Genomic DNA, 57,671 nt, shown 5'->3' with positions numbered 1-57,671 from the left:
TAGCGTTGTAACCATTGCTAAAAATGCCAGCGTTCCCCACGGACCGATCTCGTAGAGCATCTTGGGGTAATAGGTTTCTACCAGCGCGGTTTTTCCCAGGGCACGGGCAGAGTTGGTGGCGCGTCCTAACCCGTTGCCCAGGAGAAGATTGTCATCGAGTGCCCAGTGAAACTGCTCCAGAATAAAGGCATAGGGCGGCGAAGCATTCCATCGGCTAACGAAGCTGTTTATCCGCTCCTGAACGGTTGCCATGTTATTGAGAGCCCCTGCCGTCAGCGTAATTCCCAGCACCACGGCAACAGGAACAAATCGCTTCAGGTTCACAACCTGTCCGGTGAAGACTAGCAGCAGCGCAATCGCGATCGGCACGAGGGCAAGGGCAATTCGCTGTCCAGACACGACCGCCATCACAAAAATTAGCCCCAGCCCGATATAGCCTGCAATCCGCCAGAAAAACTTCGGCTCGTTAAACGCAGTTGGAAAGACAAGAAAGCTGTTTGCAATCAAAAACCAGCCCCACTGCCAGGGAGCCACAAACGTTCCGGGTAGCCGAATCATGTCCTGCTGCGGACTGTAGACCAGCGCGCCACCCACAAAGCAGCGTGCCTCCAGCGTTGCCTTAAACAAATCTTCGCCTACCGCAAACCGGGTTCCTTCGCAGCGTCCCGTTAACAGCAGCAGATATTGCACCATGCCCAGAATGCAGCAGACGATCGCCAGAACGGTCATTAGCCGAGTGAAAAACAGTAGCTCTGCTTTGCTGCGGAGCAGATAGTAAGCGCAGACGATAAGCGGAACATAGCCCAGCATCACCTTCAAGCCCAAAATGCCCATTGCGATCGGCTTTTCGCCTGGTTTGCCAAAAAACTGCTGATAGCCATTTACCCCTAACAGGGTCACCATACAAAAAAACAGCAAAATCCCCAGCGTAGGCATGAGTGCTTTGGGAATCAGCAGCGGCAGTTTTTGTTGTTTGCAGTACTGCACAATGCCATACAGCCCCGGCAGGTAAAGTCCATCTTTGGCAAGCTGAAGCAAAGGACTATTGCCGATCGCATAGGTGATTGTGCCGCCAAAGGGCAGATAGATAATAAATCCCCAGAGGGCAAGTTTTGGATACTTAAAACTAAACGCCAGCATCAGAACCCCGCCGACGGCTGCGATCGCAATTTTGATGCCGCCCACGATCGCCAGAGGCGCGCCCACCATTACCGTAAAAAAGACCGCAAACAGCGTAAAGTTGGTGATTTCCTTTCGCAGCCGCGCCGCTTTTCGCTTTTGAGCCAGTCGTTCTTTCAGGCTCGGAGCCGCCGAACTGGGAGCAATGCTTTCTGCATTCGAAGTCTGTGGCTTTGGAGCCTGCCGCGTTTTCAGTACCATCCGAGGGGCAATCGAACTACGCCTTAGTTATTCCCCTAGAAGACACGACGGTAACGAGCGGATAAAAGTGAATCTCTCCAAGGGCAACCCCTACGAAAGCTCAGGCTTCAAAAAATCAGCAACCTCTTCTCATTCGGGTGACTGCTGCACGGTGAGCCGTTCCCCTGGTAGCCATACAATAAAGCTGTCCTTTAATTAACGCCTAACGCCACTCGCTCTTTACTAAAGCCAGGATTCCAGTCTTCATCATCTGACGATCGTCTGATCGTCCTGCACGGTGAGGCATTAGATCTCGATCGCTCCCTTGGCGGAAGTGCTCTGGAGTGCAGCTATTAGGGTGAGTTATCCTATCGATCGCGCATGAAAATGCATTGATTTTCTCGATTCTATTGATGCTGATGCGGAAATTTTAGAAATTCGATCATCTGTTCAGAAAGCTGCGAAGCAACCGCACAATTGTCCTGCAATATCTTCAGATGCAGGAATTTAAGAAAAGTATCTCTTTGTTCTACCGTGCTTTTTCTATGACCACTGCCCCGCATGATTCAGAAAACTCATCTTTCCGTTCTCCTGAAATTATTGGTCTCCTTCCGGCAGGCGGGCAGGCAACTCGTCTTGCGCCCTTACCCATGAGCAAAGAGCTTTATCCGATCGGCTTTCGATCGGCTCAGGGAGGAATGCGTCCAAAAGTGGTGAGTCATTATCTGCTAGAGAACATGCGATCGGCGGGAGTCCAGAAAGCGTTTTTTATTCTGCGTCCAGGCAAGTGGGATATTCCGCAATACTACGGCGACGGTTCGCTACTGGAAATGCACTTGGGCTATCTTACAGTTCATGTGCCGCACGGCGTTCCCTACACCCTGAACCAGGCGTATCCCTTTGTGCAGGGAGCCATGATCGCGCTGGGCTTTCCCGATATTTTGCTGGAGCCGGAAGATGCCTTTGTGCAACTGGTGAAGCAGCAAGCAAAAACTGGGGCAGATGTTGTGCTGGGGCTCTTTCCCACCGAGAAGTATCAGAAAGCGGGAATGGTTGATTTTGATTCAACCTCAGGGCAGGTGTTTCAAATTGTTGAAAAGCCGCAGCAGACCCATCTACGCTATATGTGGGCGATCGCCCTCTGGACTCCTCGCTTCACCGAGTTTTTGCATCGTTTTCTCCAAACCCATCTTGCTGAGCGCGAATTGCCGATCGGTGACGTGATTCAGGCGAGCATCGGCGCAGGCTTATCGGTAAACGCCGTTCCGTTTCCCCAGGGCAGCTACCGTGATATTGGCACATCAGACGATCTGATGCAGGCAATTCGAGATTTCACCCCCGCTAGCATTGAGCCGATCGCCTTTCCCCATCCAGAAACTTAAGCTGTTGATAAAGCATTTGAACACGAGGGAGATTGATTCCAGCGGCTTGTGCCATGCGAAGCGGATTGCCGAAGATTGCTTCTACTTCCAACGGACGGCGATCGTCGTAGTCGAGCTTCATGCTAGTGCGGTAGGGCTTCATTTTTTCGGTGTAGTCCAGCATGGTTTGAATGAAATCGGCAGGGATGGCACGATTTGTCTCTGTTTGCTGGGCAAAACCTGAATGAGCAGAATCTGGATGGACAGAACCGGAGAGCATTTGGATCGAGGCATTTGCGCCGTCGAGCACTTCCTGCATCAAGCTGGTCGAAAGCTGTCGGGCGAAGGGGTTTGCCATAATACGGTCGGTCGTGGCATCCAGAACAACTGATAAGCCATTGAAGGGAATATTCCACATCAGCTTTTTCCAGCGCGCCATCAGCAAATCCTCAGATGGAATGATCGGGATTCCGGCTTGCTCAAAGTCCTGAGCAATTTGCTTCAGGCGATCAGTCATTCCACAGGGGGCATAGCTGTCTGCGTAATCGCCCAGCGTGATCTGCTTATAGTCCACATGATGAATCACCCCAGGCGCAATTTTATTGGAGCAAAGGAAACACAAGCCGCCCACCACTCGATCGCTGCCCACGACCTGCGCGACTTGCGGTTCAATTCCTAAGCCATTTTGTAGCACCAGAACAATACCGTTTGGTTTAACGATCGACGGCAGCAATTGAGGCAATCGCTCATTTTGCGTCGTTTTCAGGGCAACGATCACTACATCGCAAGCAGGCATGTCGCCCACATCCCGATAAGCATGAACCTGAGACAAATGAAAGTCTCCGTCGATCGATTTCACAACTAGGCCCTGTTGCCGCACGGTGTCATAGTCGCTTCGCAGCAAAAAATGCACCTCGTTGCCTGCCTGCTGAAGCCTTGCGCCGTAGAATCCGCCCAGTGCACCTGTCCCGATAACGGCATAGGTTCGACAATCAGGCAGCGGTGGATAGGTCATGGTGAATCGGAAGTGGTTTGAGCAGTGTGACAGGGGACTATATTGCCCCCGAGATCCTCCAGAATCAAAATTGGGGGACGCATCGATACCCGTTCCAAATATTTTCTATTGAGAATCGACAGTCACATCAGCCGTAACTGAAGAAACCGCAGGCTTCGGCAACTGCAACATCCACTCACGGATGAGCGCGTTCACCTGATGGGGCACTTCGTCGTGGGGGCAGTGTCCGGCTTGCAAATAGTATTCTGTAAGGCTGGGATAATGCTGACGGAATCTTGCGCCCCGCTCTCGCGAATTCATCCACGGATCGCCCTCACCCCACAGCATAAGCAGCGGACAGGTTAGCTGCTCGACCAGCACATCGTTTTTCTCTCCGGGCGGAGCTTTGAACACTGACGCAAACACCTTCACCGCTCCCTCATCGCAGGACGGACGGTAGATGTTTTCTACCAGCTCATCGGTAACCGCGCTCTGATCTAGATAGACCTGGGAAAGCGTCCGCCGAATAATCGATCGCTGCCGCACGTACTGAAACAGCAGATAGCTCGGCATCGGCAGCAAAATCACTGATCGCGCCAGGTTGAAAAACACTTCCCGGAACGGGTCGGGCTTGGTCACCGAAGGAGCTTCGCTAAACGATCCGGCAGGATTCACCAAAATTAGCCCTGCGACTGTATCCGTTTGCTTCGCAGTTCCGTGAAGGGGCAATCGCTGCGCGCCCACACAAAGTGAAACATAGCCGCCGATCGAATTTCCTGCCAGCACTGCAGGCTGACCAATGACCTGAGTGATAAAGTCGTGAATTTGATCGCGCCAGACGTCTGCGCTGTATTCCCACTCCGGCTTGGCAGAGCGACCGAACCCCAGCAAGTCGATCGCCCACACTTCAAACTCGTTGCAGAGTCCGTCAACATTTTTGCGCCAGTGATCGGTGGATGCGCCAAAACCATGAATCAGTAGCAAGGGGGGACGGTCTGCGCGTCGCTGCCCTGCTTTAACGTAATAAATTGACTGTCCGCGCCACTGCCAGTAGGCTCCGGTAGAGGAAGAGATCCGAACCTGCATAGTCATTTCTCAGGAGTGATTTTTTAAGGGTGTTTTTGAGTGATGAAGAGAAGGGGGGATCGCAAATCAGCAATCGTAAATTATTGTACTGCAAGCGTTCAGGCGATCGGGAAAGAGAAAAAGCCTATTAGGAAAGGGCAAGGAGTGGGGCAATGGCGATTAATGTTCGAGTTCGGCAGGGCGCAAGGGTGAGGCAACAGCCACGCGGCAGGCTATGGTTTGAAAAGCTGATGGCATTGCTCGCGCTGATTAGCTTCTTGCTGGTGCTGTTTGATTGGAGCTATTTGCCGCTGCGCGATGAGTATATGCGTGTATTTCCGGGGTTCACCCAAGCGTATGGCTACCACATCAAAGGCATTGAACCGCACCGCACCACGGCTGCCTACCTGCAAACAGTCGATCGCCTAAACGAACAGATTGCCCAAACCGGATTACAGTCTCCCCAAACTGCCCTACTGCTGCAAGACCTCCGCCGCCGCAGCGAGGAAATCATCGAAGAAAATCCGTTTGAGAGTGCGGGGAAGTCTGGTTCGCTAGAACGCATCAAGAACCGAATGCGCGATCGTTTGCGGCAGGAATCGGCAACCCAGGCCCTCACTACTTTCTGGAGTCAGCCCTATCTCACTCAAGCAGGCTGGAATGATTCGATCGCCTTTTTCAACCGGGAAATCCGTCCTCAGTTTGCCAGCAACTATTTCCGGGGCATTGGGGAAAACGGCAAGCCGATCGATCGGTTCTGGAGAATCGATATGTGGTTCATCGGGCTATTTGCGATCGAGATGTCTGCCCGGATTCTGTTCCTGATGCGCCGCTATCCGGGCTTAACCTGGCTGGATGCGATCGTGCTGCGCTGGTATGATCTGCTGCTGTTGCTTCCCTTCTGGCGGATTTTGCGAATTATTCCGGTGACGGTGCGGCTGCATCGATCGCAGTTAGTGAATCTCCGACCGATCAGCAAGCGCGTGGTGCGTCTGGGTGTCTCGAGCGTTGCTGTCGAGCTAACCGAAATGGTTGTGCTGCGAATTGTTGACCAGATGCAGGAACTGATTCGCGGCGGTGCAATCAAACGCTGGCTGTTTCAGCCCGATCGCCCCTACATTGATCTCAACAACGTAGACGAAGTCGCCGTCCTATCCCGACACTTGACCGATCTGCTGGTGCATCGCGTCTTCCCCAAAGTCCAGCCGGATCTGGATGCCCTACTGCACCACAGCCTTGCTCAGGCAATCAACAGCTCTCCCCTTTATGCCGGACTGCGCCAAATTCCGGGAATGAGCCACTGGTCAGACCAGCTCAGCCGCGAAATGGCGAATCAAATTTCCCAAAACGCTTACCGTGCTGTTACCACCGCTCTGGAAGATGAAGTCGGGTCAGCCCTGATGCAAAAACTCGTCAGCAATTTCAACCAAACCTTCCGTAATGAAGCCCAGCAACACGAGGCACTCACTGAAATTCAGGCACTTACGATCGCCCTTCTGGACGAAGTCAAAGTCAACTACGTTGAGCGCATCAACGAAGCCGACAACGACAGCCTGCGATCGATGACCCAGCGGCTTTATCAAATTCCCCAAAACAAATAATAAACCTTTAGCAAAACTGCTCAATCAGCCCTTATCCTCCCATCCCCTCAACGCTTCACCCATTCCTGCCAATTTCCTTTCCCCCGTTCCATCTCAAACCCCATACGTTAAACTGAAAATCTACCGGGAAAACTGCTTTCCGGGGTTCTGATGATAACTCCCGTCAGAAGTGGGTCGATCGCCCACTTTTTTGCGTTTTATTGCTGTGTTTTATTGTCTTTGCGTTTTACCGTGGCTCACGATTTCTCAAATTCAGTTTCATCAAACAGATTGAGGAAAGCAACGGTTATCTGATTTGCAACCTGCCATGACCCATCCTTTAATTCCGCCCATTCTCGAACTCGCATCGCCCGTTGCCGCCGACCTGGGGCTAGAAGTGGTTGGAGCTGTGTTTCAAACCAACCAAAGTCCGCCTGTGCTGCGGGTAGATGTGCGAAACCTGCAAGCCGATACCAGTCTGAATGACTGTGAGCGCATGAGCCGTGCTCTTGAAGCCGCGTTGGATGCGTCGAGTATAATTCCCGATGCCTATGTTCTGGAGATTTCCAGTCCTGGAATTTCTCGATCGCTCACCTCCGATCGCGAGTTCATTTCCTTTAAGGGATTTCCGGTTCTGGTGACGACTACAGAGCCATACTCGGGTCATATCAACTGGACGGGTCGGCTAGTGCGTCGCGATGAGGAGGCAGTTCGCCTGAACCGCAAAGGACGCACGATCGCCATCCCGCGTCATCTGGTAAGTCAGGTGCAGCTCGTCGATGGCATTGAGGAATAGCAGCAACAATTCACCCGCAAAGAAATTTAAACAACTGAAGATACTGACAACTGAAGAGAGGACTTAACCTATGTCAATGGTTGCCCTTCCTGGACTCCAGGAACTAATTGATGGCATCAGCCGCGAACGAAATTTGCCCAAGCACGCGGTTCAGGCTGCCCTGCGCGAAGCACTGCTCAAAGGCTACGAACGCTACCGCCGCACCCATCGCCCAGATGTATCTGCGTTTGACGAAGAATATTTCAATAACTTTGAAGTCGAACTTGATATCGAAGACGAAGGGTTTCGGGTGCTAGCAACCAAGACGATCGTGGAAGAAGTCTCCAACCCCGATCACCAGATTTCGCTGGAAGAAGTGCAGGAAGTTGCCGACGAAGCGCAGTTGGGCGATACGGTTGTCCTGGATGTTACCCCAGACCAGGGTGAGTTTGGACGTATGGCAGCCATCCAAACAAAGCAGGTGCTAGCGCAAAAACTGCGAGATCAGCAGCGCAAGCTGATTCAGGAAGAATTCCAGGAGCTAGAAGGCACGGTGCTTCAGGCCCGGGTTCTGCGGTTTGAGCGGCAGTCTGTTGTCATGGCAGTCAATAGCGGTTTCGGTCAACCTGATGTCGAAGCTGAACTGCCGAAACGCGAACAGTTGCCCAACGACAACTATCGAGCAAACGCTACGTTCAGAGTGTTCCTGAAGAAGGTGCTGGAAGGCTCCCATCGCGGACCACAGCTCTTAATATCACGGGCAGATGCCGGACTGGTGGTAGACCTGTTTGCCACTGAAGTGCCCGAAATCGAAGACGAGGTCGTGCGGATCGTGGCAGTGGCACGGGAAGCCAATCCGCCCTCACGATCGGTTGGACCCCGCACCAAAATCGCCGTCGATACTCTGGAACGAGATGTTGACCCCGTTGGAGCCTGTATCGGTGCACGGGGATCACGCATTCAGGTTGTGGTAAACGAACTGCGCGGCGAAAAAATTGACGTGATTCGCTGGTCGCCCGACCCCGCTACTTACATTGCTAACGCCCTCAGCCCTGCCAGGGTCGATGAAGTCCGGCTGATTAACCCCGATGAGCGGCAGGCTCATGTCCTTGTTCCCGATGACCAGCTCAGTCTGGCGATCGGCAAAGAAGGGCAAAACGTGCGCCTGGCAGCCCGCCTCACCGGATGGAAAATTGATATCAAAGACACTGCTAAATACGACTACGAAGCCGAAACCCGCAAAATGGAAGCACTTGCTGAAGAACGCCGCCTCGCCCGCGAAGCCGAAATGGACGAGTATGAGGACGAGTACGACGACGAAGAACCCCTTGCCGAAGACGAAGCAGCCGTCCTGACCGAACAAGACTTCGATGCTGAGGAAATGGCACAATCCGCTAGAGATGGCTTTGGAAGCGAATTGGGAGAAGCAGTGCAGCGTCCAGAGCGATCGTAGGAGTTGGTGAGGGTGGAGGGGTGCAAGGGTGGAGGGTAGAGGAGTGAGTAAAGTTTCATGCTGTACCTAAGGTGTACCCAAGGACGAGATTAGGCAGCGGGTGAGCAAAAGAAAAAGAGCAAGTGTTGTCTCTTACCCTACGACGCTCCCTATGAGGCTATCTCCTCCAGGCTTTACGTCCTTGCTGCTTCACCCTGTTGCCCTATCCCTTCACTCATTCCCTTCCCTTGCCCTACCCTTAATCCCTACCCATCCACCCCTATGCCCCCCAACCATCGCCGCTGCATTAGCTGTCGCCGTGTTGCTCCCAGAGAAGAGTTTTGGCGTGTCGTGCGATCGTTTCCTTCACAAATTGTTATGCTAGATCAGGGGATGGGGCGATCGGCTTACCTTTGTCCAGACTCGGCCTGTCTTCAGACTGCTCAACGTAAAGATCGTCTGGGACGTGCCTTGAAGGCGACAGTTTCTGAAGAAATATATCGAACTCTGTGGCAACGACTTTCCACAACCGCTACGATAGAGTAATTGTTGATATATCCTTTCTGAGTCAGGGAAAGTCAAGCGAGCGATTTTTCCCAGAGAGGCGTAATAAGTTGAGGTTAATCGATTGAGATTGGTTGAATTGATGCACTCACGGAGGCAGGGCATTCGTTAAGCAGTAACTATCAGGTCAGGCACTCCGCAAGAACTGAAACCTGAGTCATCTAAGCCTGGATTGCACTCCGTGGTGCAAGTCGTTCTTAACCTGAAAAACGTCTTCAACATTCCGAAATTCGTGCAAGATGATAAGGGAAGCTGTTTTATCCCGGTAAAGCAGTATTCAATTCATCTGATTAAATAAAAGCTGTTGAGCCTGAATCAATCTCAAGGAAGGGGTAAACTGCCTGCTTGAGTCGATAAGGTAAAACAGTTCCAGGTGGGATTGATTTGTTTTGTACACCAGAAGTGCAGGTCAGTATGTAACCTAATCAAGATCGTTTGGGACGTAGAGGGGATAGTGGATGAATAACGGCAAAGTGAGAATATACGAGTTATCGAAGGAATTGAATTTGGACAATCGAGACATTCTGGCAGTTTGCGACCAGCTTGATATTGCGTACAAGAGTCATAGCAGCACCATTACTGAGGCGGAAGCGGAGCGGATTCGTTCTGCTGCCGAGAAATACACACCCAACCATGCTGTTGCACCCAGGCCTATGGCATCAGTTCAGGCAGGTGCTTCTCAGGCAGGTGCTTCGTCAAGGCCGTCTAGTATTCAACCCCCTGTGAAGAAGCAGCAAATTCTAGAAATTCGCAGAACCCGCCCTCTTGCAGAACCGCCCAAGCGTGCAGAGGTTGAAACCAGCTCGGCTTCTGCCCCCGCCACACCTACCGCAGACCGAGCCCCCGCAAAGCTCAATTCACCCAGCCGCCCGGTTCGTTCAGCACCAGCAGACGAAGCGGCCCAGCTCAGTCCCGAATCGATCGAAGCGACGATAGAAGAGGTCGAAGCTCCTGTCGAGATAGAGCTAGTTCAAGCTGAAGCTCCGGTTGAGGAAACGCCGCAGGTAGCTGCACTAAGGCCAATGCAGAGCAGCTCTTCTGATGATGGGGCGGCTCCCAGGGTGGAATCCGTTCGCGCTCCCCAGCCCCAGCTTAGCTCTCCTCCGCCTCGTCCGGTCAAGGCGGCTGATGGCTCAGCCCCGAATCTAACTAACCGGCCCGTTTTGAGGAAGGCAAGAGCAGAAGCGGCAGAGCAGGTAGAAGTAGGAGCTAAGCCTGTCCAAGCGCGTGAAGGTGGCGTTTCGGTTCGGGAAGCTCCTCGACGTAACGATCAGCCCGGTGGTGCGGGTCGCCCGGAATCACCGCTGAGGCCCAAGCCCGTTATTGAGCTGCGCCGCAAACCCACGCGTCCCGGAGAAGGCGGAGACGGTGCGGAAACGGCTGCGAAAACCGAAGACGGTGGTATTGTTAGACCCTTTGTGCCGGGTGGTGAAGAAGTTCGTCGTCCCACTCTGAATCGTCCGCCCAAGCGAGGCAAGACCTGGGAGGAGGAAGAAGAGGAAGAGAAGGAAGCTGCTAAGACAGGCAAGGCAGCGACGAAGACTAAGCGACGCGCTCAGCCTGTGATTGATGAGGAAGATCTGGAGCTAGAAGATATCCTCGACGAAGATGAGCTTGATGAGGATGCTCCTATACAGGTCAGCCTCTCGCTGGCACGTCCGCCGAAGCCGAAGAGCCGTCCTGGACAGCAAGCGAAACCCGTGGCAGCAGCTGCTCCTGTGAAGCAGAAGCGATCGTCTGAATCCTTCCGCAGTCGGCGTGACCGAAAGCAGCAGGAAGAAATGCGGCAGCGTCCGACGGAAATTACCCTTACGGGCGGGCTCTCGGTTCACGATCTGGCGATCGAATTGGCCGTCCCTGAAACGGAGCTAATTCGGATTCTCTTTATGAAGGGAATTGCCGCAAACATCAACCAGATTCTTGATATTCCCACCGCGACAATGGTGGCGCAGGAATACGAGATCGAAGTGAAGACAGGCGAAGTGGAAGCCGAAGCCAAGAAGATCACCGAAATGCTGTCCGCCGAGGATCTAGAAAACCTCCAGCGGCGTCCGCCTGTAGTGACGATCATGGGTCACGTTGACCACGGTAAAACCACGCTGCTCGACTCGATCCGCAAAACGAAGGTGGCTCAGGGCGAGGCAGGCGGCATTACGCAGCACATTGGTGCATATCACGTGGATGTGGACACCGAGAACGGTACACAACAGGTCGTCTTCCTGGATACGCCAGGTCACGAAGCCTTTACTGCAATGCGGGCACGAGGCGCAAGAGTCACGGATATCGCCGTACTGGTGGTAGCTGCTGATGACGGAGTGCGTCCTCAAACGATCGAAGCAATTAGCCACGCTAAAGCTGCTGAAGTGCCGATCGTCGTTGCGATCAACAAGGTCGATAAAGAAGGAGCTCAGCCCGATCGCGTCAAGCAGGAACTGACTGAGTTCAGCCTGGTTCCTGAAGAGTGGGGCGGCGAAACGATTATGGTTCCGGTGAGCGCGCTCCAGGGTGACAACCTCGATACGCTGCTGGAAATGCTGCTGCTGGTGGCTGAAGTCGAAGATCTTTACGCCAATCCCGATCGCACCGCGAAGGGCACGGTGATTGAGGCACACCTGGATAAGGCACGGGGTCCGGTCGCGACGCTGCTCGTTCAAAACGGGACGCTGCGCGTGGGCGATGTGCTGGTCGCAGGTTCTACCTTTGGTAAGGTGCGGGCAATGATCGACGATCGCCTTAAGCGCGTAGATGCAGCAACTCCTTCCTTTGCAGTTGAGGTGTTGGGTCTGAGCGATGTTCCGGCGGCAGGTGATGACTTTGAGGTCTACCGCGACGAGAAAGAAGCGCGTGCAGTCGCAGGCAGTCGTCTGGATCAGCAGCGTCAGTCTCGCCTTCAACAGGCAATGGCGTCGCGTCGGGTTAGCCTCAACACCATTTCTGCTCAAGCTCAGGAAGGCGATCTGAAGGAACTGAATCTGATTTTGAAGGCAGACGTGCAGGGTTCGGTCGAGGCAATCCTCGGTGCGCTCCAGCAGTTGCCGCAGAAAGAGGTTCAGGTGCGCGTCTTGCTTGCTGCTCCGGGCGAAATTACCGAGACAGACGTGGATCTGGCGGCGGCAAGTAGTGCCGTAATCGTTGGCTTCAATACGACGCTTGCCAGCGGTGCGCGTCAGGCAGCCGACGGTGCCGGAGTAGATGTCCGCGACTACAACATCATCTACAAGCTGCTGGAAGACATCCAGGGTGCGATGGAAGGTCTGCTGGAACCCGAACAGGTAGAAGAGCCCCTCGGTCAGGCAGAGGTACGGGCAGTCTTTACCGTGGGACGAGGAGCCGTTGCAGGCTGCTACATCCTGTCGGGTAAGGCAATCCGCAACACGAAGATGCGCGTTCGCCGCAGAAACGATGTTGTCTTTGAGGGCAACCTGGATTCGCTGAAGCGGGTGAAGGACGACGTGAAGGAAGTCAATGCCGGATACGAGTGTGGTATTGGCTCCGACAGCTTCCGCGACTGGCAGAACGGAGACATTATCGAAGTCTTCCGACTGGTGGCAAAACGCCGATCGCTTTCTGCCTAAGACTCTGATCCTGTTCTAATGAATGGACGGATCGTCTTCCAAGCTAGATAAACGATAAAAAAAGAGGAGTTCAGGAAATCCTGGCTCCTTTTTTGTAGCGATTTTTCCGGCGATCGTCGCTGCTTTTTTCAGAGTGATGTTGTAGAAATCTCCAAAGCTAGGAAACTCTCTTCCGGCTCAAAGCTCCTTACTTGAAGGAATTCTTGGAGGGATTTAGGGGCAGTTCGGGTCGTCAAACTATCGCAATCCGCGCATTTCTTGCAAAGTCTGACGGTAGCCTTCTGCCTGCCCCTGCTGGAGAAAAAGATTAGCTGCCTGCTGAAAATCGGCTCTGGCGGCTGTGGGATCTCCCAGATTAGCGTGGAGCCTACCGCGACTCATATACGCCTGAGCGTCTTGACCGTTGAGCTGGATTGCCTGAGTGTAATCTGCCATTGCGCCCTGCTGATCGCCCATTGCAAACCGCAGTTCGGCTCGATCGCTCAATACCGCAGCGGTTTCTGATCCGTTTTCGGCAGCTTCGGGCTGAATCGCCAGGAATTCGCTATAGTCTGCGTCCGCACCAGCTGGATTTCCGATCGCCACACGGACATCGGCGCGGCTACGGAGGGCATCGGCATAGTCTGGACGCAGTGCAAGTGCCTGATCGTAGTCTGAAATCGCGCCTACCAAATCTCCAGCCAGAACCCGCACATCGCCCCGCACCTTAAAGGCTTCGGCATCGTTTGCATTTAGAGCCAGTGCCCGGTTTAAATCGCCGAGCGCGGCAGAATGATTGCCCAGCTTTGCCTGCATTAGCCCCCGATTGCGGAAGGCTTCTGCGTAGTCTGGCTTGAGTTCGATCGCCCGTGTAAAATCGACCACTGCCGTTCGCAGTCCGCCCTGACTGGAGTAAATGAAGCCGCGATTGTAATGGGCATAAGGAGATTCGGGATTGAGATCGATTGCCTCATTTAAGTCTGCGATCGCATCTTGAGTCCGACCCAGCCCAAACAAAATGCTGCCTCGATTGAGATACGCCTCTGCGTCTTCGTCATCGAGATCGATCGCCCGGTTAAAGTCTGCCAGTGCCCCCTGCTGATCCTGCAAGCTGGCTTTGAGTGCGCCGCGATGAACATAGGCATCCGGTTCTTCTGGTGCAAGGGCAATGACGCGGTTGAAATCAGAGACTGCCTGCTGAGGCTGGTTCAGGCTGGAGTAGCTCACGCCCCGATAAAAGTAAGCCTGGGGATCATTAGGCACAAGTTCAATTGCCTGGTTATAGTCCTGCACCGCAACGGTGTAATTTCCCAGAGCTGCCTGAGCATAGCCGCGATAAAGATAGGCGGGAGCATAATTCGCAGACAGATTGAGCGCACGATTAAAGCTATCGATCGCGTTTTCAAATTCTCCAGCGTTAATCTGGTTTACCCCACTGCGATAGAACTGTTCAGCACTGGCTGTACTCGGCCGTAAGGCAGGCGTTTGGGCAGGGGCAGGAGCCGTTTGCGCCAGAACACTTTCAGAGACAGCCGTACAACCAATTCCTAAACTGGTAAGCAAGACGATCGCATGAGCAAGCTTCATCACATCCCTCCTATCGCGGTAAATCACACCAAGGCTGTGAGGAGGATGCCCTATTTGCGGATAAAATTATCGCTCTCGTCGGATTGCTGCCCGGATACAGAGTTTAACCAACTTGCAAAAATGCAGTCAGTTCCTCAACTTTTTTCCAGGCGGCTCCGCTAGCGAGAATGTCTTTGGCGATCGCAATTCCCTTACGGTAGGTCGCGATCGGATCATTGGAAACCTCCGGCAGGGCACATCCAACTTTAAGGGCAAGGGCAGCATTGAGGGCGACCACTTCCTGCTGTGCCAGTGTCCCTTTACCTTGCAGTACCGAACGCAGAATTTCGGCGTTTTCCGCCACTTCGCCGCCGCGCAGGGCATCGGTGGGAGCCGGGGTGAGTCCCAAGGCTTCGGGGTGCAGGGTTAGCGATCGAACCTCGCCTCCAGACAGAATTGCCGTATCGGTTGCGTCTGCCAGTCCCGCTTCGTCTAATTTCTCTCGTCCGTGCAGTACGATTGCCTCTGCCATGCCGAGCTGCTGCATTGATTGGGCGATTGTTTCTACTAAATTAGAGCTAAACACGCCCACGACTTGACCGGTCGGACGCATCGGATTCACAAGCGGACCCAGCAAATTAAACACTGTTCGCACTTTCAGCGCTTTTCGCAGGGGGACGACTGCTTTCATCGCCGGATGCCAGCCTGGCGCAAACAGAAACGTTACGCCCACTTCTGATAGAGCCGCTTTGATGCGATCGGGCGAAGCGCTCAAATTCACACCCAACGCTTCCAGCACATCTGCCGAACCAACCTTACCGGAAGCCGATCGATTGCCGTGCTTTGCCACCGCAACCCCTGCTGCCGCCGCCACAAACGCCACGGTCGTTGAGATATTAAACGTGGATGCGCCATCCCCCCCTGTGCCGCAGGTATCAATTCGGGGAGTGGGAAATCCTGAGGTATCTGTGCCGCCGACCGAACGCGCCTGAAGCACCTGCGCCATGCCCGTCAGTTCTGCCGCTGAAACGCCCTTTGCCTGAATTGCGGTCAAAATTGCCCCTGACAGCACGGGTGGAATTGCCTCCGCCAGCCAGCCTTCCATCAATGCCACAGACTGATCCACCGTCAGCGATTGCCCATCGAGAAGCTGTTGCAGCAAAAGCGACCAGTCATGATCGGCGAAAACATCCGGGGCAAAAGGAGTTACGGTTGCAGGGAAATTGCTCATATCAGACTCAGAGGAGACTTAAAAACTGCTGAAACAATCGATTTAGAAACCCAACAAAACCCTACGATCGCAGAGAAAAGGTCTATCGCAAGGCAGACTTTTACAGATCATAGGCGGTTACGCAGCTTTTCGGCGATCGACTTCTAGAAGCGGATATCAGGCTCAAAAAAAAGGGGGGACAACTGCCCACCCCTCCAGTGATTTAACAATCAGTTAAAAATTGGTCACTGCTAGACGGTTTGCGCCAGTTTATAGGGACTCGTCAACCGGTCGAGCTGCTGCACCATCAGACTGAGGAACAAGCCTACGTCCGTCACAACGCCCACCGATTCCACCGAACCCCGATCGCTTAACTTAGTCACAACCGCCGGGTTGATATCAACACAGACCATTCTCACACCTGCCGGAGTCATGTTGCCTGTACCGATCGAGTGCAGCATCGAAGACAGCATTAGAATCAGGTCAGCTCCTTTGATCAGTTGTGCGTAGTCTTCCTGCGCCTTGATCAGATCCATCTGCGTATCAGGAAGGGGACCGTCATCCCGAATTGAGCCTGCCAGCGAGAAGGGGACGTTGTTCTTAACGCACTCATAGAAAATGCCACCGGTAAGTATGCCCTGTTCAACGGCTTCCGCAATGCTGCCGCAGCGACGAATCGTGTTGATTGCCTTCAGGTGATGGCGATGCCCACCCCGAACTGAAACGCCACGCTTCATATCCATGCCTAGCGATGTGCCCATCATGGCCTGCTCGATGTCGTGAACCGCGATCGCATTGCCACCCAGGAGTGCTTGAACATAGCCTTCGCGAATCAAGTGAGACAGATGCTCGCCGCCGCCCGTATGAATCACGACTGGACCCGCGACGACCACCACCTTGCCGCCCTGATCGCGGATCTTGCGGATTTCCCAGGCAATCTGCTCGACTACTAGCTCGACGCGGCGTTCGCTCGATACACCCGAACCCATAAAGCTGAATTCGTCTGGTTTGGTCTGGGTCGCGTTGCGCTGCTCACGAGACTCAGTTTTGCGAATGGTGCGAATGCCCTCAACCCCCACAACCACGCGATCGCCCGTCTTCAGGTCGCGCAGCAGTTTACATTCTGCCGTGGTTTTCTCTGGAGTCTGCGAAACGACGATCGCCCCATCCATGCGCTGATTCTGGACTTTAATCCACTCGCAGTTAACGCGCACTTCGGTGGGATAAATCGTAGTGACATAGAAATCATCGGGTGCAACGCCGTCTTTGGTCACCGTTTCAAGCTGATTGTCGCAAACCTCCTGCGGACGAGCGACTGCGCCCATATCAATGAGCTGCGTCATAATATTTTCCATCACGTCATGATCGGGAGACGTGACGCGAATCTCTGCAGTAGAAGTGCTTTGACGCTGTTCGCCCAGCCGGAAGTTTAAAACCTGAAAGCTGCCGCCCGCTTCAACGATCGTATCTAACGCCCGGTTGATCAGACCCGAATCAAGCAAATGCCCTTCGAGCTGCACCACGCGCGACTCGATTGCCGCCACTGCATGGTGAATTGGCTGTACTGCTTCTATGGTTCGCAGAGTGAGACACTTCGCTGCGCCGCCTGCTTTGAGGAATTCGGTCAGGGGCGTTTCGACGATCTGAAATCCGATCGCTTCTAGCCGCCGTTTCAACTCCGCACTAGCTTTGTTCATGATGATCGTGCGATCGATATTCACTGCATTGCAGGCAAAGTTGACCGCATCTGCCTCTTCGATCGCAATTCGCTTTGATTCGGGAACGCGCATCTCGATCAGGCGATTGGAATAGGAATCAAACGCCGGCGGATAGTAAAGCAGATAGCCATCTACCAGCGGACAGAAGCAGGTATCCAGATGGTAAAACCGTTCGTCCATCAGCCGCAGTGACAGCACCTCAATATCCAGCCAGTTTGCTAGATAGGGGTGAGCATCTAGCTCCGATCGAAATCCGTAGCCTGCCCAGAGCCAGCGACCTTCGCGATCGAGCAGCGCATCGCCCGCGCCTTCAAACGGCAAATCTTTAGGCAGCGTATGCACGGTAAAGCCATGCTCTTCAAACCACTGCTGGAAGAAAGGCTCTTCGCCCTGACGTTCCTTGTGATAGAAACGGCTAAGGACGGCTGTTTTTTCTAAAACGAGTCCGGCATTGGCAGTAAACACCATATCCGGTACACCGTTTTGTGGCGTGACTAAATCAACAATGGCATGGTCCTTAATGACGTGATATAGCTTTTGCCATTGCTCTACGGCTCGATCGCGAGAAGACTTGTGAACATTCCCTTCCATCCATGGATTAATCACATAGTCCACGTCATAGTGGTCGGGGGAACACATCAAAAACCGAATCGGTGAGGTACTCATAAGTAAACCTGTCGCGTTAGATGAGATAGAAGCTGGTGGGAACTTAGGTCAGAACACTTTAACCAAAGGCTTATCTTGCTAATGATCTTGCTAATGAAAGGGATATCTAAATTGTGCCTGAACGAACATTTTAGAAGCGGGTTTTTGTTGCCGTTAGTAAAGACAATTAGTAAAGGCAGCGGTGAAGCCAAGGTGAAAGCCAACCTATCATCTTGGCACAAGTTCTCAATGTTGTAGTTATAAGTTTTAGAGCCTGAGCGTTTCTGACGGTAGATTATTCTGTCCACGTCATCGCGTATGGTTGAAGGGACAGCCCCAAAAATTAATTCGATCGTCTCTATTTATGCGCTGGCAAGCTGATTTCTATCGTCGTCCGCTTCAAGATGCTGTAGGCAGTCCGCTCTGGGAACTGGTCGTTTGCGACACTGACGGCAAATTTACCGCAAGTGCCTTTTGTTCTCAGTCTGAGGCAGATTCAAACTGGATCGCAGCTCAGCTTCAACAGTGGATCGACCCGCAGGAAAAGCCCGATCGTCTCCAGGTTTTCCGTCCTCAGTCGGTGAGCCTGATGCTGGCGGCAGCAGAGAAACTGGGCCTCAAAGTTGAGCAAACCCGCTCTGTTCCTGCTCTGAAGCAGTTTTTAATTCAGAGAGCGGCTGAATATCGCTCGCTCCCCCACTACACGAATCAACCCTACGATCCAATTACGCTCGATCGTCCGGCTCCCCTACCCTTGCCCGAAAACCTGTGGGGCGATCGATGGCGGTTTGCCGCACTCCCAGCCGGGGATCTTGTCTCAGCGTTTATCGATCGCCCGATTCCAATTCGTGAAATGCCGGATGCTCTGTTTCCGATCAAGCTCCAGCTTCCTTCAACGCTTCCCATTCCGGGTGTGGTGATTGATGGGGGCAGACAGTCGATGAATCTCGCTCGATGGCTCCAGCGATCGCGCCCGGTATTTCTCAACTATATTCCTGGACAGCCAGACGGCTTAATTTTAGAGGCAGGTTTGGTTGAGCGATGGGTCTTAACAACGTTTGAAGATGCTGATGTAATTCAGGCGGCGAAGACGTTTCGCGATCGCCAGTCACAGGCAAAAGGACTCCATTTTCTATTAGTTCAGCCCGATAATTCTGGAATGACCTACACCGGGTTTTGGCTATTACAAACTGAAGTTTAGGACTAAAAGTTTAGGGCTTTAAGTTTAGAACTGTAAGTCTGGAGTTGCTAGAACTGTAAGTTCAGAACGATGAGGTTTAGCTTGATGTGATAACGCTCCAGCTTAAGCAGATCATGGCTCCGCTCATTCATGGGGCGCTGCAGGATATAAGCTGGAAGGACGTTGAAGCGATCGTGAACAAGCCAGGAGAAAAGCGATCAACTCGCTTTGCCAAACTTCCTGGTAATTGAAGGCAGAAATGATTTTGAATTAACTTAAAAACTTACATCAGAAGAGCAGCCTAGAAAGGTCTCATGGTTCAAAAAACGGTGGACAAGGGAGACAAACTCTAGCCAAAACACAAGGGAAAACGACTTACCGCAAGAACTAAATTCTAGGCTGCGACTTCAAAGAGAAGTTATCTTCTGTGATTTCTATTACAAACTCTTCTGATACTTCACAACTCCGCCAAATGGCTGAAATTCGCTAATTTCCTTGTTTTCCCTGAAGAAATAACTGTTCTATAATGACTCGATAAAGCGGGCTGTAAAGGATTGAATAAGGCTAGGTAGAAATCCTGATATCGGCTTGCTTCTCACGTAGAAGCGATCGTATTTACTCTGCCATTCCCTTCTCAGTTGCTCTGTCATGTGCGATCGTTTGCTTCAGCTTTGTCTTCGGCTTCCTGCCCAAAATTCAGCTAAATGGCGTTGGCTTCCATGCCTCCTTGTGATCACCAGTCTGCTGCCTTTAACGATCGGCTGTAGGACGCTAACACTTCCGGGTCAGCCTCAAGAAGTGAGTCTACAAATGGCAGTGGAATCTGGCTCCAAGCGTAGCGGCTACACTGTCTCTGGAACCACAAACCTTCCAGACAATACGCCAATCACCGTTGCGGCAATTCGCTACTTTTATCCAACAAGCTCATCGGATTTGGCCAGCTTACAAAGCACGGTGAACCCACCTAGCTCAACCTTTGAGATTCTAGACTACGCTTCAACCACCGTCGTTGAAGGTAAATGGCAGGCTGAACTCACCCTTCAGCAGCAGGGCACAGATGGCAAAGGCTGGGAGGAGTGGCAAATGCAGCAGCCTAAACTGGGGCTAACGCTGAAACCTGCCGAGACTGTCTCCTTTGTAACCATGCTTACTGCTGAGGATCAGCTAACGCCTCTAGAGCAACAGCTTGCCGAAAAAGGATTCAGGTTGCCTCGTGGCATTGTTCGCACGACCGTAGAAGGACAGCGATATGCAGAAGTGAGCCAAACGATCGCCCTCACTGCCCCGAACCTCGGTCAACCTGCTCCAGCAGCTTTGGAACCAGAGAATTACGGCTGGGGCGATCGATATGTGCTGGTGAAGGAACCTCAAAATCCAACCCGATTGGAACGCCCAGACCAGCCTCAAACGAATGCTCCACCTACTTCGTTAGAGTTTCTGCGCTAATTTGAATTTCTGAAATTTGGACGATTGATGCAGTATTGGGTCGAGCTCTTGGATTCAGGTTCTTGGATTCATGCTCCGGGTCAGACCATTTTGCGAACCGAGTTGACAGCCTCAGGTAAGGCGACCTTCAGGCATTGAAATTTGTGTCGCCTTTGTCGCCTTTAAAGCAAAGACGGGGGCTGCTTGCCCCCCTTTGATCTTTCACCTTTTCAGGCTGCAATGGATTCAAAAAACGCTGAATTAGGACTGAATCGCCTGATAGATGTAGTAAGTCGCCATTGGAATAATCGTGGCAGCCAGCAGCAGAACTACAACAATCATCGTTGCGCTGCGATCGTCTGTTTCTTCGGCGCGGGCAAAAGTTCCTTCGGTTTGAACGTTGTTTTCCACGATCGGTGGACCTGGATCAGCCTCACCGGACAAAATTGCCGTTAGCCGCTCGCTGGCATCAAGAAATGCCTGGTTGTACTTATTGCCGTTGCGAAGCGGAACCATGACGGTTTCCTGCGCCACGCTCTGGGCAGCTTCAGGCGTGAGCAAAGACTGAACCTCAGCTCCAGTGCTGATTGCGCTGCTGTTCGTCACATTGTCTAATACAAGCAGGGTTTGGTTTGCCTGGGCTTCTGGCGTTGGAAACCACTTTTCAAAAAGCTGCTTGGTGAAAGTTTCGATCGTTTCGCCATAGTCGAGCCGATGAATCGTAACAAATCGAACTTCGTTTCCGGTCTGGTCTGCCAGGTTTGCCAGTTCGTTGCTGAGTTCTCCTCGCGTTGCCCGACTCATCACCCCTGCCTGATCAATGATCCAGGTTTGCTCTCCCGCCCTGAGAGACGGCATACTGTAAACGCCAGTTGCAGCCGCCGAATCAGGAGAAATCAGCCAAACCTGAAGCATTAAAACAATCGATACCAGGGTTAGCCAAATCGATCGAACCGGAATAAATGGCAGAATCCGAGAGTGCAACTGTCTCATCCAATGCGTTCCAATGCTTCTCTTAGACGATACTACAGCGCAGGAGGGCAAATCAAAGGGCAACTTGAAGTCGGAGTAAAGCAAACGGGCGAAGCGAAAGGGTGTCTTGGGCGGAGTAGCGGGTAGAGTCCGTGTGAAGTCACCTATCTAGAGGACGTTGAAGGTCTGAGAGTTCGATAGGATAATAGCGCGGCGAAGGAATCGAATCTCAAAAGCTGCTGTCTAAGCTGCCTTGATTCAGAAGTCAATTGATTGATTAATTGATTTAAGGTGAAACCTGACAAAACCCGCGATCGTCCTGGCTCAGAAATGGGTTCAAGAATGAATTCAGGAATGAGTTCAGGAATTGAATGAGTTCAGGAATTGTTCAAACCCTGTTTCAAGAGTTGTAACTGCGCTGTCAACCCTCGCGTTTCTGCATATTCTGAAATTATGCCCCCCTCTGCAAAGCCCTCCTCAAAGCCAACCTGGGCAGATCTGGAACTGGTCGATGCACCAGAGCCGAGTCAGCTCGACAATATTAAGGCACAGCTTGATCTAGTGCTGCTCGCACTCGAATCGCTGGCAAACATCGGCTCAGAGGAAGTCTTGCAGGCGGCGGCTGACCTGAATTTGAGCGAGGTGGTGGCTGATCGCGTTTCCCTCTGGCGACTGCGGCAATCTAGCCCCCTGCGGCGGGGACAGGGACGTAAACGGCTCGATGTGGAAGAAGCTCGATCGCTGGTGATGATCATTTGTCGGCTGGCAAACCAGCATCAGGAACTCATTCGCCGTGCCGTCGCGCTGCTAGAGCAGTTAACCGAGCAAAATCAGCCGCCCCACCATGCCGCTTTGCTAGGGGATTACCTTGATACCTTTAGCAACGCCTATCAGGAACGGATGGAGGATGACACGGCTTCCATTGACGATCTGACCCATCTCGCCCTCAAACTGCTGATCGATCTGCTGTTCTACAGTGCCCCTAATGGCTCTCGCCGCCTCTGGATAGCTCTCCTCGATCGCTCAAAATCCTAACCCTTCTCCCACCTCCCTACTTATCTGCTTCTTTACCCCTCCACTCATCCACCCCTCCCCGACTCATGCCCCAAACCGTTCTACGCCGATACACCCCCCCGACCTGCACCCTCGAAGTGATGGCAACCGGGTCGGCACTGTCTCGCTGGACAGATCGGGCAGTGTTAAAGAATTTGCGCTTCCGGCTGCATCTGGACGACCCCAAGCTACCTGCGGAGAATCAGGTGACGCTTCAGGGCGATCGGAACCAGCTTGAAGCGCTGTGTGAAGCTGTGGATGGCTATGTGCAAAACTGGCTGAGCCGATCGACCGCCGATTCCCTTCCTTTGGAGCGTAGGGTTGAGGCAGGAGCAACTGCGCTTCAGGTGCTCGAACCCACTATGCTTCAGCGTCAGCTGACGGAAACGAATGTGAGCGAATCTGCAATGGTTTTGGAGCCGCAGGGTTTGCTGGCACACCGTCTGCATTTAGGGACAATGGCAATCGAGCAGTCGGGCGAGTCTGTTTCGCTGTCTACGCTGCAATTGTTTGACCTGGCAAACGCGCTTGATCAGTACCAATCTGATGCTGTTACCCTACCGTCGTTAGCTCGTCCCAGCTGGATGCGATCGCCTTCAGGCTGGGCAGGAATTGCGGCTGCGGCAGTGCTGACCGTGGGCGTGACGGGGGCGATTGCGAAATTTGTGATGGATGTCTCCAGTCCACCCCTGCAAACGGCATCTACTTCGGTGCAGACCGAAACCAACCTGAGCCAGGGCACACCAACCTCGCCGACCCCGTTAGCGATTCCCTCGCCGCCCGGATCACCATCTCCTTCGCTGTCACTGACTCCGCTGCAGCCTCCCGCTCCGCCCCCTGGAGCAGTGCAAACAGCCCCGCCTCCGCCCTCAGTTTCAATTGCGCGTGAGCCTGTTCCGGTTGCGCCTGCTCCGGCTCCGCCTGTGGTGGAAGTGCCCCGCTCGACTACTCCACCTCCACCTGAGCGAATTGCGATCGTTCCACCTGAGGGAACTGTTCAGCAGCCCAGCATAACCGCGATTCCAGAGATCGAAAGCTCTGCGGCGCGATCGGCTGAACAGGGTATCGCAGCGGCAAATGCGCCCGAAGCCGAAACCGGAGACTCAGCAGGAGCGGCAGCTAGCAGTACCGCATTTGATGCCGTACCTCAAGTGTCTGAGATTCGGCAGTATTTTGAGCAGAACTGGCAGCCGCCCACCGAGCTCACACAAACGCTGGAATATCGGCTGGTGCTGAACGCCGACGGATCGCTTCAGCGAATTGTGCCTTTGGGTCAGGCGGCTGAAACCTTCCTCGATCGCACGAATATGCCTTTGATGGGTGAGCCGTTCGTATCACCTACAGACAACGGAGGAAATCCGCAGATTCGGTTGGTGCTGCGTCCTGATGGCAAGGTGCAGACGTTCCTGGAATATGCCCGCTAGCCCCACAATCGGCGTCGGGGTGTCCCACTCAGGCGATCGTGCGTATCACGCAGCAGAGTGGGAATATCCAAATGCTCCGGGCAGCGAGGCAAACAGTCGCCGCAGTCGGTACAGCGATTTGCCTTCATGCCGGGAAACCAGTGCCCCGCATTTTCAAACATTCCGTAACGGTATTGCCCGAAAGCGGTCATGTCGTAAGCAACCGCTAGATTTCGCAGACGCAGCACTTCGGGAATATTGATACTTTCTGGACAGGGCAAACAGGCAAAACACTGGCTGCATCGATCGGTTCCCAGGGTCGCTTGGTGGTGAAGATCCAGCCGTTCCAGGGTTTTGAGTTCTGCGGACGTGAGGGGTTCGGTTCGTTCGCTGGCCTGTAGTGGAGTCTCTAGCTCCTGTGGATTGGCTGCGCCCAAGCTAAGCGTGGTAATCCGCCGATCGCTGAGTGAAAATCGATAGTTTAGCTCTAGCGGCGTGAAAGGTTGGCAGAGGTTCACCAGCGTTTCAGAAGGGGTATGAAGCATTCCGCCTTTGTCAGCAGGCGAGATAATCAACACGCCCATGTCTTTTTGGTGCGCGAGAGCCACTGCCGCCTCATTGCGCTGATTAAACAGGTAATAGTGCAGATTAACAAACTCAAACTGATTCGTCTCGATCGCCCTCAGAATAATTTCCAAAGGAGCATGGGTTGAGAAGCCGACATGACGAATGCGCCCATCTGCGATCGCCGCTCGAACTGCCTGCATACAGCCCTGTGAATTCTCAACCCAGTCCAACTGTTCTGCCGTATTGACGCCGTGAATGCCCAGCGCGTCCAAATAATCCACCCCCAGCCGATCGAGGGATTCGTCGATCGATCGTGCCATTGCGTCTGCGTTGGGGGTCGGGGGAATTTTGGTCGTGATGTGAATCTGTTCGCGCATCACAGGCAAGCCTGCCCGAATCGCTGCCCCCAGATACAGTTCGCTGCTGCCGTAGCCTCTGGCGGTTTCGATATGGTTGATGCCCCGATCGATCGCTTGCTGAATCGTCTGGATCGCGTTTTCCTTTGAGGCAAGGTAGCGCATCGTGCCCAGCGAAAAAACCGACAGAAAGAGATTTGTTTTGCCGAAGCGACGATACTGCATGAACAATTCTACGGAGACGCGATCGGGTCGCTCAGGATTGCGGATTGAATGAAGGGGTGGAGAGCTTTATTAGGGCTTTATTTCTGAGGGAACGGAAGAGATGCCCATCTGATAAGAAGATAAGAAGGGCTGCTGATGTCCTGGTTTTGATTAACCTTCATCCTGCTTGGTAAAGCGTCCGCCCTGATTAAAGTCCCCCGGCCGCAAATTCGAAAGAAAATCGCGAAAGGCTTTGCGCTCGGCTTCATCAGCATCGCGATCGACAGGCATTGAGGCATCGGCAACGACTTCTTCCATGACCCAGATTGGGCTTTTGGTTCGCAGTGCTAAGGCGATCGCATCGCTGGGGCGGGAATCGATTTCTTTTTTCACCTCTCCTTGCTTCATCTGAAGAATGGCGTAAAAGGTATTATCTTGCAATGAGTGAATAACGACCTTTTCCAGCACCATGCCCCATTCGTCCATCAGATTCACCATCAGGTCGTGGGTGAGCGGTCGTGGTGGAGCCTGCCCTTCCAGAACGCTAATAATCGCTCTCGCCTGATCTTGACCAATGTAGATGGGTAACTGCCGACGCTCGGAGGCATCTCGTAGCAGGACGATCGGGCTACGAGAGACTGCATCTAAGGCAATTCCAGCAACTTTCATCTCAATCATTGGCGGAGCCTCAAAAATTCTTTGAGAGAGTTAAATTTCGCTGATTTGGGGTGAAAAAGCAAATCTGCATTGGTAGCGGGAGCAGAGATCCCGAATCCAAAACAGCGAGTACGAATAGAACATATCATTGGACTGGCTACGAGCCTGAGAAAGTTACTTATATTTTCACTCTATCCACCGAAAATCATTCAGTGCTAGACCGTTAAGCGAAGGCTCGATTCCTTATCTTTTGAGTTATAGCAGTTTAATAGGACACACTGCATCCAGTATGCCCTGTTCTTTTAGGGATAATTAGGGGATACGAAGAGGTTTCAAGAAGCTGCCTGGCTCCAGCTCACATAGGGCAAGTTTGCGGCGGTTTGACGAATGCGATCGGCTTGGGCAACGAGCTGACCACAAGCATCCCAGGTTCCGCTGAGGAACATACTGCGAGGTCCGGCTCCCATCTGCACCGGAGCCACAAAGTCATTGACCCGCACCTGCATTGCTTCCAGATCTACTGTGACTGATACCTGAGGATTTGCCGCAATCCGTTGCTGTAGCTCTGTCACGACTGCTGGATCTGCTGTGACGCAGGGAATGCCCATCGCGACACAGTTGCCAAAGAAAATCTCGGCGAAGCTTTCGCTCACGATCGCCCGAATGCCCCACTTTGAGATTGCCTGTGGTGCGTGTTCGCGAGAAGATCCACAGCCAAAGTTGCGATTTGCTACCAGAACAGTTGCGCCCTGATACTGCGACTGGTCAAAGGGATGCTGTCCCTGCATCTGATCGCGATCGTCTGCAAAGACCTGTGCGCCTAATCCGTCGAAGGTAACGCACTTGAGGAAACGGGCAGGAATAATGCGATCGGTGTCGATGTCGTTGCCGATGAGAGGAACGGCGCGACCAGAAAGGGTTTGGATTTGGCTCATGAGGTTCTCCTTATCGGTAAGTGGGTAGGGAAATGGGTAGGTGGGTGAGTGAGGGGGTAGGAGATGAGGAGGTGAGGAAGGGGAATCAGCTCTAGGGTAGCGGTTCGTTCTCGACCTCACAGGCTTTGAGCAAAGAGGAAGTTGCTGTCTTGCGTCCGGTTAAAACGAACGCTCCTGGCTCATCTGCCATTTCTGAGGTCTTGCCAAACAACCAGTGTTGCAGCATTTCCAGTGAAGGAAGGGATATTAGAGCAGTGCTCGGACATCAGTAACTTTGCCTATGATTGCCGCTGCCGCCACCATTGCCGGGCTCATCAGCAGGGTACGACCGGACGCAGAGCCTTGTCGTCCCTTAAAGTTGCGGTTAGAGGAAGATGCGCTAATTTGGTTGCCGACGAGCTTATCGGGATTCATGGCCAGACACATCGAGCAGCCCGGTTCTCGCCACTCAAAGCCTGCCGCTTCAAAGATTTCGTTTAGCCCTTCGGCTTCTGCTTGCTGCTTCACCTGCTCGGAGCCGGGAACGACAAACGCTTTGATGCCTTCCGCAACAAATCGACCCTTGGCAATTTTGGCAGCCTCGCGTAAATCACTGATGCGTCCATTGGTGCAGCTTCCGATGAAGCAAACGTCGATCGCCGTTCCTTGAATGGGCTGTCCGGGTTGCAGGTTCATGTAGCTGTATGCCTCTTGAGCCAGTGCCCGATCCTGGTCCGACAACTCCTCCGGGGTGGGAACCGTTTGATTGACCCCAATTCCCTGACCGGGTGTAATGCCCCAGGTAACAGTTGGCGGAATGTCAGCGGCATCAAACACGACGACATCATCGTATTGAGCATCGGCATTGCTGCGAAGGGAATTCCACCAGTCGATCGCCCGATCCCACTCGGGTCCTTTGGGTGCGAAATTGCGGTCTTTGAGATAGTCATAAGTGACTCGATCGGGGTTGACATAGCCGCAGCGGGCACCGCCTTCGATCGCCATATTGCAGACGGTCATGCGCTCTTCCATGCTCATCTGCTCAAAGGTCGTTCCAGCGAATTCGTAGGCATAGCCCACGCCACCCGTCACGCCTAGGGTGCGAATGATGTGGAGGATCACGTCTTTGGCATAGACTCCGGTGGGCAGGGTCCCGTTGACTTCAATCTTGCGGACGTTGAGCTTAGCGAGTGCCAGGGTTTGCGAAGCAAGAACATCCCGTACCTGGCTGGTTCCAATGCCAAAGGCGATCGCGCCAAATGCACCATGCGTGGAAGTGTGGCTATCTCCGCAGGCGATCGTCATGCCGGGCTGCGTCAATCCCTGTTCGGGAGCGATGACGTGAACAATGCCCTGACCCCCAGAGCCAATGTTATAAAAGCGAATGTTATTCTCTTTGCAGTTTTTTTCGAGTTCCTGCATCATTTCTTCCGCCATCGGATCAACAAACGGACGCGTCTGGCTGATCGTTGGCACAATGTGATCCACCGTGGCAATGGTGCGATCGGGAAACAGCACTTTTAATCCGCGATCGCGCAGCATCGAAAACGCTTGTGGACTGGTAACCTCATGGATCAGGTGCAGCCCGATAAAGAGCTGTGTTTGTCCTGAGGGAAGCGTGTTGACGGTGTGAAGATCCCAAACTTTATCGAACAGTGTGCCCTTACTCATAGCGGCGATCGTCCTTACTCAAGGATGTGTGAACTCAAGGATGTGTGACAGGTGGCTGGAGGGTTTCTCCCCTCTAGATCCCCTAATTCTGGAGGACTGTGAAACGAGCAGTGGTGCTTTCGTTTGCTGAAGTGCTGATGTTAGACCTAACTCTTCCAGATTAGGAGGGGCGATTGGTAATGTCCAATATATTTTTAATGCAAGATTAAGACATTTGAAATATGAGTAAATCGGCGATTAATCCTTTGAAGGAACCCTAACTCTCCTCATAAGTTTTAGGTACAATGTCGTCTCTCATTGGTGGCAATCGTCCCCGCGAAAGGCGATCGATCCTTAGACGCAGACGATAAGATATATCATCGGCGGTTAGATCTATTGAACTGCTCCTCCTGTCTTTTCATCTCTGGATTCTCATGCGCGTTGACATTACCAGTCATCTCAATCCTTCCCAGCGGCGTGCCGTTGAGCATTACTGTGGTCCTTTGCTTGTGGTTGCCGGAGCTGGATCGGGGAAGACCCGCGCCCTGACCTACCGGATTGCCAATATGGTGATGAATCATCGCGTTGACCCGGAAAATATCCTGGCTGTCACCTTTACGAACAAAGCGGCGAAGGAGATGAAGGAGCGGATCGAGAAGCTGTTTTCTGAACAGGAAGCGGAGCAAAAGTACGGAAAGCCAATGGATGCGCTTGCGCCGTTTGAGCAAACTCGGCTACGATCGCACGTTTATAAAACCATTACGAAAGAACTCTGGATTGGCACGTTTCACGCCCTTTGTGCCCGGATTCTGCGGTTTGACATCGAGAAGTATCAGAGTGAGCAGGGCTATTCCTGGAACCGTAACTTTTCAATTTTGGACGAGTCGGACGCGCAGAGTTTAGTCAAAGAAATCGTCGTTAATCAAAATTTGGACGATAAGAAATTTGAGCCGCGATCGGTTCGCTATGCGATCAGCAATGCTAAAAATCAGGGCTATTCGCCGAGCGACCTGGAGCGGGAGCAGAACAACTATCGCGGACGGGTGATTTCAAATATTTACGCCGAGTATGAGCAGCGGCTCGCTCAGAATAATGCGCTAGATTTTGACGATCTGATTTTGATGCCTGTGCGTTTATTCCGGCAGAATGATCAGGTGTTGGCATACTGGCATAAACGGTTTAGACATATTCTGGTTGATGAATATCAGGATACGAACCGCACTCAGTATGACTTGATTCGATTACTCGTCACGAATGGCGAAGATACGAAGAAATTTAACGACTGGAATTATCGATCGATTTTCGTGGTGGGTGATGCAGATCAGTCGATTTATTCCTTTCGGGCGGCTGATTTTACGATTCTGATGAACTTTCAGGATGACTTTGGTGATGGCTTACCAGATGACGATACGCGCACAATGGTCAAGCTAGAGGAGAATTATCGATCGACTGAAAATATTCTCCAGGCAGCAAACGAGCTAATCGAAAACAATACTGAGCGAATTGATAAAGTATTACGTCCGACTCGCGGATCGGGAGAAACAATTTACTGCTATCGCGCCGACGACGAAATTCAGGAAGCGAACTTTGTGGTGAATCGGTTGCGGGAAATGGAGCTGGTCAACCCGGAGCTAAACTGGGGCAGTTTTGCAATTCTTTACCGCACGAATGCTCAGTCGCGGGCGTTTGAAGAAGTGCTGGTGCAATATGGCATTCCTTACAACATTGTCGGCGGGCTGCGGTTTTACGATCGCAAAGAAGTGAAAGACGTGCTGGCGTATCTGCGCCTGATTGCAAACCCAGACGACTCGATCAGCCTGAAGCGGATTATCAACGTACCTCGGCGGGGAATTGGGAAGGCGACGATCGATCGGCTCGAAAAAGCTGCGAGGGAGCTAAACGTTCCCCTCTGGCAAATCCTTAGCGATGAAACTTCGGTACAGACTTTGGCAGGGCGATCGGCGAAGCCTGTGCTAGCGTTTGGTCGGATGATTGAATACTGGCAGTCGAAGATCGAAGGCTCTTCAGCGTCGGAGATTGTGCAGGGCATTCTTGATGATTCCCACTACTTGCAGGACTTACGCGAACAAGGAACCGACGAAGCACTGGAGCGGCTGCAAAACGTGCAGGAACTTTACAACGCCGTGCTGCAATTCGAGGAAGACAACGAAGAGTCGAATCTGTCGCTCTTCCTGGGAAATGCCTCGCTCGCGTCTGACCTGGATAACCTGAACGAAGCTGCCCAGGAAAAAGTTTCGCTGATGACGCTGCATTCCTCGAAGGGTCTGGAATTCCCGGTCGTGTTTCTCGTTGGGCTGGAGCAGGGATTATTTCCCAATTTTCGATCGCTGGAAGACCCAAAATCCCTGGAAGAAGAACGGCGACTCTGCTACGTCGGCATTACTCGTGCCCAGGAGCGCCTGTTCCTCAGCTATGCCCGCGAGCGGCGACTCTACGGCTCCCGCGAAGCTGCCAGTCCATCCCTATTCTTAGCGGAACTGCCGAAGGAGCTTTTGCTCAGCAGCGTTGCCAATGCAATTCCCAAAAAGATGACCACACCAATTCGGGAAGTTCGCAAACAGGCGGCCAGTTCCCCCAGCTATCCACAGCAGGATTGGACAGTGGGCGATCGCGTCATTCATCGATCGTTTGGCACAGGTCAGGTGACGCACATTTTTGGAGCTGGAAACAAAGCCTGTCTCGCGATCAAGTTTCCCGGCATGGGACAGAAGATTATCGATCCGAAGCTGACCCCGCTTCAGAAGGTTGAGTAGTGCCGGGCAAGCTGCCTAGGTCTTTTAAAGATTTCTATAAGCTGGATAGTCATAACTATCGGTTTATACCCCTTATCAGTTTGATAAGTGTGAAGAGAAGCAGCCAGGCAAGGATGAGAATAGACTAATTTCCGTGGGATTACTGATCCCATTTCCTTGGAAAATTATAAGAATTGTGGAAATTATGGATGCACTAAGTCATCCCTGCTGATGTTCCCTGTTAGCAACCGAGTATCACCCCTCTGTGTTCCTCAAGTGATTCATTAAAAGTTCGCACAGGCTTTTTCTTGGCGCACAAGTGCGGGTTATGTGCTTGATTCAATAAACGTTGAATCAGTTTGATGTCTTTGTAAGCTTTCTAGTACCAAACTGGTTGTCAACATCATTTGACAGCAGTTCATGCTAACTTTTTCAGCCCTATGCTGTTCTCCTTAGAAGGAGTGATTGAGCGCGATCGTCACTCTCCTGAGAATAGCTGGCTTTGCATTGAGTTTGAGCGGGTCTAAACGCTGCTCCACTAACGCAGTGTAGGTTCGCTTTTGCGACAAACAATCAAATTTCCACAGATGTGAGGCTTAAAAATGATTACGCTAGAAACCTTGCAGTGCTGGTTTGACGAGCCTTCCATCAATCGGGTGATGGAGCTTTCCTGTAGAGAGGCTGTGGTCAGTCCTAAGACCCTCTACACTTTTATGCAGAGATTTGTCACCTATGGTAGAACCTACAGCTTTCTGGTGCCGCAACTTGCCAGTGTGATTGGCTCAAGTCCTCTATTTAAAGATCAAAATTGTACGATCGCAGCTCACGCCGAACGCAGTATGGATGTTGCAGCCCATGTGTTTTCTGCTTCAATCGAGGAGTTCCGCGATCCCAGAACAGCAGTTTCCCATCGAACATTGTCCTATGCACTGTTAGACAAGCTGGCAGAATACGCCAATCTAACTCCCGCAGAAGTTAACCAAATTGCCCAAGCGGGTGCGTGGCTCCCTAAGGTACTGGAAGAGGTGCGAGAAGGATATGCTGCCCGCCCAGATGACCTTGGTAGCCTAGTGCGAGCGATCGGATTTCATGCTGGAGCTGAAACCATTGGTAGTAATGAGTGCAGTATTATCAACGCTGTGTTCTTCTCAGAACAGAAAAAAAATTCTTTTGGGCAATTTATCCGGCGCAGCAAGGTGCAATACCCACAGGGAGTGGTTAGCCCCTGGTATTGGATTGCGATTCATGGCACTTTCGAGACGCGGGGAGTAGAAGCTGATCACTCCGATGATGCACTGCTAGCACTGAATCAAGCAATTCAATATAGCAACGCAACGGAGGAGCAGATTGGGGAGTGGGCAAGGCAGGGATTCGCTCATTTCATCGATGTTCAGATGCTGTTTTTCCGGCGCGTTCAACAGGAGCTACAGGAAAGTGTACAAGCCTTAGCTGCCGCTAGCTAAATCGCGCTCTAATCCCTTGTTCTACAGCCGAGATTCACAATTTTTAAGAGTGAGGAGAAATTCATGATGCAAGTGAAAGCCGCGATCGATGGAAAAGGCAAGCAGTTGATCGCAACAATGCCAATCTCCGAGGGTGAAACCTTTTACAAGATGAGCAGCTACAAAACTATTGCCAAGCCCACCTACACGAGCATTCAGATCAGCTACGACTCTAGCATTGAAGACTACGCTTGTCTTGCCAACCTGAATCATAGCTGTGATCCCAATGTCATTGTTGATACTACCCGGATGGAGCTTAAAGCAGCGCGAGACATCCAGCCTGGAGACGAGCTATCTTTTTTCTACCCCAGCACTGAATGGGATATGACTTCTCCCTTCATCTGCCTCTGTGGTGCATCGAACTGCCTGAGGCTAATTGCTGGAGCCAAATACCTCTCCCTCGACGTAATGAGTCGCTATTTCATCAATCGCCATATTGGTGTAATGGCTCTAGAGTGTCTTACTCATCGAGAAGCTTTGAAATCTAAAGGCTTAAAACACCGTGAGCTACACTATCGCTAAGCGATCCTGCAAGAATTAATCGTGTTTATCCTCCAATTTCAATTCTGATTCACTACTCAATCAATTCACCAATATTGAAATCGATTCTGATCCATCCCCTGAGTTGGCGCAAGTTTTCGAGAATCAATAAGGGAATTTGCCAGTGATGCACCATTAGAAACGGGAGGGGATCGTTGACTCTGAACAGGGCATCTGTGCCGCTTGTGATGTTGCTCAACCAGGTTTGAAGCTGTTTGATCGGTTGCTTCGCAGTTCCCTTTCGGGGAAATAGCACCTCATTCAATCGCCAGAGTTCGTGATAGAGCCAGTAGGTCGGCTTGGCATCTGGAAGCGGGTGTAGGGGTTCGGCGGGGGGTTCTGGATTGAGGTAAGCATCTGCGACGCCGGGGTGGTTGTAGAACAGCGTCACTGCCGTATGAGTGCGAGGGTTACACTCGATCGGGTAAACGGTTCCATCTTCGGTTTGAATGATGTCAAAAGAAGCCTGTCCGATGCCGTCAACGCCTGCGAGAAAACGGGTGATCCAGTCGCTAATTTCGGGTTTATCGACATTCTCGTAGTTCACTTGAAACGCCGAGGAGGGACAGCAGCAGTAGAGTGTTGATTTGCCGTTCCGCACGGTGCTGTGGGTGCAGTATTCCTTGCCGCGAATAAACTCCTGCATAATCCAGGGCTTGTCTTCGCTGATCGGTAAGCTGTTCACAAAAGCAGCCGTTTCTTCAGGCGTGGCGCAGGGCAGTTTAGTCATGTCCAGGCGACGCACAGCATCGTAGGGAATGCTTTTGAGAATGTAGGGATTCTGCTCTTGTGAAAAGTCGAAATTCAAAACTTGTTCTGGTGCAGTGATTTTGAACGATTTGGGAACGGATAAGCCTAACGATCGCGCCTTTTCCGCAAACGCAAATTTGTCGTCTAGCATTCGTGTAGTGTCGGCATTAAAGTGCAACACTTCACAGTAGCCTTCGAGCGGATGTTCATTGACACCGTCTGGGTAAATCACTGCAAAAATGGCAACCGGAATAAATAAATCAACTTGCTCTTGCTCAGCGATCGATCGCAGTTTTCGTTGATAGCCTTCCCAATCTTTAGCAGGGTCAGGAACTGTATAAAATGCATCAACTGCATTCGAGTATTGATTACCGTTCAGCCAGAATTTCTCAGTGTCGATAATAATTGCGCGATGTCCGGCTTCATAAAACGATCGCGCCAGTTGCAGCGTTTTGGTCATTCTTGCTCCCGCAATTAATACCGTTTTGGGAAACTCAGCAACCGTACGAGGTTTCTGGAAAGGACGACTAATCCAGCTCCACAGCAGCGATAAAAGAACAACCGTGAGATTAAAGGGAAATGCGATCGCTAATAAAGCCAACGTTCCCAAGTTTTGAAACAGCGCGACAATTCGTTTATTAAAGCTTCGAAAAGGTGCTGTTTGTTCTGTTATCAGTAAATCTTCGACAGATGAAACATCTGAAGCATTTTGAAGCTGAACGTTTTGCGGAAATGGCTTTGTTTTCATCGATCGCATTAAATCGCATCAATAGGGAGGAATAGGAGTGGCTGTGGAGCGCAGCACCGTAAACTGAGAGTAGCGTAATCAGTCTTTACACAAGGAGCAACCTGTCTAAGGAAATAGAGCAATTTATTCTGAAGATAGAGAAGTAACTTTTTACTGATTTTAGGAAATGCTGAGAATATTACGATCGTCTGCTTCTGATCATGAAGAATGATCAATAAATAATGCGATCGATAATTGAATGGGCGATCGAACAGTTGCTTCCCAGAAGATCAGAAAAAGAACTCCTGGAGAAACTTGAGTGAAGGCTTATCAGATTCAAACCGCAGACGGGCTGGATGGCTTAGCACAGGTTGAACTTCCTGATCCAACGCCCGGAGCAGGACAGGTACTCATTCGGGTGCGGGCAACCTCGCTCAACTTTCGCGATACGGCGGTAATTCGCGGCAGTTATCCCGGACAAAAGCTTCCGATCGTCCCCCTATCAGATGGTGCAGGCGAAGTCGTAGCAGTGGGTGCGGGTGTCACGCGAATCAAGGTGGGCGATCGGGTTGCAGGCATCTTTTTTCAGGCTTGGCAGTCGGGCAGCTTAACCCGCGAGAAAACGAAATCGGCTTTGGGTGGGGCGATCGACGGAATGCTGGCAGAACTGGTGCTGCTGCATGAAGATGGGGTGGTAAAGCTTCCTGAGTATTTATCTTACGAGGCGGGGGCAACTTTACCCTGTGCGGCGGTAACGGCATGGCACGCTCTTGTCCCCAGGGGTCACTTAATTCCCGGTGAAACGGTGCTGCTGCTAGGGACGGGCGGAGTTTCTATCTTTGCGCTTCAGTTTGCCAAAATCAACGGCGCGAGAGTCATCATTACCTCTAGCAGCGATGAAAAGTTGGCGCGGGCGAAAGCGATGGGAGCCGATGAAACCATCAACTACAAAACCTATCCTGCTTGGGAAGAACAGGTTTACAGATTGAGCGATCGCGAAGGTGTGGATCAGGTAATCGAAGTGGGCGGAGCCGGAACGCTGGATAAATCGCTGCGATCGGTGAGAATCGGTGGACGGGTGAGCCTGATCGGGGTGGTGGCAGGAGCGGGCGACGTGAACTATGCCCAGATTTTTATGAAAAGTATTGATGTGCAGGGAATTTACGTGGGCAACCGCGAAATGTTTGAGGCGATGAATCGGGTGATGACGCTACACCAAATCGAACCTGTGATCGATCGCATCTTTGAGTGGAAAGAGGCAAAGGCAGCGTATCAGCATCTTCAGAGCGGGACGCATTTTGGCAAGATCGTGATTCGTGTTTAATTTGCGCTTGCTCATTTTCTGTCCGATGGAGGAATAGAAGTCGTCCGGGCGATGCAGGTGATTGAGGCGATCGGCTGAGTAGGATCATCAGCAACTTTCCTCCACTCAATTTCTCATGACGAAAACTGCTCTAGTCACAGGCGCATCAAAAGGGATTGGAAAAGCTACTGCTCTAGAGCTGGCAAAGCACGGCTATACTATCGTCCTAGTTGCTCGCGAACCGGAACCCCTGGAAGCGGCTGCGATCGAAGTGCGAAATCTGGGACAGCAAGCATACCCGATTTCTGCGGATGTTAGCAATCCGGTGCAAGTGGAACAGTTAATGCAGCAGGCCATTGCTCAGGCAGGACAAATTGATGTGCTAGTGAACAATGCAGGAATTTACTACATGGGTCCAGTCGAGGATGCGTCGCTAAACGACTGGCACACGATTCTGGATACAAATTTGTGGGGCTATATTCACACGATTCATGCACTGCTGCCGCACTTTCTGACACGCGGAAACGGCACGATCGTCAATGTGGTGTCGATCGGCGGACTTGACCCGATTCCTTATCAGGTTCCCTATTCCACCAGCAAACACGCGCTCACAGGCTTAACAAAATCTCTGCGAGCCGAGCTAGAACCGAAAGGTATTCAGGTTTGCGGCATTTATCCCAGCTTTATTCGAACGCAGCTTTATGAGCGGGCACTCTTTCGCGGCGATGACGCCAAAAATCGGTTTGAGTTGATGTATAAAGCGTTCCACAGTCCGTTTCTGGAAACCCCAGAATTTGTTGCCCAAACGCTGCGAAGGGCGATCGAACATCGACAAAACGATGTCCTGGTTGGTACGGCGAACTTCTGGACGACTGCGTTTCATGTGGTTCCTGCTGTAATGAAGCCGATCGTCCGACGACTCTTTGGGATGGCAGATTCGCAGCAGGATTTGGCGCGTTGAACAGTTCGCGTTAAACAGTTAAAGGTGAGGAGAGCTTGAGCAGTGGTGAATCTTCTGCATTGCCCCCAAACCCTTTTGAATCAGGGGCGTTGCTGAATTGGAGTATGATACGCCTCCCTAGCCCCCTAATTTTGGGGGGAACTGATCCTCAAAGTCCCCCAGCATTGCGGAATTTAGGGGGCGATGCAGCGTCTCAAGTTGTGTCTTTATACTTCGATTCAGCAACGCCGAATCAGGAACCAAAAGAGAGTTTGAAGCTTTTATCTGCTCAAGGCAAACATCTGAAGGCAAACATGTGCTTAGGGCAATTCAGAACGAAAATTCTTTTATTGCCCGGTTAGTGAGCTACCCAGTTAGCAACCTGGCTAATTAGTGAAAGATTGGCTCAAGAACAATCCAAATTTCCCTCAAGTTCTCTTCATAAATCACCTCTGATACTCTATAACCATCTAGAATGTCATTCCGTGAATTGGGATACACCAATTTCTGAAGAGGATGCGACAGTCTATCAGGGTGTTTTCTCAAGATGTCTTTGGTGTGAGGAGAAATTCATGTTTTTAGGGTCTGGCAAGCGGTATCTCACCATCATTCAATGGGACTGTTTACCTTGGGATTGGTTACCTTGGGATTGCTTACCCACAATAAGCCTGCTCAATTGTGGTTTCTCCCTGTCCTAAGCGCATGGAGATCATTCATCTGACCATTTCCGATGAGACGCTGCGCGACGGAGAACAGCAGGTCGGTTTATGCTTCAGCGCGGAAACAAAACGCAGTCTTGCCCATCAGATTGCTGCCACAGGCGTTCACCAGATTGCTCTTATGCCTGCGGTTCACGAAACGGAAGCTGAACTGGTCAAAATGTTAGTCACTGAGGGGCTTGCCGATCGCCTTGCCGCTTCCACCCCAATGACCTATAGCGCGATCGACCAGGCGAAAAGCTGTGGCGTGGAGCAAATTATTCTGTTTCATGCGGTGTCCGATCACCTGCTGTTTTTGCGCGACCCGGAAATCGATCGCCATCCGCTGTATGCAGGCAAAGCATACCGGGAATCATTGCCCTCTGCGCTTCGTGATCGAATTCGTCGCCAGATGATGGGCAAAGTGGTGGATCATTTGCGCTATGCTGCCAATCTGGGCTTGCGGATTTGCTTCGCTGCTGAAGATGCGAGTCGGGCAGATTTTGAGTTTCTGGTCGAGTGTTTGACCGCTTTTGCGCCCTATGTGGAGCAAATTCTTCTGTGCGATACGGTCGGCATTCTCACGCCCGAAAAAACCTATGTCTGGATTCACGATTTGCTGCAATACGCACCCCAAACGCCAATTGCGGTTCATTTTCACAACGACATGGGCTTGGCACTGGAAAACACGATTCAGGCAGTTCGAGCTGGAGCATCGGGTATTTCTGGAACCTTTGGCGGTATCGGGGAACGGGCGGGGAATGTGGCGTTAGAGCAGGTGCTCAACGGCTTAAAGCTGCGGTTCGGCTGGGAGGTGGCGGGCATTCGCTACAGTGCAGTGGCGCAGGTCGCTGAGAAATTGCACCATCAGGGGATTCGTGCCCATGCGCCCTACTCGCCTCAAGCACAGCATCACGAAACGGGGATTCACGTCCATTCCCTGCTGCGCGATCGCCACAGCTACACCAGCCTGCCCTATAGCCAGGTGGAAATCTGGTTTGGCAAGCATAGCGGGATGAGCAATTTTCGCTATCTGTTTGAACACTATCTGCAAATGCCGCTGACCTCAGAACAATACAAGCAGCTCAGTCAGGCAATGAAGGCGATTGCAATTCAGGAAAATCGATCGTTCTCGCTTGAAGAGGTGTTAACGCTGCTGGAGCAAGGAATTCTATCTTGTGGCGAATTCCATCAGGCAATGATTCCTTTCAAAGTCCAGCCTGACGCAGGATAATGAATTTCCACTGGACTTCTAAGATCAGCTCATTGGAATATTCGCCCGCCTCAATCGGAATATTTTTATGAACTTTGATCCATTTCTTGTCAAGCCTAATTCTTCGATTAAACTTAAACACTATGATCCGCGCTTTATTTCAGGACTAGAAACCCAAGATCTTCACCTTTCAAAAGATGAACTGAAAGCGCGATCGGATGAACTGCTACTTCAGGGGGTAAAGCGGCTCGGTGAACTTCAAGATAAGCTCTACGCCCAAAACACCTACGCGCTACTTTGCATTTTTCAAGCAATGGATGCGGCAGGCAAAGATGGCACAATCAAGCACGTCATGTCGGGCATCAATCCCCAGGGTTGTCAGGTGTTTAGCTTTAAGCAGCCTTCTGCCGAAGATCTGGACCACGATTATCTGTGGCGATACGCCAGAAATATGCCAGAGCGAGGTCGCATTGGGATTTTTAACCGTTCCTACTACGAAGAATCGCTGGTGGTGCGCGTGCATCCTGAACTGCTCGATCGCCAGCAGCTTCCCGACAGACTGAGACACAGCAAAAACATTTGGCAGCAGCGGTTCGAGGAAATTAACAATTTTGAGAAATATCTGACGAATAACGGCGTTGTGATTCTCAAGTTTTTCCTCAACGTCTCGAAAGAAGAGCAAAAGAAACGTTTTCTGAAACGATTGGATGAACCAGAGAAGAACTGGAAATTTTCTGCCAACGATGTCCGAGAGCGACAATACTGGGATGATTATATGAACGCTTTTGAAGACGTATTCAATCACACCAGTACGGAACACGCGCCCTGGTATATTGTTCCTGCCGATCGTAAGTGGTATGCGCGCCTGGTCGTTGCGGCTGTGATTCAGCAAACGATGGAGCAGCTCAACTTAGCCTACCCCGAAATCACCCCGACACAAAGACAGGCACTCGTCCAGGCGCGGCAAATGCTCGAAGCGGAACATTAATCCCCATCAGCAATGCCCATTAGCAAGGTCGATCGGCTATCCCTCAGCCAGCAGTTCTGAGGCGATTGTACAAAGCTGCTCATGGCAGGTTCCGTTGCTGGCAATCAAACAGCCCCACTGACTCACATCGCCCTGGTTGTAGCGTAGAGGCGAGCCGTCTGCATGGGTAAATTTGCCGCCTGCTTCGGTCAGGATGAGTTCAGGAGCCGCCATGTCCCAGTCTTTTGGAGCCGACTTGCCCGACAGCGAAATATACACATCCGCCCGCCGATCGACGATCGCTGCAATCTTACCGCCGACACTGCCCACTGCAAGCTGATTTTGGCAGGGTATCTGCTTTAGCATGGCGTTAAACCGATCGTCTCGATGGGTGCGGCTAACGACCACCGTTAAGTCGGCGATTTGCTCACAGTCCGACACGCGCATCGGCTTTGCCGCCCCGTCTGGCGTTTCTACAAACGTGCCGCCGCCAAGGGTCGCGTAATAAAGCTTATTCAGCTCTGGGCAAGCCACGATCGCCAGCATCGGACGACCCTGATAAGCCAGTGCCAGATGAAAGGCAAATTCTCCAGTTTTGTCAATAAAATCACGGGTTCCGTCTAGCGGGTCGAGAATCCAGACCCAGCCGTGGGGCAACGGTTCCGGGGCAGCCTTTGCCTTATAGGTTTCCTCGCTGAGATAGCCAAAATCTTCTGTGCCAAATGCCGCCTCCAGCTTGCTCAGCACATAGTGATTGACTGCCAGGTCTGCTGCTGTCACCGGACCATCTTTTTTGTCTTGAATATTGAGCTCCCGGACGCTGCCGTCTTGCATCGGTTCGCCCCGGTAATAAGCCCGCAGAATTTTGGCCGCCCCCCATCCGATCGATCGGGCAATGGGCAGCATTGAATCTAGCGTCTGCGAGGTCACGGATGGAATTGCCACGTTTACTCCTCTGATCTACCAGGTGAAACGACTGCTCAAACGCCTTCTGAGATTAGGCTAAGATTAGGCGGTTCGTTTATTACTCCGCTCATTATAAAGGCATCGCTACCGCTTCCCCGGCCTGAATCGCCCATCTTTCTGCCTCCTCTAGAAACATCAAAACTTATAAGGGTTTGGGTCTCATCCACGATCGCGTCCCAAAGGCAGTACAGGCACGACTGGCAACCTGAGCCGCCTGCATTAATGCTTCTGTAAACTCTGACTGCAAGCAGAAATGGCAAAACGCGCCATGAAACACATCACCTGCCCCCAGCGTATCGACCGTTTGCACCTTAGGAACTACAACCTCGCCAGACTGTCCCAACCTGCGATAAACGATCGGCTGCTCTCCCTGTGTGACTGCACTGTGAGGAACCCCCAACCATTCCAGATAATCCAGCACATCCGCAATGGTTTCCCTTCCAGGTGGACGAAAATTCGCCGAGCAAATCACAAAGTCTGCCTCAGGCAACACCCGCTCGAATCCGGGTTTCCAGCTTCCACCATCCACCACGATCGGGATATTTTGTGCCTTTGCCTGTTGGGCAATCGTCTCACTGACCCTCATTTGATGCCCATCGATTAGCACCACATCCACCCTGCTCAAAACTTCTGGCGGAATCACAGCCGGGTCTGCTTGAGACTGCACCGCATTGAGCGAAATCACTGCCCGTTCCCCAGTCGATTGCGTGACCAAAATCGAAGAAGTCGGCGGCGGATCGGTGCGATCGGGCTGCAAATCGACGATCGTCACCCCCCAAGGCTGGACATCTGCCAAAATCAGTTCCCGAATTGGATGCAGCCCCAGCACCCCCAACACCTGAGCCTCGTTCCCCAAATCACTAAATGTCACTGCCGCATTGGTTGCTGGACCCCCCGCTGCTGCCACATAATCCAGCGCGACCTGCTTTTGATTACGATCGGGCACATCCTCCACTAAATAAATCAAATCCAGCGTCACCAGCCCAACAAATAATCCCCGTGCCATGTTTCCTGCCTGCAAATATGCGGATGGTTAACTCCTGGTTTTTCCGGTTTATATCACACCCAATCGTGTAAAAAGTTTAGGAATTGCCGGGAAATAAGACTTTTAAATCAGTTAGATTTCGAGCAATTTTTTGGGGCGATAGCTGCTCATAAAACAGCGTTTCGTAGAAAAAGCAAGAAATTCCAGCAAATTGTTTTTGGCGGGTTGTTTGCACCTGCTCTTGAATTTGGCTCATGCGAACAGAACTGGTACGAAGGCCGGTCAGAATGCCAATTGCAGTTGGAATATGAGAGCGGATATCGATCACTTCAGCTTTATCAATTTCACCCAAAAAAGCAGATAAATTACTGCGGTAAACCTGTAAAACAAGTTCTTCAACCCATCCTTCCTGCTGCCACGATCGCCAATCCACGCAATAATTGCGGCGAGAAAAGCCTAACGGGTTGGGAGAGAGAGACATCAGACAGCTTCGTTTAGTTTTTACTTCCCTAAAAATGCGCTGAAACAGCAGCGTAATCTTATCGGTTAACCATTGCTGTCGCCTTGAATCGTTTGGGACGATCGGCATCCATTGATTCTGATTTTCCTGACGGTAAAGAGCTTGAGAAAACGCATCATAGCCCAGTTCGATCGGCAAGCCAAAATTGTCATCGAGCTGCACCCCATCCACGTCATAGCGAGCCGCCACATCCGCAATCAAATCAACAATGAACTGCTGCACCTCAGGATGACACGGATTTAGCCAAACTTTGCCAGTGCGGATAGAATTGTTTTGCTGATCGGTAGTAATGAAATTGGGATAACGCGTTGCGATCGGAGAACCTGGCAAAGCCATCAATCCATACTCAAACCAGGGAATGACCCGTAGCCCCAAAATTCTTGCTTCTGCAACCAGTTCTGCTAACATATCCCGATTCGCAAAATTTGGATCAGGAGTCACCGCAGAGCCAAAAAAATCCTGTGCGACTGAACTCGGATAAAGGGTGAATCCTTTGTTCCAAACAACTGGATAAACGGTATTAAAGCCTAGCTCTTTCAACCATTGCAAACCCTGTACAAGATTGCTGCGGGAATAAAGAACTCTGCTATCCACATTCGTTAGCCAAACGGCTCGTAGTTCCTGAATGGCAACCCGAACGTGCGACAGAAGAAAATATCCTAATTTCCCAACTGTGCCCAGCGATCGAGTCAATTCCACAAAGCAATGATCGCCCACTCGAAATGCATATCGAATCTCAAAAAGTTGATCGATCGTAACCATAAATTTATTCGGCAGCGACAGACGATTCGCCGACAGAGGCGCTTTCTTAAACACAGTATTTTGAACAATTCGTAAAACTGGCATCGCCGTCTCTGCTCTCAAAATCAGTCTTCTCAACCATCAACCAGCCCACCCTAACCCGCGTCAGCAACGAACAATCCTCAAAGCTCCCCCTCTCATAAAACAAACAGTCCCTCTCCACGCTTCCCCTCTGTCCCCTTTTCGGTCAAAATCCTAATTGCGCCAGAAAAGCTTTGAGAAGATGACCCATGCTGAACTTAACCGGAAAAAACGCGCTCGTTACGGGTATTGCCAACAATAAATCGATCGCCTGGGGGATTGCTCAGCAGCTTCATGCCGCCGGAGCGAATCTGGGCGTGACTTATCTACCAGACGAGAAGGGACGCTTTGAAAAGAAAGTGTCAGAGTTAGTGGAACCGTTGCAGCCCAGCCTGTTTCTGCCCTGCGATGTGCAAAATGAGGTGCAGCTCCAGGAAACCTTCGACACCATCAAGGACAAGTGGGGCAAGCTGGATATTTTGATTCACTGTCTTGCCTTTGCCAGCAAAGATGCCTTGAGTGGGGACTTTAGCAGCGTCTCCCGACAAGATTATGCGCAGGCGATCGAGGTGAGTGCCTATTCGCTGGTGAGCATGAGCCGTGCCGCAAAGCCCTTGATGACCGAAGGCGGCAGTATCGTAACGCTCACCTATCTAGGCGGTGTGCGGGTAATCCCCAACTACAATACGATGGGCATTGCCAAAGCCGCGCTTGAGATGAACGTGCGGTATCTTGCCTTTGAAATGGGATCGCAAAACGTGCGGGTCAACGGTATCTCGGCAGGTCCAATTCGGACGCTGGCTTCTTCAGCCGTAGGCGGCATTCTGGATATGATCCATCATGTTGAGGAAGTGGCTCCCCTACGGCGCACTGTGACTCAGGCAGAAGTCGGCAACACAGCGGCTTTTCTGTGCAGTGATCTGGCAACCGGCATTACTGGGCAAATTCTTTATGTGGATGCGGGTTATGAAATTATGGGAATGTAGGGGAATGAGGAGATGAGGAAATGGCATTAATCTCGCAGCTCATCTCATGAAAAAATAAAAAGCCCCACAATTCGATTGCAGGGCAAGGACAGTTAAACGCTAAGACCAGTGTGCTTCTGGCGATCGACCGTTTCCTCTACCTTTGTGCCGATTTCTTCAGTGTCCTCTCTATAGCCGGATCTGACGAAATGCAGGGATCACGATGGGGAGACGTTTTGAGGGTTTGTAATGAGGGATAAGACGCTAAACCGTTTCTGTGCCAGGTTAAAGTTTCTCAACAATTCCACTCAGAATTCAATAAGTTAGCACAATGCCAGAACTTCCCCCGCTCACCAACGCCACTCTTTGGGCAATTTTGCATGACGAGTTAGATGATTCGACGGTCAATCAGCTTGTGTGGCAAGCGTTGGGCTATTGCTACGACGAGACATGCCACCAGTGGGGCCATGCGGCTGTCCCGCAAGACTGGGGTTCTGCCTATCCTGAGCCACCAGACTTTATTGCCAGCCGTCCGGCAACGGTCAAGCTGACGCGATCGATTCCGTCCGAAAACAAGCAGTTGCTCAAAGAGGAACTCGGCTTTCCGGGCTATCAAGTGAATGAGCTGGTTCCCCGTAAGACCCGTCGGGCAACGATTGTGAACTGGCTGCTGAGCTATCGCAGGCAGAGGGCTTCCTCTGCCCACTTCTGACCCTTAGATCTTCCTGACCCCTTTTTCCTATGACTCGCGAAATTATTCGTACAAATCAGGCTCCTGCTCCGGTTGGTCCCTACAATCAGGCAGTCGTTGCCGCTGGGCAGCTCGTGTTCGCCGCTGGGCAGATTGCGCTTGATCCAGCAACAGGGACGATCGTCGGTGAAGGAGATGTCGCACGCCAAACTGAGCAGGTTTTTGCCAATCTCAAAGGCGTTCTTGAAGCGGCTGGAGCCACGCTGCAAGATATTGTGAAAACCACTGTTTTTCTAGTAGATATGAATGATTTCGCAGCCATGAATGCTGTCTACGCCCAGTATTTTGATGAGGCACTCGCCCCTGCCCGCGCCTGTGTTGAAGTTTCGCGGCTGCCTAAAGATGTGCGAGTTGAGATTGAATGTATTGCCGTAAAGCCTTAAAGCCGTAAACCGGTCGGCAAGGGGACGGCTTAACGAGCCGACTGCAAAAGCTGCTTAACGGTTTTCATCATTTCTATAGGGTGAAATGGTTTTGTAATGTAGGCATCCGCTCCCTGTTTCATGCCCCAATAGCGATCGAATTCCTGATCCTTGGTAGAGCAGATCAAGACGGGGATATTTTGCATCTCCGGCTCTTTTTTGATCCAGCGGCACAGCTCATAGCCATTCATCTTGGGCATGACAATATCGGTGATGACGAGATCGGGCAGGGCACTCTGCATTTTTTCTTGAGCCTCAAAGCCGTTTGTTGCCTCAATCACTCGAAGTCCGCTATTTTGCAGCAGTTCTGACAGCATTTTTCGTACTATCTGGCTGTCGTCCACGATTAACACCGTACTCATAGCTTCCTTCTCTAGATTCCCCGATAGGTCCTGCAACAGTAGATAGGCTGTCGTACCTACGCACTGACTACAATTCCTTGTCTGGTTTTGCGTTAAACGAGTCTACCCGCTTAGGAATTCATCAGAATTCAGTTGAAGCCTTGACCTCAAGCGATCGAGGTGGCTCTTTTACAGAGTATGCCCAGAAATGCTGCACTTTTCGCTTGGGCAACCTCTCTCTTTCGTAATTTTTTCAGCTTTATCTAGAGAGATCTAGCTGCAAAGGCAACCTGCCAGTCTCAGCAGACCTGCCAGAAGATTTGTTTGAAATACCCCCAGGGGAATTCGAATCCCCGTCGCCTCCGTGAAAGGGAGGTGTCCTAGGCCTCTAGACGATGGGGGCACAAGAATCAGCAAAGCGCAGTGATACTGGGCTAATAAACTGTGCCAATGAATACCAAGCAGAATCAAGCAAAAGCTGAATTCGTCCGCTCTGTATCTGTTTCACTATTGTAAATGAAAACGGGTACGAGTAGCGATCGAAGTCAGTAGAAAAATTTAGGCTCCCCGATAGAGATTTAAACCATCTAAAACAGTTTGTTCCAGGAACAGACTTGGCAGAGTTTGGAAGCTTGCTTGTTGATAGTGCGTTAGCATCAAGCTGATCAACATCGAAACTACCGCTTGGGCTTGAGGCGAGTGGTAGACATCAACCAGTTGAACGTTAACTTTTATCCATACCTTTTTCCCACTATAGGAAGTTCAGTGCAATATGTTATTGAAACCAAGTCATCCTAGGTTGAGGACTTCGTGAATGAAGGCACTCTTACTCTACCCTTGCTTTCCCCAATCTTTCTGGTCTTATGACCGATTTATGGAATTGGCTGGACTCAAAGCAGTCATTCCGCCATTAGGAATTATTACAGTCGCAGCACTCCTGCCAGAGGATTGGGAAATTAGGTTTTATGACCGCAATGTCAAACCTGAAACCGATGACGATTGGGAGTGGTGTGAGATCGTTATTCTCTCTGCCATGCTGGTTCAGAAGCCTGACTTCCACGCCTTGATTCAGAAAGCTGTGCGGTTGGGCAAGAAGGTGGCCGTGGGTGGTCCCTATCCAACGTCAGTCCCTCAAGATGCCCTCGCTTCTGGAGCGCATTACCTGATATTGGATGAGGGGGAGATAACTGTTCCACAATTTTTGGAAGCCCTTGCTCAAGGCAGAGACCAAGGAATTTTTCGCACCACTGAGAAGCCTGACGTCACCACTAGCCCAACTCCCCGCTTCGATCTGCTCCAGCAGGATGCCTACTTGATGATGGCGATTCAGTTTTCTCGTGGCTGCCCCTTCAACTGCGAATTCTGTGACATTATCACCTTATACGGTCGCAAACCCCGCACGAAAGAGCCGGGTCAGACCCTTGCAGAGCTCCAAACTCTATACGACCTGGGCTGGCGGGGGTCTGTTTTTATTGTTGATGACAACTTTATTGGTAATCAGCGTAATGTTAAATGCTTGCTGAGGGAATTGATTCCTTGGATGCAGGAGCGCAATTATCCCTTCACCTTCCTTACTGAAGCCTCTGTGAATTTGGCAGAGGATGCTGAACTGTTAGATTTGATGGCTAAAGCGGGGTTCTACGGCGTCTTTTTAGGCATTGAAACCCCTGATCAAGACAGCCTGCAAGTCACTCGCAAGCTTCAGAACACCCGCAACCCCTTAGTAGAAGCTTGTCGTACTATTAATCAAGCTGGGTTACTCATTTACGCCGGATTTATCATTGGCTTTGATGGGGAACGAGCGGGTGCTGGTGAGCGAATTCGAGCCTTTGTGGAAGAAACCGGCATTCCTCAACCGATGCTCGGCGTTCTACAAGCCCTACCCAATACCGCACTATGGCAGCGACTTGAAAAAGAGCAGCGATTATTAGAGGGCTTGGGTGCTGTTGAGGTAGGAGATCAGAATTCATTGATGAATTTTACTCCCACCCGTCCGATCGCTGAAGTTGCCAATGAGTACATTGATGCGCTCTGGACAATGTATGAACCCAGGAACTATCTCAAGCGTTGTCTCCAGCAATGTCTGAGCATCAGAACTAATCCTCAGCTCCAGCAGAATATGTACTTTCCACCAGGAAAAGGTCTACGGCTCGTTGCTCAGTTGATTTGGCATCAAGGTATCTGGCGATCTGAGACTCGCGCTCAATTTTGGCAACAGCTTTGGACGATTTTGCGTAGTAAGCCTCAATTTCTCAATATGTATCTTGGATTATGTGCTGCCGGAGAGCATTTCTGGGAGTACCGCGTTTTAGCAAGAGAACGGATTACCCAGCAGCTAGGCTACGATCCATTAACAGTGCCTGTGCCAGCAGTAGAAGAATCGATGTCTGTGACAGCATAGTTTGGCCTGGAGCCTTCTACAAGGCTCAGATAAGGTTAGGGGTGCTGAATTATCACAGTTTTGGAGGGAGTCGCAGGGTGAGCGAGTTCATCTAATTTGACGATCGCTTCTCTCGGAAATCTATACTGAGTATTTATTCCTGCGTAACTGTACCCAAAAAGATGGGGGACTTTCCGACTATGCCCGCAACTCAAAAGATAGGATGATGAACCCATATCAAAAACGCCAGCCGCACCCTATTTAGGCTGGTATATAGGAAAAAGCCCTAACCGATCGGCTAGGGCTTATTGTTTTATGGGGCATAGTTTTATAGGGCACAGCGATTGAAAAACCTCATCCCCCTTGTCTCGATCGGATGAGGCAAAACCCATAAGGTGCATGGAATATCGTTCTCAGATTCCCATGCAGCTATGAAATTGTGATAAAACGGCAGAAGCTCAACCCAGCGATCGTTGCTACAACATAATAAAGTTGAATATCTCTATAGCGTCCAGCTAGTAATGTCCAGCCATTAATATAAATAAATGCCCTGGCAGGAGTCAGGGCACTCAAGAGAGGATAGAGTTTTTACAGTTGCTTAGATGTTTCTAGATCCACTTGCAGATGTCCCATTTCCTGATAATTTGCTGGAAGATTAATCTGCTTACCGCTTCAATTGGCACAATTACCCGATCGACCTATCGACAAAGCCCCAAAAATTTACTGAATAGTCCAGCGTTAGTCCAAAGGCTTTTTCAACTTATAAAAACTGCTCCTGGCAAAATTTCTACCTTTTTGCTTAGTTACGTATTGCAAACAGGCAGGCAAAAGATCGCGCAAATCCTTGATTTTTCCTTGTTTTAGCGACCGAGTAACTGGCACACTCAGGCACGCCTTTGTATAGCAGCCGAAAAAAATGGTCGTTAAGGACAAGCTGTCCCGCTTATGATGATTGATCTCTGTGGAGACGAACGGAATTTATCACAAGACATAGTTTATCGGCTCTACAACGACCCCTCACGCAGTCCTAGTAGCAAAGTCCTCCACAAACTAGCGAAAGCCTTGCCCTTCAGCGCTCTTAATGATTGGCTCAAGTTTGGGCTGGTGGACAAAGAGCGACGATCTCTTTTTGTTCGAACAGCTGAAAATTTTATTGAACATCTCAAAGAAGAATCTGATTGGCTTAAGCAACTTTCAGAAGCGGTAAGACAGGGTGATCACGCCAAAGCCAAAGAATTGGTGGAGGAGTTCGATCGCTGTTTTTCTCGTCGGTAGCACTAGTCAAGGGCTTTGTGCTGCTCACGCCATCTTGAATTGTTGGTGGAAGACTTCGATTGCTAAACAAAGGCGAACTAGGGGCATCCTCAGGACACTCGATCGTTACCCCTCCCACCGCTCCGGGAAGGTTTAAACCAAACCTCCCTCTCAAGCAAACCCATGAAATTCTCTCTTGCAGTGCTGACGATCGCCCTATTTCTTCCCGCACGTCCGGTTTCCGCTCAAGCCCTCAATGTGCAAGGGCTTCAGGCTCAGTTGCACCAGCAATACTGCTCACAACAGTGGGCAGACGCAGCCAGCACAGCCGATCGACTTCTCGCGGCTCCAATTCAGTGGAATCTAGGGCAGCGAGAGCAGATGAGTGACCATCGCGACCTGCTGGCTCGCTACGCCCAAACCGGGGCAAGATTCAGCACGATTCCCGGTTGTGGCGATCGGATTTCGACTGAGCAGTGGGAGCGAGCTGCAAGCACAATTAGAAATGGGGCAGGAAGCGGCGGCAGAAGAACAGGCGGAGCCTCCCACGCGAGCAGTCCGGTTTCAAGCGGTTCCAGTATTGGCAGTTCTGCGATCGACTTTGACCTTCCCTATCGCAGTGGTCGTTCCTCAGTCGGCAGCAGTTCTTCTGGCAGTAGCTCTGCCTCAGTTGACACCAACTCTTTTGGCGGCAGTGATTTTCTGGGGCACGGCGGTTCCTCGTTGTCGCTTCCCATCCAAACTTCTCTCCCCCTCTCGGTCGAGCTTAGCGGGTCTACAGGGGGCGGAAGCTGTAACACGCCGAGTGACATTGCCACTGATAGAAGCCGCTGTAGTGGCAGAGCTGTAAGTACACGATCGAGTGGCAGGTAAAAAACTTACATCTCAGGTAGAGGTATGAACTGCTCAAAGATGGCGAGAGGACAACCCCGCAGCTGACTGAAGCAACCCAAGGTGGGCAAGCGCAAGTCCAGCTCTGTTACAAACGCCTCTGTGCTCGCCAACTCATCGAGCGATCGGGCAAGGGGCGAGCTTGCCACCCGTATTCGTCCCGTATTCGTACAGATTGGAGTTGAATGGCTCTGGCAACGAAATGGGGAAGGGTGAGCGTTGATTGGGAGAACTAGCTAAACGGCGATGTAATTCCGCTTCATCTGTTGTCTGCTGCCGAATGACTCTCGATTAGCCATCAAAAAGCCTTCCGAACGCACTGATTAGAGGGCTTGCATGACATGGGCTCATTTCAGAAATGCTTTGCAACGATCGACCCTCCGACTCAGCCTTGTCCCAATCGAACTGCTGGTTGCCTAGCCAGTACCCGAAGCTCGGACGTGATTCGATCGGCGAGTAGTTCCATATCGTGACTAAACAGCGGTACACTTAATAGTTAGATACACTTTTAAGAAATCAAGATTTTATTTGACACCGTATCCTGAATTTTATTGATAGTGCTGCGCAACGCTATTGAGTGCAAAGGCTTTGGTATATGGTTCTTAGAGCTACTACCACCGTACTTAGTTAACACGCACGGCATTCTATAAAACAGGCAACAAAGGACGCTTGATCAATATGGGTTGGGCACCGTATCAACCCATCAGGCAGATTCGTTCAAATGGAATCAGGGACGGATTCCTGAGTGTCTATCGACCATCAAAACTATCAAAAAGGTTAGATGTATCTTTATGTCAATTGCTGTTGGAATGATTGAAACCCTGGGTTTCCCGGCGATTACCGAAGCGGCGGATGCCATGGTGAAAGCGGCTCAGGTTACCTTAGTCGGCTACGAAAAAATCGGCAGTGGTCGAGTCACCGTCATCGTTCGGGGCAATGTTTCCGAAGTTCAGGCCTCGATCGCCGCGGGCATTGAGTCGGTCAATCGGGTTAATGGCGGCTCTGTGCTGTCAACTCACATCATTGCGCGCCCCCATGAGAACCTGGAGTATGTGCTGCCCATTCGCTACACCGAAGCAGTCACGCAGTTTAGAGATGGGATGTAAAACTTCCACTTCAAGAAAAAGAGGTTGCTAGGGGCGAAGCTATACCTGACATTCCGCCCTTTCCACTGGCACACTGACTATTAACGACTGAAGCAATTAGCTTCATAGCGATCACCTACTCACCGAGGAAGGCTGACGGGGACATCTCCCTAAGCCGATCGCATGAATATTTTGACTGCTTTTCCTGCCTTTAGCAGGAAGGAGATGTAAAGCATAATTGCAATAATCAATACATAACAAGAAAGGATTTAATAAACCGCTCCCTAATCATCGGGGGCATTTTTATTACTTGGAACGTTCTTCAAGACAAGCCCTCGACTAGTGCAACATTGATTGCCCTAACGTCTCCCAAGCTGAAGTGCTAGTGATGGGGGAATTCCCCTAGTCCGACCGATAGAGTACCTCGACTACTTTCTCTATCAATAGTTAGATTGAAATATGAAGTGACTTTGTGATTATCTGTACATAGCATATTTGTTGAACAAGCAGCCCCAGCTTATTAAAAGCGTTTTCTGTTACTTAACTCGTTCTCCAGAGAAGCCCTTGATCAGTGTGATCGAGGGCTTTGTATTTGTATCAGGTAAACAAGAGCCAATCTAGTTCTTTACTTCCTAAGGTAAATTGAGTTCTGTTTCCTGAATTGCCTTAACAAGATATGGCGTAATCTCATCTAGCAAAAATGCCTCTTCAGCTGTAAAAGGAATTGGCTTGAAATCGAAGTGGCAGATTGTGCCAAACAGTTCTCCATTCTCATCCAACAGCGGTACGCCGCAGTAAGACCGCACTATTTGCTGTTTCAGATGCCCCTCTACTCGATCGTCGTCTAGGGAGTCATTGATGACAAAAGGCTTGGCAGCACTTCGCACATAGACGCAATAGGAATCTACTACTGGTAAGTCCGGGCAACGCTCAATCTTAGAGTTCTCCCGGTCAATTAGATGCAGGTTGCGGAGGGTATCCCCCTCAAAGCGAAAAACGGCAGTAAAGCGATGGTTACTAATTGAGTTGAGGAATTGCAGCGCTGCCCGAACACCTCCTACTCTAAGGAGTTCACGAAAGGTAGCAATTGCTTTTGTAGGATGGGACGATAAGTGAGAGGTGGTAAGCATGGACGTTATAAATGGTGCAGCAGTGGGGCTTTATGATTCAACCATGTTGCGTCATTTCAGAAACAGCTTCAATCCTTCAATTGATTGAATCTTGCTTCAGCGTGATAGTGACTCTGGCTCGTTTAAATAGTCAAGTTCATAAACCGATCGCACCCAGCCCAACATCAGCGCAACATCGAGCAATATCTAAAATTTCTCTCCCATGAAGAAACCACGCCAACGTGCAGAGCGCGGCAGCATCAAGGTTAATCATAGGGGCGATCGTCTCCAACTTAGATGGACAGTAGCAAGAGAGCGTTCTCACTTGAATCTGCACCGTGCCAAGAAACTGGCTGTCCAGATTCAGCAAGATCTGATTGGATCTAGCGGTAGAAATGCTTAATTAATGCCAAGCAATGCCAAGTAGAAAACCTGCCCTCTCTGGTGAGAAAAGCAGGCTTCCAAGTGGGGATTTGATTTAAGCGATCGGAGCGGCGGGATTTGAACCCACGACCCCTACTACCCCAAAGTAGTGCGCTACCAAGCTGCGCTACGCCCCGATGCACTTCGTTTTGTGCTTAAACAGCATAACATAACTCATTGTCATCATTCTGCAATCTACTAAAAAACCTTGAGCATTTGCACTGCCTGAACCAATGGCGGAACTGCCTGCTCTGACCAGGTTCCTTCTGCGCCTCGTCCTGTTAGCACAATCAAACGAAGCTGATAAGTCTGAGGAAATCCCTCCGCTTCCAGCCAGATGCGATCGCTTTCGACCTCCAGACCAATCCGCTCCTCTTCCATGAGTTCCTGCCCCATCTGCCCCATCATCTGGTCAAGCTGCACCACAAGCCGACAAAAATCATCCAACTCTGCTTCCGTTAGCTCGATCGCCCAGTCGTCGCTGCCCACAAGTCCCTTAAACTGAGGTGCATCGGCATCCCAGCCGAGCCGCCATCCGGTTCCCTGTTTAAGTTGACGTACCATGAGCAGGTTTAAGAACGAACTCTTATGGAGCTAAAAGCTGAGCATCGCCGGGTTGAGGACTTTGAAGTGAGGGCGCAGCAGGGCGGGGAGCGGGCTGCGGGGCAGGACGAATATTAGTGGATGGAGGGATTACCCCTTCGGGAAACTGCGAAGCACTCGAGGCAGGGGGTTCGGCAGACGAAGGCGCAGCAGGCGCGGCAGGCGGGGTATAGACGGCATAAACAGACACGAGGGCATTGACCAGCCGATCGCGCTGATTTCGGGTGAGGCGATTGATGGCGGCGATGTCTCCAGCGTGAGGACTGGGGCGCAACGTATCTACACCGGGATAAGTTGAGGCGATAACTCTTTCGTTTGCGCCAAGATAATCCGCCAGGGTCAGCTTCCAGTCCAGGCGGTAGGTAAATGGTCTGCCCCTGACATAGGAGTGATAGCGAATCAGGCGACTTAGCAGCGTATTGCGATCAGACACCCGCCCCGTATCTTCGTTGACGTACTGATTTTCAAGCGGCAGATCGGGTTCCAGCGCATAGACCTGGGCAGCGGCTTCTTCAATTCGCAAAAACTGTTGCTGTGCCTGAGTGGCCTGAGGCGATACGGCAAAAATAAGGCGGGGCAGGGGATCTGTCTGTCGCGGAACCCCCCTCTGGATAGGCAGCATTGCGATTGCAATAAAGAAACCCGTGGTGATCAGCGCGATAAATCGCCCCGAACGAAATTGCTGACGACGGTTTGCCGATCGCATTCTGCCAAATTCCCCTGAATGATTCCCCTGAATGAATTAGGCTATTCGCCGATAATTTCGGGCTGAGTCAGCTCATCTGACATTTCGATGATTGCCCGGATAACAGGCTTCATTTTGGGGTCGTCGAGGCTGTCAAACTCCTCAAAGCGACGACGCTGGGCGCGGTTGGCAACTTGAACCGTAATGCGATAGCGGTTTGATGCAGCATTGACCAGATCTTCAGCTCGACGCATCAGCTGGGTGGTATCAAGCGCAGAGCGTTTTGCCACTCCAGTGGTGCGAATGGTTGGTTTGGTGAGAGCGTTCATTCTGTCAGCTCGGTTCATAGGTTGATTACTTCCCAATTTAGCCATGTTGATCGCAAATTGCCGAAATACAATTACTGGTTGTTACTACTTGTTACGGTAACGTTTTCCAGGCATGTGTGACAACATCGCTGAGCCAGCGACGCAGTTCTCGATCGAGCAGGCTATCGTCTGCCAGCACTTCAGCCGTGAGATCTTCCAGCGATTGCCCTTTAGAGCGAGCCACCTGCACCACGCCCGCAATTGCCGCCACAATTAATTCTTCATTAACAGGCTGCTGTCGCAGGGCAACTATTTCTTGTGAACTGGCTGGGATGGGATAATGCATTAGAAATCGATCTCTAGCAGTGATCGGGCGAATGACGAGACTTTTTCAGGCACATTTAGCGTACTCGGAAGTGTAGCGCAGATTGGGCAGTTGTCAACCCTGTTTTTACAGGAAATTTACCTCGTCTCTCAGCGAATTTATCGGAGCTTTAGAAATCCCTGATGAAAGAAATTCTTTATCTTGAAGTTCCCACCCCAGACCTTGCATCGGTCGGGCAGTGGCTCCAGCAAAGCTTTCAGCCTAGGATTGAAGCAGGCATTACAAAAGTGGCTACGCCGGACGGCATTCGGTTGGTATTTGCGGATTCTACGCGCCTGCGTCCTGCAACTGCATCGATCGCCGATGGTCTGGCTGAAGAACTTTCTATTTTTCTTTGGTCAGTCCAGCGCACCACTTATTTAAAGGTCTTTCGCTGGGCGGTGCAGCCTGTGCGTCAGGAGCGACAGATTCTAAAGCAGCTTACGCAACAAATTCGTCAAGCGTTTCCGAATCGCTATCCTGAACCTTCAGCGATCGATCTGAGCCAGCAGTCAATTTTTGATGCCCTCGCGCCCCATTACCCCAAGACAGTGGAATGCTTCCGGCGAATTCCCAACGGTGAGTATGACTTGACCCGTGTGTACTGGTGGGAAAAACGTTGGCGAGAGGGAGTTCGATCGCCGCAGCAGCCCAAACAAGTTGTTGTTCGCAAACAGCCGGAGCAAGAGCAAACCAGCTCTCTTGCCCCTGAGCAACCCGCCTATGACCTGATTTATATTGGCGGCGCACTGGGCGTAATTCATGCAGCAGTGATGGCTCGGCTCGGCTACCGGGTGCTGTTGTTAGAACGGCTGCCCTTTGGACGCATGAACCGGGAGTGGAACATTTCGCGATCGGAGTTTCAGAATCTGATTGATCTGGGGTTATTTACCGCCTCCGAGTTTGAGGGACTGATTGCCCGAGAATATATCGACGGGTTTCACAAGTTCTTCGATGCCAACAATCCGCCGCAGGCAAAAGCTCCAGTTCTGCACACGCCAACCGTGCTGAATGTTGCGCTCGATGCCGAAAAACTGCTGCGGCTCTGTGGTGAAAAGCTGCGATCGGCGGGTGGTGAAATCTGGGACGAAACCGAATTTTTGCAGGCAGAAGTCGGTGCGTCGGGCGTAACCGTTCGAGCCACCCATTTACCCACCGGGACGGCAAAACAGGCAGAAGGACGGCTACTCGTGGATGCAATGGGAACCGCTTCGCCGATCGCCTGGCAGCTTAACGGAGGACGGGCATTTGACAGCGTGTGTCCCACCGTGGGAGCGGTCATCGACGGCGGATTTGAGCCGGGGGTTTGGGATTCGCGCTATGGGGATGTGCTGAATAGTCACGGCGATATCTCACGCGGGCGGCAGCTCATTTGGGAACTGTTTCCTGGTCGGGGCGATGAGCTGACTTTCTATCTGTTTCACTATCATCAGGTGAACCCTGATAATCCTGGTTCGCTGCTGGAAATGTACGAAGATTTCTTTACCATCGTGTCGGAGTATCGTCGCTGCGACCTGAACCAGCTTCAGTGGAAAAAAGCGACCTTTGGCTACATTCCGGGACACTTCAGCACCTCGGCAACCGATCGCCAGATTGCCGTTGATCGATTGATCACGATCGGCGATGCGGCTTCGCTTCAGTCTCCGCTGGTGTTTACCGGATTCGGTTCGCTGGTGCGAAATTTGCCCCGCCTGACCGATCTACTCGACACGGCTCTGCGTCACAATCTGCTGAAGGCAAATCACCTGAATCAAATCCGGGCGTATCAGAGCAACATTTCTGTGACCTGGCTGTTCTCAAAGGGCATGATGGTTCCTACGCATCGTTTTATTGCGCCCCAGCGGGTGAACTCGATGCTCAATACTTTTTTTGGCATTCTTGCCAGCGAACCTCCTGCCGTTGCCGATCGCTTTATCAAAGACCGGGCGGGCTGGATTCCCTTTAACCGGATGGCAATTAAGGCGGCCTGGCTGAATCCGTCGCTGCTGCTGTGGATCTGGGAACTGGCAGGCCCACGGGATCTAATGCGCTGGGTGGGCAGCTATGTCAACTTCACCCTGTTTGCGCTGATGTGCTGGTTGCTGCGCTGGGTTCCTTCCCTGGCGCGATCGATTCAGCCCTGGCTGGAGGCAAAGAATCCATCGCTCTGGCTCTGGCTGCTGACTCAAAGTTATGCCCTCACCTATGGCATCGGCAATCCCAGAATCGAGTTTGTTAAAGGACAGGGACGATCGCGGCTAGCAAACCTGCAATCTCTGACCGGCAAGCCGATTCAGGACGCTCGATCGCAGTAGAACTCGCTGTGGCAGGCTCAGCGTTGAGAAGATGTTGAGCTAAAGATGAAGACATAAAAAAGGGGGCAAGTCGGTTCTTCCGCAGTCCCCTTTGGGGTAATTGCCCCCACCGTTTTGATTCAGTTTTGAACAGGCTAGGCTTGATCGACTAGGCTTAATTGGTCAGGTTTGATTTAACTCAGGAAAAGCCCGACCAACGCGGCGACTAGCGCGACTCCGGGAAGAAGGTCGACCAAGCTTCAGGATCTTCTACGGTGTAGCGAATGGGATTGCTGCAAAGCACAACGTTCTGATTGTTCCGGCACTGCTGATTTCCTGCTTCCGGCTCCTGAGTGATTCTGGGCGATTCAGCAAAATCAGGACCGGGATTGTTGCGGGCGCGCCATGCCTCTGACTCAATCTCACGAGCAGGGTTTTCGCACTGAGGGTCGAGGCTGTTGCGGCATTCAAAGGTTCCCGGCGTGCGCTCAGGATAGGCAGCGCGGGCGATCGGGCTTTCAATGACTGCACCTGCCGCAACCATTGCGCTAACAACGCCAGCAGAAAGGATCAACTTTTTGATCAGTGCATGAGCGAATTGAGATTTCATCATGAATTACTTCTCTTCAAAAATAAATGCTGACCAGGTTAGTTACAGTTAAAGCCAAGCGAATGGGCTTGTAAACTCAACTTTTGGTAGAACTATACGCCTTCCACAATCTTTTTTAACTTAAAAAAGACTAAAAGGATATTCAGAATTCAAATCAAAATCAATTTGATGATTACAGAATCAGAAGACTGCCCCAGTTTTACTTATCCCTGTTTCATCACTCTAGGCAGAGGAAAAGCGCTGAGGAGCCAAGTGAGGCAACCAGCCTGGAAACTGGTTGATCTGGTCAATTAGGCTCATAAACCCATGTCCTAAAT

49 protein-coding genes and 2 tRNA genes (1 of these 51 running past the window's edge) are annotated in these 57,671 nt (G+C 51.4%); 25 read left to right on the top strand and 26 right to left on the bottom strand.

Annotation, left to right across the window (positions count from 1 at the left end):
• Positions 1-1,380: the 5' portion of a hormogonium polysaccharide biosynthesis protein HpsL gene (gene hpsL / locus NDI45_RS19920; protein WP_348248422.1), read on the bottom strand. 396 nt of this gene lie to the left of the window's left edge; only the first 1,380 of its 1,776 coding nucleotides appear in the window; the start codon lies at positions 1,378-1,380; its stop codon lies off the left edge, out of view.
• A gap of 524 nt (positions 1,381-1,904) precedes the next feature.
• Between hpsL and NDI45_RS19915 the strand changes: the two genes are divergently transcribed.
• The gene (locus NDI45_RS19915) at positions 1,905-2,741 is read left to right on the top strand and encodes a sugar phosphate nucleotidyltransferase (RefSeq protein ID WP_348248421.1); all 837 of its coding nucleotides are present in this window, start codon (positions 1,905-1,907) and stop codon (positions 2,739-2,741) included.
• Here NDI45_RS19915 and NDI45_RS19910 read toward each other — a convergent pair.
• Both NDI45_RS19910 and NDI45_RS19905 read right to left on the bottom strand, forming a co-directional pair.
• Positions 2,701-3,735, bottom strand: a complete 1,035-nt coding sequence (locus NDI45_RS19910) for a 2-dehydropantoate 2-reductase (protein WP_348248420.1) — start codon at positions 3,733-3,735, stop codon at positions 2,701-2,703. The two genes, NDI45_RS19915 and NDI45_RS19910, sit on opposite strands and share 41 nt — an antisense overlap.
• Before the next feature lie 105 nt (positions 3,736-3,840).
• Positions 3,841-4,800 carry an alpha/beta fold hydrolase gene (locus NDI45_RS19905; RefSeq protein WP_190794143.1) on the bottom strand — a complete coding sequence of 320 codons (960 nt, stop codon included), beginning with the start codon at positions 4,798-4,800 and terminating at the stop codon, positions 3,841-3,843.
• A gap of 152 nt (positions 4,801-4,952) precedes the next feature.
• On the opposite strand from NDI45_RS19905, the gene NDI45_RS19900 reads away from it, so the two are divergent.
• From NDI45_RS19900 to infB, 5 genes are all read left to right on the top strand, one after another.
• Positions 4,953-6,380, top strand: a complete 1,428-nt coding sequence (locus NDI45_RS19900) for a hypothetical protein (protein ID WP_190792222.1) — start codon at positions 4,953-4,955, stop codon at positions 6,378-6,380.
• Between the two features lie 307 nt (positions 6,381-6,687).
• Positions 6,688-7,155 (top strand): ribosome maturation factor RimP, encoded by a 468-nt coding sequence (gene rimP / locus NDI45_RS19895; RefSeq protein ID WP_190792223.1) that lies wholly within the window; start codon positions 6,688-6,690, stop codon positions 7,153-7,155.
• A gap of 70 nt (positions 7,156-7,225) precedes the next feature.
• A complete protein-coding gene (nusA, locus tag NDI45_RS19890; protein WP_190792224.1) occupies positions 7,226-8,587 on the top strand; it encodes a transcription termination factor NusA in 1,362 nt (453 codons plus the stop codon).
• 261 nt (positions 8,588-8,848) lie between these two features.
• Positions 8,849-9,112 (top strand): YlxR family protein, encoded by a 264-nt coding sequence (locus NDI45_RS19885; RefSeq protein WP_190792225.1) that lies wholly within the window; start codon positions 8,849-8,851, stop codon positions 9,110-9,112.
• A gap of 476 nt (positions 9,113-9,588) precedes the next feature.
• A complete protein-coding gene (gene infB / locus NDI45_RS19880) occupies positions 9,589-12,705 on the top strand; it encodes a translation initiation factor IF-2 (protein WP_348248419.1) in 3,117 nt (1,038 codons plus the stop codon).
• A 237-nt stretch (positions 12,706-12,942) separates the two neighbouring features.
• Here infB and NDI45_RS19875 read toward each other — a convergent pair whose 3' ends face one another.
• The 3 genes from NDI45_RS19875 to NDI45_RS19865 all read right to left on the bottom strand — a co-directional run bounded on the left by NDI45_RS19875 (position 12,943) and on the right by NDI45_RS19865 (position 17,844).
• On the bottom strand, positions 12,943-14,271 hold the full coding sequence (locus tag NDI45_RS19875; protein WP_190792227.1) for a tetratricopeptide repeat protein: 1,329 nt from the start codon (positions 14,269-14,271) through the stop codon (positions 12,943-12,945).
• A gap of 103 nt (positions 14,272-14,374) precedes the next feature.
• Positions 14,375-15,481, bottom strand: a complete 1,107-nt coding sequence (gene trpD, locus NDI45_RS19870) for an anthranilate phosphoribosyltransferase (protein ID WP_348248418.1) — start codon at positions 15,479-15,481, stop codon at positions 14,375-14,377.
• A gap of 230 nt (positions 15,482-15,711) precedes the next feature.
• Positions 15,712-17,844: a TIGR00300 family protein gene (locus NDI45_RS19865; RefSeq protein ID WP_190792229.1), complete on the bottom strand. Its 2,133-nt coding sequence runs from the start codon at positions 17,842-17,844 to the stop codon at positions 15,712-15,714.
• Positions 17,845-18,187: 343 nt separating this feature from the next.
• Here NDI45_RS19865 and NDI45_RS19860 point away from each other — a divergent pair, with 343 nt between their 5' ends.
• Positions 18,188-19,024 (top strand): Tab2/Atab2 family RNA-binding protein, encoded by an 837-nt coding sequence (locus tag NDI45_RS19860; protein ID WP_348248417.1) that lies wholly within the window; start codon positions 18,188-18,190, stop codon positions 19,022-19,024.
• 627 nt (positions 19,025-19,651) lie between these two features.
• Positions 19,652-20,449, top strand: a complete 798-nt coding sequence (locus NDI45_RS19855; RefSeq protein WP_348248416.1) for a hypothetical protein — start codon at positions 19,652-19,654, stop codon at positions 20,447-20,449.
• Between the two features lie 240 nt (positions 20,450-20,689).
• On the opposite strand, the gene NDI45_RS19850 is transcribed toward NDI45_RS19855, so the two are convergent.
• Positions 20,690-21,421 (bottom strand): TPM domain-containing protein, encoded by a 732-nt coding sequence (locus NDI45_RS19850; RefSeq protein ID WP_348248415.1) that lies wholly within the window; start codon positions 21,419-21,421, stop codon positions 20,690-20,692.
• Positions 21,422-21,853: 432 nt separating this feature from the next.
• On the opposite strand from NDI45_RS19850, the gene NDI45_RS19845 reads away from it, so the two are divergent.
• Positions 21,854-22,435 carry a DUF3038 domain-containing protein gene (locus tag NDI45_RS19845; protein ID WP_190793086.1) on the top strand — a complete coding sequence of 194 codons (582 nt, stop codon included), beginning with the start codon at positions 21,854-21,856 and terminating at the stop codon, positions 22,433-22,435.
• Between the two features lie 65 nt (positions 22,436-22,500).
• On the top strand, positions 22,501-23,877 hold the full coding sequence (locus NDI45_RS19840; RefSeq protein WP_348248414.1) for a DUF4335 domain-containing protein: 1,377 nt from the start codon (positions 22,501-22,503) through the stop codon (positions 23,875-23,877).
• On the opposite strand, the gene NDI45_RS19835 is transcribed toward NDI45_RS19840, so the two are convergent.
• The 5 genes from NDI45_RS19835 to leuC form a co-directional block, all read right to left on the bottom strand.
• Positions 23,874-25,004 carry an aldo/keto reductase gene (locus tag NDI45_RS19835; RefSeq protein ID WP_348248413.1) on the bottom strand — a complete coding sequence of 377 codons (1,131 nt, stop codon included), beginning with the start codon at positions 25,002-25,004 and terminating at the stop codon, positions 23,874-23,876. The genes NDI45_RS19840 and NDI45_RS19835 overlap by 4 nt on opposite strands.
• A gap of 150 nt (positions 25,005-25,154) precedes the next feature.
• Positions 25,155-25,661, bottom strand: coding sequence for a bifunctional nuclease family protein (locus tag NDI45_RS19830; protein WP_190793083.1), 507 nt, complete (start codon positions 25,659-25,661; stop codon positions 25,155-25,157).
• Positions 25,662-25,972: 311 nt separating this feature from the next.
• Positions 25,973-26,575, bottom strand: a complete 603-nt coding sequence (leuD, locus tag NDI45_RS19825) for a 3-isopropylmalate dehydratase small subunit (RefSeq protein ID WP_190793082.1) — start codon at positions 26,573-26,575, stop codon at positions 25,973-25,975.
• Positions 26,576-26,666: 91 nt separating this feature from the next.
• A complete protein-coding gene (locus tag NDI45_RS19820; protein WP_348248412.1) occupies positions 26,667-26,801 on the bottom strand; it encodes a hypothetical protein in 135 nt (44 codons plus the stop codon).
• A 20-nt stretch (positions 26,802-26,821) separates the two neighbouring features.
• Positions 26,822-28,225 carry a 3-isopropylmalate dehydratase large subunit gene (leuC, locus tag NDI45_RS19815; protein WP_348248411.1) on the bottom strand — a complete coding sequence of 468 codons (1,404 nt, stop codon included), beginning with the start codon at positions 28,223-28,225 and terminating at the stop codon, positions 26,822-26,824.
• A 413-nt stretch (positions 28,226-28,638) separates the two neighbouring features.
• Here leuC and pcrA point away from each other — a divergent pair, with 413 nt between their 5' ends.
• From pcrA to NDI45_RS19800, 3 genes are all read left to right on the top strand, one after another.
• Positions 28,639-30,978: a DNA helicase PcrA gene (gene pcrA / locus NDI45_RS19810; protein WP_348248410.1), complete on the top strand. Its 2,340-nt coding sequence runs from the start codon at positions 28,639-28,641 to the stop codon at positions 30,976-30,978.
• Positions 30,979-31,559: 581 nt separating this feature from the next.
• Positions 31,560-32,420, top strand: coding sequence for a hypothetical protein (locus tag NDI45_RS19805; protein WP_348248409.1), 861 nt, complete (start codon positions 31,560-31,562; stop codon positions 32,418-32,420).
• Between the two features lie 63 nt (positions 32,421-32,483).
• The gene (locus NDI45_RS19800; protein WP_348248408.1) at positions 32,484-32,981 is read left to right on the top strand and encodes an SET domain-containing protein-lysine N-methyltransferase; all 498 of its coding nucleotides are present in this window, start codon (positions 32,484-32,486) and stop codon (positions 32,979-32,981) included.
• A 52-nt stretch (positions 32,982-33,033) separates the two neighbouring features.
• Here the strand turns inward: NDI45_RS19800 and NDI45_RS19795 are convergent, their stop codons facing one another.
• Positions 33,034-34,497, bottom strand: a complete 1,464-nt coding sequence (locus NDI45_RS19795) for an ATP-grasp enzyme (RefSeq protein WP_348248407.1) — start codon at positions 34,495-34,497, stop codon at positions 33,034-33,036.
• 298 nt (positions 34,498-34,795) lie between these two features.
• Between NDI45_RS19795 and NDI45_RS19790 the strand changes: the two genes are divergently transcribed.
• The 4 genes from NDI45_RS19790 (at position 34,796) to NDI45_RS19775 (ending at position 39,618) form a co-directional block, all read left to right on the top strand.
• Positions 34,796-35,800: an NAD(P)-dependent alcohol dehydrogenase gene (locus NDI45_RS19790; RefSeq protein ID WP_348248406.1), complete on the top strand. Its 1,005-nt coding sequence runs from the start codon at positions 34,796-34,798 to the stop codon at positions 35,798-35,800.
• Between the two features lie 115 nt (positions 35,801-35,915).
• Positions 35,916-36,740 (top strand): SDR family oxidoreductase, encoded by an 825-nt coding sequence (locus NDI45_RS19785; RefSeq protein WP_348248405.1) that lies wholly within the window; start codon positions 35,916-35,918, stop codon positions 36,738-36,740.
• A 681-nt stretch (positions 36,741-37,421) separates the two neighbouring features.
• Entirely contained in the window at positions 37,422-38,651 is a 1,230-nt protein-coding gene (locus NDI45_RS19780) for a 2-isopropylmalate synthase (RefSeq protein ID WP_348248404.1), read from the top strand.
• Between the two features lie 67 nt (positions 38,652-38,718).
• Positions 38,719-39,618 carry a polyphosphate kinase 2 family protein gene (locus NDI45_RS19775; protein ID WP_348248403.1) on the top strand — a complete coding sequence of 300 codons (900 nt, stop codon included), beginning with the start codon at positions 38,719-38,721 and terminating at the stop codon, positions 39,616-39,618.
• Between the two features lie 36 nt (positions 39,619-39,654).
• Here the strand turns inward: NDI45_RS19775 and NDI45_RS19770 are convergent, their stop codons facing one another.
• From NDI45_RS19770 to NDI45_RS19760, 3 genes are all read right to left on the bottom strand, one after another.
• Entirely contained in the window at positions 39,655-40,503 is an 849-nt protein-coding gene (locus NDI45_RS19770; RefSeq protein ID WP_348248437.1) for an inositol monophosphatase family protein, read from the bottom strand.
• Positions 40,504-40,705: 202 nt separating this feature from the next.
• Complete coding sequence (locus NDI45_RS19765) at positions 40,706-41,569, bottom strand: sugar kinase (protein ID WP_348248402.1); 864 nt, start codon at positions 41,567-41,569, stop codon at positions 40,706-40,708.
• A 76-nt stretch (positions 41,570-41,645) separates the two neighbouring features.
• Positions 41,646-42,914 carry a family 10 glycosylhydrolase gene (locus NDI45_RS19760; RefSeq protein ID WP_348248401.1) on the bottom strand — a complete coding sequence of 423 codons (1,269 nt, stop codon included), beginning with the start codon at positions 42,912-42,914 and terminating at the stop codon, positions 41,646-41,648.
• A 185-nt stretch (positions 42,915-43,099) separates the two neighbouring features.
• On the opposite strand from NDI45_RS19760, the gene fabI reads away from it, so the two are divergent.
• From fabI to NDI45_RS19745, 3 genes are all read left to right on the top strand, one after another.
• A complete protein-coding gene (fabI, locus tag NDI45_RS19755; protein ID WP_348248400.1) occupies positions 43,100-43,876 on the top strand; it encodes an enoyl-ACP reductase FabI in 777 nt (258 codons plus the stop codon).
• Between the two features lie 310 nt (positions 43,877-44,186).
• A complete protein-coding gene (locus NDI45_RS19750; RefSeq protein WP_348248398.1) occupies positions 44,187-44,567 on the top strand; it encodes a DUF1823 family protein in 381 nt (126 codons plus the stop codon).
• Positions 44,568-44,596: 29 nt separating this feature from the next.
• Positions 44,597-44,989, top strand: a complete 393-nt coding sequence (locus NDI45_RS19745; RefSeq protein ID WP_348248397.1) for a RidA family protein — start codon at positions 44,597-44,599, stop codon at positions 44,987-44,989.
• Between the two features lie 29 nt (positions 44,990-45,018).
• Here the strand turns inward: NDI45_RS19745 and NDI45_RS19740 are convergent, their stop codons facing one another.
• Both NDI45_RS19740 and NDI45_RS19735 read right to left on the bottom strand, forming a co-directional pair.
• Positions 45,019-45,390 (bottom strand): response regulator, encoded by a 372-nt coding sequence (locus NDI45_RS19740; RefSeq protein ID WP_190792034.1) that lies wholly within the window; start codon positions 45,388-45,390, stop codon positions 45,019-45,021.
• A 309-nt stretch (positions 45,391-45,699) separates the two neighbouring features.
• Positions 45,700-45,772, bottom strand: a tRNA-Glu gene (locus tag NDI45_RS19735).
• Positions 45,773-46,183: 411 nt separating this feature from the next.
• Here NDI45_RS19735 and NDI45_RS19730 point away from each other — a divergent pair.
• The 4 genes from NDI45_RS19730 to NDI45_RS19715 all read left to right on the top strand — a co-directional run bounded on the left by NDI45_RS19730 (position 46,184) and on the right by NDI45_RS19715 (position 51,000).
• Positions 46,184-47,770, top strand: a complete 1,587-nt coding sequence (locus NDI45_RS19730) for a B12-binding domain-containing radical SAM protein (protein ID WP_348248396.1) — start codon at positions 46,184-46,186, stop codon at positions 47,768-47,770.
• Positions 47,771-48,694: 924 nt separating this feature from the next.
• On the top strand, positions 48,695-49,024 hold the full coding sequence (locus NDI45_RS19725; protein WP_348248395.1) for a hypothetical protein: 330 nt from the start codon (positions 48,695-48,697) through the stop codon (positions 49,022-49,024).
• 162 nt (positions 49,025-49,186) lie between these two features.
• On the top strand, positions 49,187-49,876 hold the full coding sequence (locus NDI45_RS19720; protein WP_190790099.1) for a hypothetical protein: 690 nt from the start codon (positions 49,187-49,189) through the stop codon (positions 49,874-49,876).
• 809 nt (positions 49,877-50,685) lie between these two features.
• Positions 50,686-51,000 carry a carbon dioxide-concentrating mechanism protein CcmK gene (locus tag NDI45_RS19715; RefSeq protein WP_190790100.1) on the top strand — a complete coding sequence of 105 codons (315 nt, stop codon included), beginning with the start codon at positions 50,686-50,688 and terminating at the stop codon, positions 50,998-51,000.
• 611 nt (positions 51,001-51,611) lie between these two features.
• On the opposite strand, the gene NDI45_RS19710 is transcribed toward NDI45_RS19715, so the two are convergent.
• From NDI45_RS19710 to NDI45_RS19680, 7 genes are all read right to left on the bottom strand, one after another.
• On the bottom strand, positions 51,612-52,109 hold the full coding sequence (locus NDI45_RS19710; RefSeq protein ID WP_348248394.1) for a GAF domain-containing protein: 498 nt from the start codon (positions 52,107-52,109) through the stop codon (positions 51,612-51,614).
• 136 nt (positions 52,110-52,245) lie between these two features.
• Complete coding sequence (locus NDI45_RS19705) at positions 52,246-52,458, bottom strand: hypothetical protein (RefSeq protein ID WP_348248393.1); 213 nt, start codon at positions 52,456-52,458, stop codon at positions 52,246-52,248.
• A gap of 116 nt (positions 52,459-52,574) precedes the next feature.
• Positions 52,575-52,648 (bottom strand) — tRNA-Pro (locus tag NDI45_RS19700).
• Positions 52,649-52,709: 61 nt separating this feature from the next.
• Positions 52,710-53,075, bottom strand: a complete 366-nt coding sequence (locus tag NDI45_RS19695) for a DUF1818 family protein (RefSeq protein WP_348248392.1) — start codon at positions 53,073-53,075, stop codon at positions 52,710-52,712.
• A gap of 22 nt (positions 53,076-53,097) precedes the next feature.
• Positions 53,098-53,820, bottom strand: a complete 723-nt coding sequence (locus NDI45_RS19690) for a hypothetical protein (protein WP_348248391.1) — start codon at positions 53,818-53,820, stop codon at positions 53,098-53,100.
• 41 nt (positions 53,821-53,861) lie between these two features.
• On the bottom strand, positions 53,862-54,128 hold the full coding sequence (locus tag NDI45_RS19685) for a DNA-directed RNA polymerase subunit omega (RefSeq protein ID WP_199296331.1): 267 nt from the start codon (positions 54,126-54,128) through the stop codon (positions 53,862-53,864).
• Between the two features lie 91 nt (positions 54,129-54,219).
• Positions 54,220-54,453 (bottom strand): hypothetical protein, encoded by a 234-nt coding sequence (locus NDI45_RS19680; protein ID WP_190790104.1) that lies wholly within the window; start codon positions 54,451-54,453, stop codon positions 54,220-54,222.
• 161 nt (positions 54,454-54,614) lie between these two features.
• Here NDI45_RS19680 and NDI45_RS19675 point away from each other — a divergent pair, with 161 nt between their 5' ends.
• Positions 54,615-56,765, top strand: a complete 2,151-nt coding sequence (locus NDI45_RS19675) for a flavin-dependent dehydrogenase (protein WP_348248390.1) — start codon at positions 54,615-54,617, stop codon at positions 56,763-56,765.
• 205 nt (positions 56,766-56,970) lie between these two features.
• Here NDI45_RS19675 and NDI45_RS19670 read toward each other — a convergent pair whose 3' ends face one another.
• The gene (locus NDI45_RS19670; protein ID WP_190792073.1) at positions 56,971-57,357 is read right to left on the bottom strand and encodes a hypothetical protein; all 387 of its coding nucleotides are present in this window, start codon (positions 57,355-57,357) and stop codon (positions 56,971-56,973) included.
• Positions 57,358-57,671: the final 314 nt, after the last annotated feature.

It is taken from the genome of Leptolyngbya sp. GB1-A1 (genome assembly GCF_039962475.1).
Lineage (GTDB): Bacteria > Cyanobacteriota > Cyanobacteriia > Elainellales > Elainellaceae > Leptolyngbya_A.
Note: the sequence above shows the minus strand (reverse complement) of the source record. Positions and strands in the feature narration are given on the sequence as shown.

Bases quoted from the DNA above. Each gene is read 5' to 3' on its own strand.
- NDI45_RS19730 (WP_348248396.1), top strand. From the start codon at position 46,184: ATGAAGGCACTCTTACTCTACCCTTGCTTTCCCCAATCTTTCTGGTCT.
- NDI45_RS19710 (WP_348248394.1), bottom strand. From the start codon at position 52,109: ATGCTTACCACCTCTCACTTATCGTCCCATCCTACAAAAGCAATTGCT.
- NDI45_RS19905 (WP_190794143.1), bottom strand. From the start codon at position 4,800: ATGCAGGTTCGGATCTCTTCCTCTACCGGAGCCTACTGGCAGTGGCGC.
- NDI45_RS19750 (WP_348248398.1), top strand. From the start codon at position 44,187: ATGCCAGAACTTCCCCCGCTCACCAACGCCACTCTTTGGGCAATTTTG.
- NDI45_RS19860 (WP_348248417.1), top strand. From the start codon at position 18,188: ATGCGCTGGCAAGCTGATTTCTATCGTCGTCCGCTTCAAGATGCTGTA.
- NDI45_RS19760 (WP_348248401.1), bottom strand. From the start codon at position 42,914: ATGCCAGTTTTACGAATTGTTCAAAATACTGTGTTTAAGAAAGCGCCT.
- NDI45_RS19685 (WP_199296331.1), bottom strand. From the start codon at position 54,128: ATGAACGCTCTCACCAAACCAACCATTCGCACCACTGGAGTGGCAAAA.
- NDI45_RS19850 (WP_348248415.1), bottom strand. From the start codon at position 21,421: ATGAGACAGTTGCACTCTCGGATTCTGCCATTTATTCCGGTTCGATCG.
- NDI45_RS19680 (WP_190790104.1), bottom strand. From the start codon at position 54,453: ATGCATTATCCCATCCCAGCCAGTTCACAAGAAATAGTTGCCCTGCGA.
- NDI45_RS19800 (WP_348248408.1), top strand. From the start codon at position 32,484: ATGATGCAAGTGAAAGCCGCGATCGATGGAAAAGGCAAGCAGTTGATC.
- NDI45_RS19820 (WP_348248412.1), bottom strand. From the start codon at position 26,801: ATGCTGCAACACTGGTTGTTTGGCAAGACCTCAGAAATGGCAGATGAG.
- NDI45_RS19670 (WP_190792073.1), bottom strand. From the start codon at position 57,357: ATGATGAAATCTCAATTCGCTCATGCACTGATCAAAAAGTTGATCCTT.
- NDI45_RS19785 (WP_348248405.1), top strand. From the start codon at position 35,916: ATGACGAAAACTGCTCTAGTCACAGGCGCATCAAAAGGGATTGGAAAA.
- NDI45_RS19765 (WP_348248402.1), bottom strand. From the start codon at position 41,569: ATGGCACGGGGATTATTTGTTGGGCTGGTGACGCTGGATTTGATTTAT.
- rimP (WP_190792223.1), top strand. From the start codon at position 6,688: ATGACCCATCCTTTAATTCCGCCCATTCTCGAACTCGCATCGCCCGTT.
- NDI45_RS19915 (WP_348248421.1), top strand. From the start codon at position 1,905: ATGACCACTGCCCCGCATGATTCAGAAAACTCATCTTTCCGTTCTCCT.
- NDI45_RS19805 (WP_348248409.1), top strand. From the start codon at position 31,560: ATGATTACGCTAGAAACCTTGCAGTGCTGGTTTGACGAGCCTTCCATC.
- NDI45_RS19720 (WP_190790099.1), top strand. From the start codon at position 49,187: ATGAAATTCTCTCTTGCAGTGCTGACGATCGCCCTATTTCTTCCCGCA.
- nusA (WP_190792224.1), top strand. From the start codon at position 7,226: ATGTCAATGGTTGCCCTTCCTGGACTCCAGGAACTAATTGATGGCATC.
- pcrA (WP_348248410.1), top strand. From the start codon at position 28,639: ATGCGCGTTGACATTACCAGTCATCTCAATCCTTCCCAGCGGCGTGCC.
- NDI45_RS19840 (WP_348248414.1), top strand. From the start codon at position 22,501: ATGCCCCAAACCGTTCTACGCCGATACACCCCCCCGACCTGCACCCTC.
- NDI45_RS19740 (WP_190792034.1), bottom strand. From the start codon at position 45,390: ATGAGTACGGTGTTAATCGTGGACGACAGCCAGATAGTACGAAAAATG.
- NDI45_RS19690 (WP_348248391.1), bottom strand. From the start codon at position 53,820: ATGCGATCGGCAAACCGTCGTCAGCAATTTCGTTCGGGGCGATTTATC.
- NDI45_RS19770 (WP_348248437.1), bottom strand. From the start codon at position 40,503: ATGCTGCCCATTGCCCGATCGATCGGATGGGGGGCGGCCAAAATTCTG.
- NDI45_RS19910 (WP_348248420.1), bottom strand. From the start codon at position 3,735: ATGACCTATCCACCGCTGCCTGATTGTCGAACCTATGCCGTTATCGGG.
- fabI (WP_348248400.1), top strand. From the start codon at position 43,100: ATGCTGAACTTAACCGGAAAAAACGCGCTCGTTACGGGTATTGCCAAC.
- NDI45_RS19885 (WP_190792225.1), top strand. From the start codon at position 8,849: ATGCCCCCCAACCATCGCCGCTGCATTAGCTGTCGCCGTGTTGCTCCC.
- NDI45_RS19845 (WP_190793086.1), top strand. From the start codon at position 21,854: ATGCCCCCCTCTGCAAAGCCCTCCTCAAAGCCAACCTGGGCAGATCTG.
- NDI45_RS19745 (WP_348248397.1), top strand. From the start codon at position 44,597: ATGACTCGCGAAATTATTCGTACAAATCAGGCTCCTGCTCCGGTTGGT.
- NDI45_RS19875 (WP_190792227.1), bottom strand. From the start codon at position 14,271: ATGAAGCTTGCTCATGCGATCGTCTTGCTTACCAGTTTAGGAATTGGT.
- NDI45_RS19695 (WP_348248392.1), bottom strand. From the start codon at position 53,075: ATGGTACGTCAACTTAAACAGGGAACCGGATGGCGGCTCGGCTGGGAT.
- leuD (WP_190793082.1), bottom strand. From the start codon at position 26,575: ATGAGCCAAATCCAAACCCTTTCTGGTCGCGCCGTTCCTCTCATCGGC.
- NDI45_RS19830 (WP_190793083.1), bottom strand. From the start codon at position 25,661: ATGATTGAGATGAAAGTTGCTGGAATTGCCTTAGATGCAGTCTCTCGT.
- infB (WP_348248419.1), top strand. From the start codon at position 9,589: ATGAATAACGGCAAAGTGAGAATATACGAGTTATCGAAGGAATTGAAT.
- leuC (WP_348248411.1), bottom strand. From the start codon at position 28,225: ATGAGTAAGGGCACACTGTTCGATAAAGTTTGGGATCTTCACACCGTC.
- NDI45_RS19835 (WP_348248413.1), bottom strand. From the start codon at position 25,004: ATGCAGTATCGTCGCTTCGGCAAAACAAATCTCTTTCTGTCGGTTTTT.
- trpD (WP_348248418.1), bottom strand. From the start codon at position 15,481: ATGAGCAATTTCCCTGCAACCGTAACTCCTTTTGCCCCGGATGTTTTC.
- NDI45_RS19715 (WP_190790100.1), top strand. From the start codon at position 50,686: ATGTCAATTGCTGTTGGAATGATTGAAACCCTGGGTTTCCCGGCGATT.
- NDI45_RS19775 (WP_348248403.1), top strand. From the start codon at position 38,719: ATGAACTTTGATCCATTTCTTGTCAAGCCTAATTCTTCGATTAAACTT.
- NDI45_RS19675 (WP_348248390.1), top strand. From the start codon at position 54,615: ATGAAAGAAATTCTTTATCTTGAAGTTCCCACCCCAGACCTTGCATCG.
- NDI45_RS19725 (WP_348248395.1), top strand. From the start codon at position 48,695: ATGATGATTGATCTCTGTGGAGACGAACGGAATTTATCACAAGACATA.
- NDI45_RS19795 (WP_348248407.1), bottom strand. From the start codon at position 34,497: ATGAAAACAAAGCCATTTCCGCAAAACGTTCAGCTTCAAAATGCTTCA.
- NDI45_RS19865 (WP_190792229.1), bottom strand. From the start codon at position 17,844: ATGAGTACCTCACCGATTCGGTTTTTGATGTGTTCCCCCGACCACTAT.
- NDI45_RS19855 (WP_348248416.1), top strand. From the start codon at position 19,652: ATGTGCGATCGTTTGCTTCAGCTTTGTCTTCGGCTTCCTGCCCAAAAT.
- NDI45_RS19900 (WP_190792222.1), top strand. From the start codon at position 4,953: ATGGCGATTAATGTTCGAGTTCGGCAGGGCGCAAGGGTGAGGCAACAG.
- NDI45_RS19780 (WP_348248404.1), top strand. From the start codon at position 37,422: ATGGAGATCATTCATCTGACCATTTCCGATGAGACGCTGCGCGACGGA.